The sequence below is a fragment of the Streptomyces sp. NPDC031340 genome (assembly GCF_055569945.1).
Map to the genome: position 1 here is coordinate 1 of NZ_JBVIIE010000047.1, position 56176 is coordinate 56176.

Sequence of the window (56176 nt, forward strand, 5' to 3'; positions counted from 1 at the left end):
GGAACTCCTTGGGATACGGCTTGGGCACTGCGACATCCTTCCAGGCCGCCTCTCAGCAAGCCAGGTCAGGTGTCACCCAACCCTGCAGCAGTCCCGTCCTCGGTCAGGTGACTGGCGCTTACAAGAAGTTCCCGACCAACGGCGAGTTGACGATCACCGTGCCGAGTGCGCAGTCAGGTCACGCTCAACTGACGCTCCGTTCCACTGCGGCAGTTGACAACGTCTATGCCTTGTTCGCCAGCCCGAACAAGAAGATCCTCGCGACCGCGAAGGCCAGCTTCGGATGAGCGCGGCACCGTTTGAGCAGTCCCCGACCAAGCTCTGCTCCGCTTGTGGAACTCTCACGCAGACGGCCAAGACCTTCTGCCCGGAGTGCGGCACCACCTATGGCGAGCCAGGCGGAGGTAGGTCGGCGAGCTTCGTCTGGGGTGCGTTTGCTTGCGCAGCGGTATCTCTGCTCTTCTTCCCCATCGTTCCAGGGCTGTTCGCGATCGTGTTGTCGGCTCTCGCGATGAAGCGGAAGGAGCCGCACGCCGCCCTGGCCATGGGCCTTTCGGTTGCAGGCATGGTGCTCGGCTTCATCTTTGGCGTCATGGCCTTCAGCGCTTGAGCCGACCGCCCCAGCCACAGTGGGTTTTCCCCGTCCTTCACGACGGCGGACGCGATGCGGGCGAGCGCCGACCGCCGACGCGGGCGTTGCTCGGTTCCGCCGCAGGACCGGGCCCGTGGTCGGCCACCGTCCGATCGGGCCGGCGTCCTCCCCGGCCGGTAGGCGCGCCCCGGCCTCACACCGCCGCGGAGGTGCTCCCGGCCTCGGACGCGGCCGCGCTGGCGAGCAGGCGCAGGGCCGCCTCGGAGGGGGAGCTCGGTTCGGCCGTGTAGGCGATCAGGCGCTGGCCGGACGAGCCGGGGATGACGAGGTTCTCGAAGCTCAGGTCCATCGTGCCGACCAGCGGGTGGCGCAGCCGCTTCGTCCCCGAGGTGCAGGTGCGCACCGGATGGCGGGCCCAGCGGGAGGCGAACTCGTCGCACTGGACGGTGAGTTCGCCGACCAGTTCGGCCAGCCGGCGGTCGTCGGGGTGCCGGCCGGCGATCAGCCGCAACGAGGCGACCGCGAGCTGCGCCTCGTCGTGCCAGTCGGTGTAGAGCGCGCGGTAGCGCTCGTCCAGGAACAGCATCCGCGTCAGGTTGGGCCGGGTGCCCGGCGTCTCGGGGCTGTCCGCGGGCAGATGCGCCGCGAGCAGTGCGTGCCCCAGCCGGTTCCAGGCCAGGATGTCGTTGCGGCGGTCCAGGATCAGCGCCGGCACCTCCGACATGGCCGCCAGCAGCTGTCGTGCCGAACGGCCGGCCCGCTCCGCGCGGGGTGCGGTGGGGCGGGCCGCGCCGGGGGAGGGGCGGGCCAGGTCCTTCAGATGCGCGGTCTCGTCGTCTGTCAGCCGCAGGGTGCGCGCGATCGCGTCCAGCACCGAGTCCGAGGCGCCGAGGGCGCGGCCCTGTTCGAGACGGGTGTAGTGGGTGATGCTCACCCCGGCGAGCATGGCCAGCTCCTCCCGGCGCAGCCCGCTGACCCGCCGTCGGGTCGGATGCGGGGTGATGCCGACGTCCTCCGGGCGCAGTGCGGCACGGCGGGACTTGAGGAAATCCCCCAGTTCGGACGCAGCCTCCATCGATGCCTCCCGTTCGCTCCTCTTGATGATGCCCGCCCGCCGCGCCGGTTCCGAGCCGTGAGGGTGGTCATGCGATGACCACCCTCGCGGCGGCTGTGCGAGACAGGGCGCTGGCTGGGGTTCCGGGCCGGGACGAGTCTCGTTCCCGGCGGTGCGCACCGCCGACGCATCAAGGCTCTTGAGTTGGCTCGAGAACCGAAAGCTCGCACGAAACCGGATGAAAGGGACTCGACGTCATGTCCGTCACCGATTCGGACACGGCCGCTACGGCCGTGGGAGCGGCCCCGGCCGTCCTCACCCCGCGCCTGCGGCTGGTGCTGGTGCTGCTGCTCGCGGCCCAGTTCATGCTGGCCGTGGACTTCTCCATCCTGAACGTGGCGCTGCCGGTGATCGGCGAGGGCCTGGGCTTCTCCCTGGCGCACCTGCAGTGGATCGGCACCGCGTTCGCCCTGTGCGCGGCGGGCTTCACCCTGCTGTTCGGCCGGGTCGCGGACCTGTTCGGCCGCCGTCGGCTCTTCCTCGGCGGTCTGGTGGTGCTGGGCGCGGCCTCGCTGGTGGGCGGTCTGGCGCGGAACCCGGAGGTGCTGATCGCGGCGCGTGTCTTCCAGGGGCTCGCGACCGCCGCGGTCACCCCGGCCGGCCTCTCGCTCATGACGACCTCGTTCCCGGAGGGACCGCTGCGGGAGAAGGCCCTCGGCCTCAACGGGGCTCTGATGTCCGCCGGTTTCACCACCGGCGCGATCCTCGGCGGCCTGCTGACCGACCTGCTCTCCTGGCGCTGGGCGTTCTTCGTCAACGTGCCCGTCGCCCTCGCCGTCCTGATCGTCGCCCCGACGGTCATCGAGGAGTCCCGGCCCGACGAGCGCCCGAAGCTGGACGTGCCCGGCGCCATCAGCGTCACCCTCGGTCTGCTGGCCATCGTCTTCGGCCTCACCCAGGCCGGTGAGCGGGGCTGGGGCTCCCCGAGCGCCCTGCTGCCGCCGGCGGCCGGCGTGCTCCTGCTGCTCGTGTTCTGGGCCGTCGAGCGCAAGGCGAGCGCCCCGCTGGTGCCGCTCGGCGTGCTCGGCAGGCGTTCGGTGGCCTGGGGCAACGTCGCCGGTCTGATCGCCTTCCTCACCGAGACCTCCCTGGTCTTCCTGTTGACCCTCTACCTCCAGGAGGTGCTCGGCTTCTCCCCGCTGGCCGCCGGACTGTCCTTCGGCGTGCTGGGCATCGGAACGGTCGTCGGCGGCTCGATCGCCCCGAAGGTCATCGGGAAGACCGGCAGCAGGCGGACGCTGATCACCGGCGGCATCCTGCAGACCGTGTTCACGGCCGCCCTGCTCGGCCTCGGCGGCGACGGCTCCTGGATGTGGCTGCTGCTGGCCGCCACCTTCGCCGGCGGTGTCGGCAACATGCTCGTCATCGTCGGCTTCATGGTCACCGCCACCTCCGGTCTCGCCGACCACGAACAGGGCCTGGCCACCGGGCTCGCGACCATGACCCAGCAGATCGGCATCACCATGGGCACCCCCGTCATGAGCGCCGTCGCCACCGCCGCGATGACCGGCACCGGAGCCGCGGCCGTCCTCGGCGGACTGAAGACGGCCATCGCGGTCAACGCCGCCGTCGTCCTCCTCGGCACCCTCACCAGCGCCGTGTTCCTGCGCGGTGACCGGCCGACCGTGCGGTGACGGACAGGGCGCGGTGACGGACAGGGTGCTGGCGAAATTGCCATCCCTTGCACTTAGTGCGCGTCTGCAAGTATTGTCTGCGGAGGTAAAACGCATCCGCAACAACCTCGGAAGGTGTACCCCTCATGCCTCTCGCGCTCCTGGCACTCGCGATCGGGGCCTTCGGCATCGGAACCACCGAGTTCGTGATCACCGGCCTGTTGCCCGAGGTCGCGGCCGGCTTCGGGGTCTCCATCCCCACCGCGGGCCTTCTGGTGACCGGTTACGCGCTCGGCGTCATGTTCGGCGCTCCGCTGATGACAGCGCTCGGCACCAAGGTCTCCCGCAAGCGCATGCTGATGCTGCTGATGGGCCTGTTCATCGCCGGGAACCTGCTTTCCGCCGTCGCGCCCACTTTCGCCGTGATGCTGATCGGCCGCGTCGTCGCCTCGCTCGCCCACGGCGCCTTCTTCGGCATCGGCTCGGTCGTCGCCGCCGACCTGGTCGCCCCGGACCGGAAGGCCGGTGCCATAGCGATGATGTTCAGCGGCCTCACGGTCGCCAACGTGGTCGGCGTGCCCCTGGGAACCCTCGTCGGGCAGCACGCCGGCTGGCGGGCCACCTTCGCCGTGGTCGCCGGGCTCGGCGTGGTCGGGCTGCTCGGTGTGGCCGCACTGGTCCCCGAGATGCCCCGGCCGGAGGGCGCGCGCCTGCGCCATGAGCTCGCCGTGTTCAAGAACGCCCAGGTCCTGCTGGCCATGGCGATGACCGTCCTCGGCTTCGGCGGCGTCTTCGCCGCCATCACCTACATCGCGCCGATGATGACCCGTGTCGCCGGTTTCGCCGACGGCTCGGTGACCTGGCTGCTGGTCCTCTTCGGGCTCGGCATGGTCGGCGGCAACCTGGTCGGCGGCCGCTTCGCCGACCGCGCCCTGATGCCCATGCTGTACGTCTCCCTCGGCGGCCTGGCCGTCGTGCTCGCGCTCTTCACGCTCACCGCACACCACAAGGCTCTCGCCGCTGTCACGATCGTCCTGACCGGAGCCCTCGGCTTCGCCACCGTGCCGCCGCTCCAGAAGCGCGTCCTCGACCAGGCGAGCGGCGCCCCGACGCTGGCCTCGGCCGTGAACATCGGCGCGTTCAACTTCGGCAACGCACTCTCCGCCTGGCTCGGCGGCCTCGTCATCGCGGCCGGCCTCGGCTACACCGCCCCCAACTGGGTCGGCGCCCTCATGGCCCTGGCCGCCCTGTTCCTCGCCCTCGTCTCGGCGGTTCTCGAACGCCGTCAGAGCGCCCCCGGCGTTGTCGTCGCGAGCGGCGGCACCCCGGCCGAGCGGCAGACCGCCGTCCGTCACTGACCATCAAGGACGCCGAGTCGCCCGCGCGGCCACGTCGGCCGGGCGGCGCCGGCGTCGAACGGCGCCGTGACGACGAAGGCGCAGACGGGGCGCGTCCGGTCGGCGGGGAGGGCCGGGACGGCAGTGTAGGGGAGGCGGACGCGACGTGACGTATGGCGAAGGTCACAGCTCCGGTTCTCCCAACTGGCTTAAGTGTAAAGCGACTTGAAATGGCACTGCTTGTACCCGCAGTCACCGGGGCGCGGCCGGTCCCCCGGCGCGTCACCGCTCGGTGAGCTGATCGAACTCAGCTTGTTCGATCAGTGTGCGCATGGCTACAGTCGGCCCGCATGACCACCCCAGACCCCTCACTCATCCGCAGCAGCTTCGCGGTCGTCAAGCCCCACGGGCCGCAGCTCACCGAGTACTTCTATGACCACCTCTTCACCCACAACCCGGGCGTGCGCCCGCTGTTCGCCGCTCACCTCGACGAGCAGCGCGACCGCCTGTGGGCGGCGCTGGGCGCCCTGGTCGCCAACCTCGAGAACACCGAGACGCTGGTCGGCATGCTCCAGAACCTGGGGCGCCGTCACGCCGGCTACGGCGCGCTGGCGGAGCACTACCCCGCCGTGGGCAGCAGCCTGATCGCCTCCCTGCGGCACTACGCGGGCGACGCGTGGACGCCGGCCGTCGAGGAATCCTGGACGGCGGTCTACGGGGTGATCAGCGACACGATGGTCGCGGCCGGCGAGGCCGCCGCGCGCTGACCCCGGCAGCGGCAGCCGCACCCTGACGAGCCGTCGGCCGGCTCGCCGATGTTTTCGGAGGTCACACCTGATACCAGCCACCGGAGTTCGGACATGAGCGATTCCCAGGCACTGAGAGACTCCTTCGCCCTGGTGGGCAAGTCGGGAGACGAGGTACCGCGGTACTTCTACTCGTACTTGTTCCTCATCGCGCCGGAGGTCCGGCCGATGTTCCCCGTCGCCATGGGGGCACAGCGCGACCGGCTCGTCGCCGCCCTGGGCCGGATCGTCGCCGAGGCGGACGACCCGGACCGGCTCCTGCCGTACTTGCGTCAACTCGGCCGTGACCACCGCAAGTTCCAGGTGGTGGCACAGCACTACGAGGCGGTGGGTCAGGCGCTGCTGGCCACGCTGGCCTACTTCCTGGGCGAAGCGTGGACCCCGGAGCTGCAGCACGGCTGGACCGAGGCGTACACCCTGGTGGCCCGCACCATGGTGGAAGCCGCGGAGACCGACGCCAGGGTGAACCCGCCGTGGTGGAACGGCGAGGTGGTGCAGATCGAGCCGCGCGGCTTCGACCTCGCGGTCATCACCCTGCGCCTGGACCGTCCGATGGCGTACCGGGCCGGCCAGTCCGTCATGGTGGAGACCCCGACGCTGCCGAGCACCTGGCGGTCGTTCACCCCGGCCAACGCGACACGCGCCGACGGGACCATCGAGTTCCATGTGCGCGCCGTCGACGGAGGCCTGGTCAGCCCGGCGCTGGTCTACGGACTGCGCCGAGGGGACGTGCTGCGCCTCGGCTCCCCGGTCGGCGGCCGGCTCACCCTGCAGGCGTCCGGCGGCCGGGACCTGGTGCTGATCGCCGGGGGCACCGGCCTGGCCCCGATGCGCGCCCTGGTGGAGGAGATCGCCTGGCAGGGGCCCGTGCGGGGGGTGGACCTGTTCGTCGGAGCGCGGGACGAGCGGGGCCTGTACGACCAGCAGGCGCTGCGGCAGCTGGCCGAGGCCAACCCGTGGCTCCGGGTGACGCCGCTGGTCGGGGCGGACGCCGGCACCGTCGACAACCGCAGCCTCGCCGGTCCGGTCCTGCGCGCCGCCCATTGGCACGGGCGCTCCTTCTACGTCTGCGGCTCGCCGTCCATGGTCTCCGCGACGGTACGCGATCTGGCGGGCGCGGGCGTCTCCCACGACTTGCTGCACTTCGAAGAAGACGCTCGGTGATCGGAGATACGTGAACAGGACACGAGGACACCATCCGGGGGACCGCCGGGTGAGCCCCGAGGCGCTGCGGTCGATGACCTTTCCCCGCGCTCCCCTCACCCGCCGCGGCTACAGCGAGGAGGCGGTGCACGACGCCCTGCGCCGTTGCGCGGCCACCCTGATCGAGCTGACGCAGGAGAACGACCGCCTGCGCACGGACATGCAGCGCCACCGGGACTGGATCCGCGCGAACAACATCGGCGACGGCACCGGCCCGACCGGGGTGCCGACCGTGGACGCGGTGCTGCAGCAGGCCCGCGCCCAGCAGGCCGCCGAGAACACCGTCAACGTCGCCCGCGAGCAGGCGCGGAACATGGTGCGGGCCGCGCGGGCGCAGGCGGAGGCGATCCTGCAGCAGACCTGGGAGAAGACCACCCAGGCGGCGGCCGCGGGCGGCCCGGAGGAGACCGAGCGGCTCATCTCCTACCTGCGCCAGATCGCGGAGTCCCTGTCGGTCACCGCGGACGAGTACGCCGCCAAGCGCGCCCAGATCGTCCCGGCGGCCGCCGCCGCGGCTCCCCGCCCGATCGCCGACCACCGTGCCGCCGTGCCGCCGGACCACTCGGCCGGCGCGGAGCGGGAACAGCCTCTCGGCATCGCGAACGCCGTCGGACCGCCCGGCCGGGACCACTGAACGTCCGGCACGGCCCGGCGCCGGACCCGGGCCGGCGCCCGCGTCGACGGCCTCCGCGGCACGCTCCCCGGCGTGGCCTGCCGAGGGGCGTGGCAGGCCACGGGGCTGACGCCCGGCTGCTCGTCCCAGCTCGGCCGCTCGTCCCAGCTCGGCCGCTCGTCCCTGATCCCGGCTACTTGTCCCAGATCTTGCGGTAGGCCTCGCGATAGCCCTCGGAGTCCCAGGACAGGGCGCCGCCGCTGTTGGCCGCGGTCGTGATGTGGACGGGGGCGACGTATCCGCTGGACGGCTTGCCCGCGAAGGCGCGGTTGAACTCGTCGACGATCTGCCAGCCCTGCTCGGACAGCGGCTCGGGCACGGTGGCCGCCTGGAACGCCTTGCCGTTGATGCGCTTGAACGCCGCCGGATCGCCGTCCCCGGCCCCCATGTTGAACGGGGTCCCCGCACCCTGCCGGCCGGCCGCGCGCAGCGCGGACTCCGCGTAACCGAAGTACAGGTCGTTGATGGCGGCGGAGTAGGTCCAGCTGTCGCCGAAGCGGGCGGCGAGGGAGGAGACCCGCTTGACGGTGCGGCTGTTGGCCTGGGCGATCGGGATGTTCTCGTAGCTCAGCAGCCGCACGTCGGAGCAGGTGGCGAGTTCCTTCTTGATCAGATCGGACTTGTGCTTGGCGAACGGGATCGTGGCGTCGGTGAACAGCACCACACCCGCGCGGCCGTTGGACTGCGCGATGATCCAGTCGGCGCTGAGCCGCGCCACGTCCTCGACCCTCGTGGTGATGTTGCTGAACAGCTTCGGGTTCTCGCTGGGGCCGGGTGCGGCGACGGCGTGCCAGCCGATCAGCGGGATGCCGGCCGCGTTCGCCCGCGCGACCTGCTCGGAGGTGGAGCTGGGATCGAAGCCGCCGATGACTATGCCGTCGGGCTTGTCGGCGAGGGCCTGGTCGAAGGCGGCCTTGAAACCGGCGGTCGTGCCCTGGCCGTTGATGGTGCTCAGATGCCAGCCCATGACGTCGGCCGCTTCCTGGACACCCTGGGCGACGCCCTCGACGCCCGGGTTGGTCAGCGTCTGGGCGATGTAGACGATGCGCCGGTCCGGGACGGCCCGGGGCCCGCTGGTCGGTCCGGACCAGGGGGCGTTGACGTCCTCGGCCGCCTTCACGTCGCGCTTGGCGCGGGCGAGGGCGCTGGGGCAGCCGGGCTTTGACGAATCGCCGGCGGACACGGCCGCGGAATCGGTGGTCTTCGAACCGCTGGAGCAGCCCGCGGCGAGGCTGACGGTGGCCAGGAGGACGGTCGCGGCCATGGCCGCCTTGCGGGTGCGGTGCACGAGGTCTCCAACACAGGCTGAAAAGCAGGGCTGAGCGGGGAACAGCAACTCGGGAACGGGCGACGGATCCGGCGCGCGGTCGCCGTCGCCGAGGACCCGCTTCGCCTCGGCGAGGCTGCGGGGACTACGGCGGGCGTCGGTTCCCGAGCGGTGGCCCGGGGCGGCAGGGGTGGCAGCAAGCGTGCTGCCGAGGATCATGCTCAACCGGTCGGTTCGCGTCAATTCCCCCGCCGGGACACTACAACGGCCGCTTTCACCTGGGGCGACGAGGGCCGTCCCGGACCAAGCGTCACGTTCCGTGCATCGTTCGCAAGAATTCCGTAATCATCTCTTGATGATCCAGAAGCTGCGATCCGACTGTCTGTACAGGTACGCTCACGCAGCCGGATTTCGGACACCTGGCGTGATCCCATCACTCTGCTCGGCGGTGAACGCCGCTGAGTCATGTCCGCTTTCCGGCCATCGGCGGTCCGGCTGCGACGACGGCGCTGCCGCCGCTCGGCAACACATCGAAGGAGGCTCGGGTGTCCGCGAACAGAGGTAACCCGCCGCTCGCCCCCGAGTCACCGGGGGAAGCCGACCGGAGTCCCCGGCCGGGCCGGAAGGCGGCGAACGTCCTCGACCGGTGGCCCTTCCGCCGCAAGCTGAACGTCCTGGTGATCGCGCCCATCGCGGCCGTCGGCGTGCTCCTCGGCGTGGGCGCCTACGGCCAGGCCCGGCAGGCCCGGGACGCGGGCCGGATAGCCGAGCTGGTGCGTGACAGCGAACAGGTCGCGAAGCTCATCAACGAGGTGCAGGCCGAACACCGGCAGGCGCTCCTGCTCTCCGTGCAGTACGACGAGGCCCGCCCCGGAGCCACGCTGCCGCCGGTCTCCGACTACCGCGAGGCACAGCGGAACACCAACCGGCAGGTCGCCGCCGTTCGTTCGGCGTTCGCCTCGGACCTGCCGTCCGAGGAGGCGCAGGCGCTCGACTACATCCGCGGCCTCGGGGTGCTGCGCGAGAAGCTCGAACGGGGCTACGTCTCCGTCGCCGACATCGACCCCGCTTACGCCTCCGCGGTCGACTACCTGATCGACGGCATCGGCCTGGAGCGTTACTCCGGCACGTCGTCGTCCTCCGTCACCGCGCTGCTCGACACGGTGCTGCGAGCCGACGCCGCCCACGCGGCCTACGAGAGCGCGGTGTTCTCCGCGCAGACCCGCGACGCCAACCCCCTCACCGAGTACAGCCGCGCGGTCGACGCCCGCGCCCTCTACGAGCACCAGGCGCAGCGGTTCCAGCGGATCGCCACACCCGCCCAGGTGCTGCGCATGGACGGCATCGACCGCAGCGCCGAACAGAACGGCATCGAGGCCCAGTACGCGCAGTTGCAGATCGATCCCGGCGCCCTGCAGGGCAAGACGCCGGCCCAGCTGCGCAAGGCGATCGCCGACGGGAACCGGCAGTCCGAGACCCGCCTCGGGATCACCCGGTCACTGATCGAGCAGACCGCCGCGCAGGCCGACGCCAGCTCCTCGGAGGCGCTGCGGGGCGCGCTGTACCTCGTCGCCCTGGCCCTGCTCGGCTTCGTCGCCTGGCTGGCCTTCAGCGTCCTGGTCCGCCGCTCGGTGGTGCGGCCCCTGGTGGCGCTGACCGGCGCCGCCCAGCAGGTGATCGACGTGGCGGGCGAGGAACTCGCCCGGGTCGCCGACGACGACTCCGGCGACGCCACCCCGCTGCGGCCGCGGCCGATCCCCGTCCCGGTGCGCGACGAGATCGGCGCCCTGGCCGAGGTGTTCAACCAGGTGCAGGTGACCGCCGCGCAACTGCTGGAGCGCCAGGTGCTGAGCCGCCGCAACGTGGCCGAGATGTTCGGCAACGTCGGCCGCCGGGTGAGCAACCTGACGACACGTCAACTCCTGCTGATCGACGAGATGGAGCGCGAGGAGACCGACCTCGAACTCCTCGAACGTCTCTACCGCGTCGACCACATCGCCGTACGCCTGCAGCGCAACGCCGACAGCCTGATGCTGCTCGCCGGTATCCGGGAGCGGGGCGTCGAGCCGCGTCCGATCCCCCTGCCCGACGTCATCCGGGCGTCGCTCGCCCAGATCGAGGGCTACCCGCGGGTGCACCTGCGGTCCGAGACGGAAGCCGCCGTCGTGCCCGACATCATCGGCGACCTGACGCTGATGTTCGCCGAACTGCTGGAGAACGCGGTCTCGTTCTCCCCCTCCGACACACCCGTCGAGGTGGTCGTCCGGCCCGGCGCCGACGTCGGCGAGGAGGGCGGGGCGCTGATCGAGATCATCGACCACGGCATCGGCATGAACGCGGAGCGCCTCGCCGAGGAGAACGCCCGGCTGATCCGCCGGGAGCGGCTGGACCTCGTACCGACCAGGGTGCTCGGCCTCTTCGTGGTCGGCAGCCTCGCCCGGCGCTGGGGTGTGCGGGTGGCCCTGAGCCGTACGCCGGGCGGCGGTGTCACCGGCACCGTCTGGATGCCCGGCGCGCTCCTGTCGGCCACGTCCCCCGTGGACACCCCGCAGCCCGCCGCCACGGGTGCGGCCGCGAACGTGACGCCGCTTCCCGTGCGGACCGGGAAGGAGACCGCCGTGCCGGCACCGTCGCCCGTGGGGGCGGCCTCCGCGTCCGCCGCGCCCGCGAAGGGGCCGGTCCCGTCGCCGCGCGGCGAACTCCCGCGGCGCGGCGCGGCCCCCGCCGGCCCGGACCGGGCCACCGCGGAACGGACCGCCACGCGCGACGGCGCGGAGCGGACCACCGGCCCGGACGAACCGCCGTCCGCCGGGACCTCCCGCCCGCTGCGCCGACGGGTGCGGGGGGCCACACTCGCCCGGACCGACGTAACGAACGACCGGAAACCGGCCGTGCGGCAGCCCGCGGACGCCGAAGCCGTCCGCTCGGAACTCGACGAGTTCGAGGCCGCCGTCCGCCGGGCGGAGCGGGACAGCAGCCACGCTCCGACCGGGCCCTCGCGATCTCAGCACCAGGAACCACAGAAGGAGTCGGGCCGTGGCCACGTCGACAGCTGACAGCACTTCCCAGCAGCCGGAACCGTCCGACCTGCGGGCCGCCGCGGCCGATTTCACCTGGCTGCTGGAACGGTTCGCCGCGGACACCGCGGGCGTCGCCGACGCCATCGCGGTGTCGTCCGACGGCCTGCTGATCGCCGTCTCCCGGCTGCGCGACCAGGCCGACTCCGAACGGCTGGCCGCGATCGTGGCCGGTCTGACGAGCCTCGCCGCGGGCGCCTCCGGCAACTACGGTCTCGGCGCCCTCGACAAGGTCATCATCGACCTGGAGCACGGCCACGTCCTGGTGTCGGCCATCGGCGCCGGAGCCGTTCTCGGCGTGGTCACCTCCGGGGACGCGAAGCTGGGCAACATCGCCTACGAGATGACGCTCTTCGCCAACAGGGCCGGGGCCGCGCTCACCCCCCAGCTGGTGCTGGAACTGAAGAACAGTGTCGGCGCGGCGTCGGCCCGCTGATGGCCGTCGGCGCCGGGACACGGGTGAGGCACATCGTGAAGGGACCGTGATGGCCGTCGTCGGACCACCGCACGAGGCAGCGGACGATGCCGAGGGCTCGCCGGAGCCGCAACGCCGCGCACCCGCGATACGGCCGTTCCTGCTGACCACCGGCCGGGTGTCGGTGGACGGCAGCACGCGGCCGATGCCGGTGGAGACGCAGGTCGTGTCGACGTCGGCCGGGCTGCTGGCCCTTCACTCGCTCACTTTCGAACGCCACGGCATCGTCGCGGCCTGCCGGCAGCCGCAGTCGGTGGCGGAACTGGCCGCGAAGCTGGGACTGCACCTCAATGTGGTGCGTGTGCTGGCCGAGGACCTGCGTGTCGCCGGGCATCTGGCGGTCCACCGGCCGAACGCCGGGATCGCCCAGGATCTCTCCGTACTGCGAAGGGTTATCGATGGTCTCCGTGCCGTCCCCGACTCACGGGACACACTCCGTGACACCAGCTGAACAGACTCCGACCCCGGTCAAGGTGGTCATCGCCGGCGGCTTCGGAGTCGGCAAGACCACCACCGTGAGCTCGATATCAGAGATCCGGCCGCTGACCACGGAGGCCGCGATCACCGAGGTCGCGGCGGGAGTGGACGACCTCACCCACACGCCGGGCAAGATCACCACCACCGTCGCCATGGACTTCGGCTGCGTCACCATCGACCCGACGCTGAAGCTGTACCTGTTCGGCACCCCGGGCCAGGACCGGTTCGGCTTCATGTGGGACGACCTGGTGGAGGGCGCCCTCGGCAGCCTGGTGATTGTCGACACCCGCCGGCTGGACGACTGCTACGCGGCGGTGGACTACTTCGAGCACCGGGACATCCCCTTCGCGGTGGGCGTCAACGCCTTCGACGGGCAGGTCGAGCACGACCTCGCGGAGGTGCGGTGGGCGCTGGACATCGCCGAGCACGTACCCCTGGTCGTCTTCGACGCCCGGAAGACGGGCTCGGTCCGCGACGCGCTGCTGGCCGTACTGGACGTCGCCGTACGCCGCGCGGAAGCCGCGGCGACGCCCTGACGGGCCACGCGGCCGAAGGCCCGTGGTCCGTGGCCCGTGCGTCGCCCCACGGACCACGGGCCACGGATCCGGTCAGCCCTGGAACTGCTTGGTCAGGCCGAGCTGGCTCATGATGGCGCCGGTGTCCAGATAGGCGCGGCCTTCCTTGATCTTGCCGTCCTTGACCTCGTAGATGTCGCACCCGTGCACCGTGACGTGACGGCCCGTGGCGGGCAGGGTGCCGGCGTGCGTGACCAGGTCTCCGGTCTGGGTCCCGCTGCTCGTGTACTCGACCACCACCGTGTCTTCCTTGGCCGTGAGGTGGTCGACGGTGAACTGGCCGTCCGGCATCGCGTCGAACATGGCCTTCGCGAGCCGGACGAAGCCCTCCGGGCCCTGCAGTGTCCTTCCGCTGCCCTCCTCGACGAGGGTGCAGTCCGGAGCCACGGACCCGGCGATGCGGTCGTAGTCCCGGTCGTTCCACGCCCGGAAGATGTCGCGGACGAAGGTTTCGTTGTCAGCCATGCGAACCTCCATGGGGAACGTCCCTTTCCCTCCATGCTGACCCGCCGCGTCCGACCGTGCATTCCCTGCGGACCGCGGCACGGCCGGGCGCCGGCTCATCTCCCTTGCGCGGCAACGTTCTTGGACCACGGCCGGATGAGCAGATACGCGGCCACGGCCAGGGCGAGCGGCAGGAAGCTCACCACCAGCATGGTGAGCCGCAGGCCGTTGGTGAAGTCGAGCCCGAGAGCCAGTCCGGACTGCCGGAGCAGGTTCGGGTCGTATCCGGCGGTGCCGGGACTGTGCGCCATCGCGCTGCGCACCGCGTCCACGGCCTCCTCGGCCTCCTCCACCGACATGCCGCGCGCCGCGGCGTCGTTGAGCCACTGCCGCTGGAAGAAGAGGTCGAGCAGCAGGAGGTAGACGGCGGGTCCGAGCGCGTAGCCGGTCATGCCGAACGCCGGCTGGACGGAGGCGACGGTGCCGGACTTGCCGGGCGGTGCGTGGGACAGGATGGTCTCGGCCACCGCGGCGGAAGCCACCAGCGATCCGAGGTTGGTGAGCCAGGTGGCCAGCACCAGCACCCACAGCGGCATCGTGGGCGCGGCGGTCGCCGCCATCAGCAGCGCGCTCGCGGCCAGCACCAGCAGGCCGGTGACGAGGACCGGCCGGGGGGTGTACTTCCCGACCATGCGCCCCGCCAGGACGACGGCGCCGGCAATCGCCGCCGTGCCGGGCAGGTACAGCAGGCCGATCGTGCGCGGGGGCAGCGACAGGATCACACTGCCGAACTGCCCCAGCGCGAAACTGAACCCGGCGGCGAGGAAGTTCAGCGCCAGGGAGGCCAGCGCGGCCACGGTGAACGGGCCGCTGCGGAACAACGACAGGTCCAGGACCGGTTCCGGAGTCCGGCGCTCCCGGAGCACGAACAGCACGAGAGCGACCGCGCTGACCGACAGCGGCAGCCAGGCCCGGAGCTGGGAGAACCCGTTCTCCGCCTCGGCGATGCCGTAGACGAGGGTGAGCAGGGCGATGCCGGCCAGACCGACGCCGACGATGTCGAGCCGGTGCCGTCGCAGAACGGGCGGCTCGGCGACGTACCGGGCCGTCAGCCCGAGGGAGATCAGTGACAGCAGCGGGCTGAGCAGGAACAGCCACCGCCAGCCGACGGCCTCCACCACCCAGCCCCCGGCCGCGGGGGTCACTCCGCACAGCGCCATCTCGATGGCCATGAAGACGCCGATGGCCGCCGGCCGCCTCTCCGCCGGCACCGACGCCTTGAGCAGGGCCAGCGACACGCCCAGCATCGCGGCCAGCGCCAGCCCGTCGAGGAGCCGCATCACCAGCAGGAACACGTAGCCGGGGGAGACCGCGGAGAGCAGGTTGACGACCATGACGCCGACCAGCCCCAGCATCAGCAGCCGCTTGAGCCCGAAGGCGTCCCCGAGACTGCCCACGGCGAGCACGGCGGCGGCCACGACCAGTGTCGCCGCGCCCCCCAGGAATCCGACGGCGTCGGGCGGCACCTGGAGCGCCCGGCTGATCTGCGGCATGTTCAGGCTGAGGACCAGCGGGTCGACGGTCGTGACGGTGAAAGCGAGGGCGAGCCCCAGGATGACCGGGAGGAGGGTGACGATGGAGCGCGGCTCCGCAGTCGACACAGCAGCACCTCCCGCCCGTCGGCCGGCGCCGCCGCCCGCCCGATCACGATCGCCCGCCCGGTACCACCCGCCCGCCCGGTACCGACCCGTCCGTCCGGTACCGATCCGCCCGCCCGGTACCGATTCGCCCGGCGACCGACCGACCGTAACCCGGTCACCGCTTCCGGCCCGTCCTCCCCGGCCGACGCACGCGGCCCGGCACCTGTTCGGACCACGCGGCCCGCGGGGTGTCGCCCTCGGTGGCGGGCCGTCCGGCCGGAGGGGACGCTGTACGCAGGGGGCAGCGCGTGATTGAGAGGCATCCCATGGCTCAGACCGCCGGCACGCACCACAAGGCGCACACGCCGTTCTTCTCCCGCCCCGTCGTCCGCCGCATCACACCGTTCGTGCTGACCACCGCGATCGCGATGATCTTCATCTTCGAGAACCGGGCCAGCACCGAGATCCGCCTTCTCGTCCCGGTGGTGACCATGCCACTGTGGGGCGCCCTCCTGATCGCCTGGGGCCTCGGCGTGCTCGCCTGCACCTTCACCGTGCGCCGCCGCTCCCACCGGCACACCCGGGGACCGACGTGAACCAGCCGTCAGGGCAGGCGGCGGGCGGCCGCCGTGTGCAGGGCGAGGCGCAGTGCGGGCGGAGGGGGCGGGCCGTCGCCCTCGGCGCCGGCGGTGACCGCGGCGGCCACCGTACGCAGCTTGGTGTTGGACAGTTGCGAGGCCTCCCGCAGGATGTCCCACGCCTCCTCCGGGGTGCAGGAGTGGGTGGCCATCAGAACGCCCCGCGCCTGGTCGATGACCGGGCGGGAGGTGAGGGCGTTGCGCAGTTGCCCGGCCTCCTCCCGCAGTTGGTCCAGTCGGTCCAGCTGTTCCGCCCTTTCCAGGGCGACCGCGGACGCCGCCGGAGGGGGTGGCGCCTGGTCGGCGCGGTGGGCCGCCGAGCGCAGCGGGGCCTCGGCGTCCAGCCCGGCCAGTTCCAGGATGCGGCGCGGCTGGCCGTTCCAGCTCCCGGTCCGCACCGGGACGCCGTGCCGGTCGCCGTACGCCCCGAGAACGTCCAGGAACTCCAGTGCCGCCGTGTCCATGAAGACGACGCCGATCATGTCCAGGTCGATCCGGTCGATGCCGGCCGGCAGGCCGGCCAGCGTCGCGGCCAGCGTGTCCGCGCATCCGTGGACGAGTTCCCCGCGGGGGGCGAGCCGTGCCCGGCCCGCCTCCACGTGGCTGTCGATGACCAGGGTGTTCAACCGTCCCGTCAGAGGGGTCCGTGCCGCTGAGGTCATGCCCTGCCTGCCTCGCTGCTTCCGACAGTCGTCACGTTCCTTCGCGTCGCGCCGCCGGTCTCCCGGCGGGGCGGGTGGGGGGCCTGCCCCGCCGGGGCCCGGTGGTCCTGCCACTGCGCCTGCCCGACGCCCGGTGGGCTACACCTGGCCGGGGAGTGACATGCGCCTTCTTTACCGGGAGGACCGTGCCGGGACCGGGCGTGCGGAGGAGGCCGGCGGCCGTCCTGGCCGCCGGTGGATCACACGGCCCCGTCGGCGTGCAGCGAGCGGCGGGCCTCCGCGTCGTACCCCAGCCAGGCCAGCACCTGGCCGGTGTGCTCGCCGAGAGCGGGGATCGGGTCCATCCGCGGGGTGCGGCCCGGGCTGACGACGGGCGGCAGCACCGCCCGCAGCGGCCCGACCGGCGAGCCGACCTCGGTCCAGCGGTCGCGGGCGTGCAGCTGGGGGTGGTCGAGGACGCCGTCCAGGTCCCTCAGCCGGGCGTGCGCGATACGGGCCTCGCGCAGCAACCGCTCCACCTCGTCGCCGGAGAGCGAACCGAACCGCTCGTCGATCTCCCGGTGCAGGGCGGGGCGGTTGGCGACCCGCAGGGCGCCGGTGCGGAACCGTTCGTCGCGGGACAGCCCGGGCGCGTCCAGCACCTCGCGGCAGAACGCGACCCACTCCCGGTCGCTCTGGATGGACAGCACGATGTCGCTGCCGTCCGCGGCGGTGAAGGTGCCGTACGGGGCGATGGCGGCATGGCTGGTGCCGGCGCGGCGCGGCGGCGTGCCCCCGTAGCCGGCGTAGTACAGCGGGTAGCCCATCCACTCGACGAGCGCGTCGAACAGGCTGACTTCCAGCGCCGTACCGCGCCCGGTGCGCTCCCGCTCGTACAGGGCGGCCAGGATGCCGGAGAACGCGTACATCCCGGCGCCGATGTCGGCGGCCGGGATGCCGCTCTTGGCCGGCGCGTCCTCGGTGCCGGTGACCGACACCAGACCCGCCTCGGACTGGATGAGCAGGTCGTAGGCCTTGGCGTCGCGGTACGGGCCACTGGACCCGTAGCCGGAGATCGAGCAGGTGATCAGCCGGGGGTGGCGCCGGGTCAGTTCCTCCGCGCCCAGGCCGAGCCGTTCGGCGGCGCCGGGGGCGAGGTTCTGGATGAACACGTCGGCGCGTTCCAGCAGCTTGCCCATGATCTCGGCCGCCGCCGGGTGCTTGAGGTCGAGGGTGACGCTCTCCTTGGAGCGGTTCAGCCACACGAAGTGGCTGGACATGCCGTGCACCGTCTCGTCGTAGTCGCGGGCGAAGTCCCCGGTGCCGGGGCGCTCGATCTTGATCACCCGGGCGCCCAGGTCGGCCAGGTGCCGGGCGGCCAGCGGCGCGGCGACCGCCTGTTCGCAGGAGACGACGGTGATGCCTTCGAGGGGCAGCGAGGCGAGGGCGTTCACAGTCCTATCACCACCGTCTCGGTCCGGGGGCGGCCGAGCAGGCCCTCGAAGCCCGTGTGCACGACGACCTGGCCGGCCCGGGCCTGGCCGGCCAGGCGGTGGGCCCGGCCGACGCCGCCGGTCCGCACGGCGGCACGCCGCATCCGGTCACGCTCGACGGTCGCGGCGCGTGTCACTTCGGGCTCCTGCGGGTCGTCCGGTCCATCCATCCGGTGCTGCCGGGGATCATCTCACCCCCGGCAGGCGGCGAACCGGCGGGTGTACCCCCGGCCCGGACGGGTCGGGCCGGACACGTCGTGCATGACGAGTCCGGCCACCGTGGGGCCGGCCACCGTGGGGCCGGCCACCACGAGGGAGGCTGCGCCGTGCCCGGCGCGCGGCGCAAGAGGCCGTTCGGGTGAACGGCGCCTTCGTGCCGGGTGTGCGCGTGTCCGGAGTGGGAGTGTCCGTACCCATTACGGGAACCGGGAAATGCGAGAGACGGAAGCGCGGAAACGCGACCCGGGTGACAGCGGGCCCTCTCGGACGGCGGCGCGGACGGTGGGAGGCGGTGTGGACAGTCGGCGCGGGACACGGTTCGGGCCGGACCGGCCGGTGGCCGGTCTGTCGGTGACGCTGTTACCGGGGCGGACAGGTGTGCGTCTGACGGGCGAGGTGGGCCTGGCCACCCGGAGCCTGTGGGCGGCCGCGCTGGAACGCGCCGTGGCCGAGGGCGAGGGGGTGTACCGCCTCGATCTGGCCGGGGTGACCTTCGTCGACGTGGCGGGCGCCGACGCGCTCGCGGCCGCCGCCGCGCGGCTGGGCGACGGCCGGCGTCTCGTGCTGCACCATCCGCCGGCCGCGTTGCGCCGCACGCTGGGCCTGTTCTGGCCCGATCACGCAGGGATCGAGGTACTGACGCCATGAGCACCGCAGCCGCACCGCCCGACTCCTTCGCGCATCACGCCCTCTTCTACGGCGACGAGCGGGAGTACCTCGCGTGCATCGTGCCTTTCGTCCACGCCGCGCTGGAGGCCGGTGAACCGGTCGCGGTGGCCGTGCCCGGCGAGAACCTCCGGCTGATCCGGGACGCCCTCGGCGACGGCCCCGACGCCGAGGGCGCCGTACGGTTCCTGGACATGCGGCAGGCCGGACGCAACCCCGGCCGGATCATCCCCGGCGTGCTGCGGCCCTTCGCCGACGCCCAGCCGCCCCACACGCCGGTGCGGATCGTCGGCGAGCCGGTGTGGGCGGGCCGCACGGCCGACGAGTACCCGGCCTGCGCCCAGCATGAGGCGCTGATCAACGCGGCGTTCCGGGGCCGCGCGGCGACCGTCCTGTGCCCGTACGACACCCGGGACCTGGCCCCGGAGGTGGTCGCCGACGCGCACGCCACCCACCCCACCGTGCTGCACGCCGGCACCGGACGGCAGCGGGTCAGCTCCGCCTACGCCCCCGGCGCCGTCGTCGCCCGCTACAACGAGCCGCTGCCGCCCGCGCCGGGCCCGCCGTTGTTCCGTTTCGATGCGCCGTCGCTCTCCGAGGCGCGCCACCGGGCCACCGACGAGGGCGCCCGGCTCGGCCTCGGCCGCGCTGGCCAGGCGGACCTGGCGCTGGTCATCGCCGAACTGGCCACCAACAGCGTGGTGCACGGCGGCGGCTCGGGCACGCTGCGGGTGTGGGCCGCGGACGGGTACGTGCTGTGCGAGGTGCGGGACGAGGGGCACCTCACCGATCCGCTCGCCGGACGCCGACCCGCACCGCACGACCAGCGCGGCGGCCGCGGCCTGCTCATGGTCAACCTCGTCGCCGACCTGGTCCGGGTGCACACCGGCCCGCACGGTACGGCCGTGCGCTGCTGGTTCGCCCGCTGACCCGCGCGACCCGGCCGGGGGACGGCTCGGCCGTGGGACTGCCCGGCCGAGGAACGGCCGAGGAACGGCCGAGGAACGGCCGAGGAACGGCCGAGGGGACGCCCGGGGGCCCGGCCTCGCGTCCGGTGGCCCGGCGGCCCGGCCCCGCGTCCGGGAAGTCTCAGTCGGCCAGCGGGTCGAGCACCAGCGGTTCGATCTTGCCCTCCAGCATGTAGCCCAGCCCCTGCACGGCGCACACGTCCGGCCGCTCGGCGATGTGCACCGGGATCCCGGTGAACTGCCGCAGCATGTGGTCCAGCCCCGGCAGCAACGCGCTCCCGCCGACCATCATGATCCCGCGGTCGGCCAGGTCGGCGACCAGGTCGGGCGGGCAGTCGCGCAGCACCTTGCCGATGCCGTCGAGCACCGCCGTCAGCGGGGTCTGGATGGCGTCGCGTACGGCGGCGGTGTCGACCCGCACCGAGCGGGCCAGGCCGGTGGCGACGTCCCGCCCGTGGATCTCGGTGGAGGTCGGGCCGTGCGGGGTGAGCCCGTTGCCGGACAGGGCGAGCTGCAGCGGCCGTACGGACTGGCTGGGCAGCATGAGCTCGTGCTGGTGGCGCAGGTGCTGCACGATCGCGTGGTCGACCGCCTCGCCGCCGACCGGGATCCGCTCGGCCGTCACGATGGAGCCGAGGGACAGCACGGCCACCTGGGTGGCCGCCGCCCCGCACACCATGACCATGGTGGCCTCGGGCTGCTCCACCGGCAGCCCGCAGCCCACGGCGGCCGCGATGAGGGTGTCGACGAGTTCCACGCGCCGGGCGCCGAGCCCGACGAGCGTCTCGATCGCCGCGCGCTGGGCGAGCGGGTCGGCGTCGTACGGGGTGCAGGCCGCCGCCCGCAGCCGGGGCTTGCGGCGCAGCGCGCGGCGGATCTTGTCGCCCAGCAGGTGCCGCAGCATGCGCTGCGCCATCTCGATGTCGACGACGGTGCCGCCGGACACGGGGCGCACGACCCGGATGTAGTTCGGGGTGCGGCCGGTCATCTGCTCGGCGAACTCGCCGACCGCGATCAGCGCGCCGGTGCGGGTGTTCACGGCGGCGACGGACGGCTGGTCGACGACGAGGCCGGCGCCCTTGACGTAGACGCGGGTCCGGGCCGCCCCCAGATCGACGGCGAAGTGGCAGCGGCGCAACCGCTCCAGACTGGCGGTCATGGCAGGGTCCTCCCGAGAGCGCAGACCGTGTCCCGCCGGGTGGCGGGGCTCCTCCCTGGCATCGTGCGGCGGGCGGGGGAGCGGGCGCCTTTTGTAGGGGGCCGGGCGGGTCGCCGCTGAATGGGGGGTTGTCGCGGCGTGGGTGCTTGCGGGCGGGTGCTTGCGGGGTGGGTGTCCTTGGCGGGAGCATGTCAGACGTTTTCCGTCGTCGCCGGTCAACTCCTCGGCGGCGCAAGCCAGATGACGCGCGACGGAAGAGGCGTGGATGAGCAGAGGACCAGTCGGCCGCGCGGCGGCTCTGCTGTCCGCCGGGCTCGTGCTGGCCCTGCTGCCGACGGCGCCGGCGGCCGGGCGGACCGGCACACCGCCCCCCGAGCAACCCGCCCGTCACGCAGACGCCTACCCGGTCACCCGTCCGGGCACCCACCCGGTCACCGACCCGGGCTCCCGTCCGGGCACCCACCCGGTCACCGACTCGGGCTCCCGTCCGGGCACCCGTGCCGGGTCCCGGACCGTGACCCTGGTGACCGGCGACAAGGTGACCGTCACCGACCTCGGGAACGGCCGTCGGACGGTCACCGTCGCGCGGCCCCGGGGTGCCGTCGGCGCCGTGCGGACGCGGGTCTCCGGCGGGCGGATCACCGTCGTACCGGACGAGGCGCTGCCGTATCTGCGGGCCGGCAGCCTCGACCGGCGGCTGTTCGACGTCGACGGGCTGATACGGCAGGGGCTCGCCGACGGCGGCACCGGCGAGCTGCCGCTGATCGTGACCTGGGACAAGGGCACGCGGGCCGTGGTCCCGCGCGGCGCCGAGCGGACGCGGACCCTCCGCAGCGTGCGCGGCATGGCCGTCGCGGCCGAGAAGGGGCGGACGTTCTGGCGGTCCGTCACCCGGCAGGACGACGCCAAGGGTGTCAAGCAGCTCGAACAACTCCCAGACCTCCACGGCATCAAGGGCATCTGGCTCGACGGGCGGGTGCGGGCCGACATGGCCGAGAGCAACGCGCAGATCGGGACGCGGGCCGCCTGGGACGCCGGACTGACCGGCGAGGGCGTCACCGTCGCCGTGCTGGACAGCGGGGTCGACGCCGGGCATCCCGACCTGGCCGGGCGGATCTCCGTCAGCAGGAGCTTCGTCGGCGGGGACGACGTCGCGGACCGCTACGGGCACGGCACGCACGTCGCGTCGACCGCCGGCGGCAGCGGGGCGGCCTCCGACGGCAGGGAGAAGGGCGTCGCACCCGGGGCCCGTCTCGCCGTCGGCAAGGTGCTCGGCGACCAGGGGTCGGGGAGCGAGTCGCAGATCATCGCCGGCATGGAGTGGGCCGCCCGTGACGTGCACGCCCGGATCGTGTCGATGAGCCTGGGCACCACCGAGCCGAGCGACGGCACCGATCCCATGTCCCAGGCCCTGGACACCCTCGCCCGGGAGACCGGGGCCCTCTTCGTCGTCGCCGCCGGCAACACCGGCGCGCCCTCCTCCATCGGCTCGCCCGGCGCCGCCGACGCCGCCCTGACCGTCGGCGCGGTCGACGCGGCCGACCGGCCGGCCTGGTTCACCAGCGCCGGGCCGCGCCACGGCGACAACGCCCTCAAGCCCGACCTGTCCGCCCCCGGCGTCGGCATCCTCGCCGCCCGCTCCTCCCTGACCGGCGGCAGCGGCTGGTACACCGCCATGAGCGGTACGTCGATGGCGGTGCCGCACGTCGCCGGCGCGGCCGCCCTGCTCGCCGAGGACCACCCCGACTGGACCGGCGTCCAGCTCAAGGACGCGCTGATGTCGACCTCCCGGACGCTCGACGCCGACGCCTACCGGTCGGGCGCGGGCAGGGTGAGCGTGCCGGACGCGGTCACCGCGGACATCACCGCCACCGCGAGCGCCGACCTCGGTTTCCGGCGCTGGCCCTACGACGCCGACGAGCCGGTCACCCGGACCCTCACCTACACCAACACCTCCGGCCACGACGTCCGGTTGACCCTCGCCGCACAGGGCGCCCCGGACGGCGTCGCCCGGCTCGCCGACACCGCCCTGACCGTGCCCGCGCACGGCACCGCCGCCACGACCGTGACCGGGGACGTCTCCAGGGCGCCGGTCGGCGAGACCAGCGGGCAGATCGTCGCCTCCGCCGCCGGGACCCCCGTCGCGCACACCGTGTTCGGGATGGTCAAGGAGGACGAGCGGTACACGCTCACCGTCCACGTCAGGGACCGCGACGGCGCCGCCACCCCCGCCGACGTGACCGTGCAGCCGCTCGCGCAGGGCGCCGAAGCCCGCCAGGAGCACGCCGACGGCACCGGCACCCTCCGCCTGCGCCTGAAGCCGGGCACGTACAGCCTGACGTCGTTTCTCGACGTGCGCGGCGCCCACGGCGCCGACTCGCTCGGGCTCGGCTTCCTCGCCGCGCCGGAGGTCGCCGTCGACCGGGACCGCGAGGTCACCCTCGACGGGCGCCGGCTGCGCGAGATCAGGGCCGAGGTGCCCCGGCGCACCGAGACCCGGCAACTCGTCATGGAGTACGACCGCGCCGCCGACGGCGTCGACCTGTCCGGGTCCGTCATGGTCCCCGTCACCTACGACAGCGTCTTCGCCGCGCCCACCGGGGAGGTCACCCGGGGCACCTTCGAATACCGGACGGTGTGGCGGCTCGGCAAGCCGCAGCTGGAGGTGACGGGCGTCGACGACGCCGTCGTCCAGCCCGGCGGCACCCTCATCGAGGGGCGCAGCACGCTCCCCCTGACCGACGTCGGCGACGGCCCCTTCACCGGCGTGCGCGGCAACGCGGCGCTGGCGCACCTGGCCGACGGCGCCGACCCGGCCGCCCTCGCGCAGGCCGCGCAGGACGCGGGCGTCAGAGCGCTGTTCGTGACGGACGACGCCCCCGGCCGGCTGCAGACCTGGTGGGGCGCCGACGACAACACCGACCGGCCGCTGCAGATCGCCACCGTCGGTCTCGCCGACGCGGCCCGGCTGCGCGCGGCGGGCCGCGTCGAGATGACGGGCACCCGAGACACCCCGTACGTGTACGACCTCTCGCAGGGGCACGCACAGCGGATCCCGGACGGCGACCTCACCTACCGGCCGGGCGCGCGCGACCTCGCCGTGCTGCGCACGAGGTTCCACGCGGCCACGCCCATGAGCGGCGGCGAGTTCCGGTACTCGGTCACCGGCACGTTCCCGGTCGGGCTCGGCTTCCAGGAGCGGATCGACCTGCCCGCCGAGCGGACCGACTACGTGTCGACCGGGCCCGGCCAGCTGTGGCAGGAGTCCGCCACGGCCGGCGACGGGGCGCTGGAGGAACGCGGCGGGCTCGTCGCCCACCGCGGCGGGTCGCACCGCACGCTCGACTGGTTCGGGCCCGTGTGGCACCCCTGGCTGGGCAGTGCGACCGGCCCGGGGCCGCAGCGCACCGGCGGACGGCTGACCTTCGACCTCCCCGGCTGGGGCGACTCCGGGCCCGACCACACCGGCTTCGGCGACGTGTGGAGCGACGAATCCGGCATGTCGCAGTGGACGGAGGCCGGCCCGGACGGCGTACCGGCCGACCGGCACCGGGGCTCGGGCGCGTATGTGACCGACGCGCCCGCCGACGAGCACACCTACCGGGTCGTCACCGGCACCGCCCTCGACGCCGGCCGCTGGGGACGGGCCACCGAGGGCCGCTCCGAGTGGACCTTCAGGTCCGCGGCCCCGCCCGGCGACGGCCCGGTCACCCTCCCCCTGATCAACCTCGCCTTCGACGTCCGCACCGACCTCGCGGGCGACGTGCCGGGCGGCGGACGGGTGCCGGTCGGGATCTCCGCCCGGTACGTGGCGGGCGCGCGGGACACCGGGACCATCGGCGGCGGGCGGCTCGAGGTGTCGTACGACGACGGGCGGACCTGGCGGACGGTCGCCCTGAAGCGGTCCGGGACCTCCTGGCGGGGCGCGCTGAGCGTGCCGCGCGGCGCCGCCCATGTGTCGCTGCGGGCCTCGGCGAGCGACGACCGGGGCGGCTCGGTGACCCAGCAGGTCATCAGGGCGACCGGGGTGAGGTAGGCCGTACGGCGCGGGCGGCGCCGCCTCCCCGGCACGGGGGGCCGGCGCCCCGGGCGGGTGGCTCCGCCCGCGCGGGACCCGGGCGGTCACCTGAGCGGCGGTCGCAGGTGCGGCGGTCGACAGCGGCGCCCGTCGCAGGAGCGGCGGTCACTCGGTCCCGGGGGCGTCGGTTCCCTCCCGCGGGCGGGAGACGCCCCGGATGACTCCCAGCTCCACCAGGTCCTGGGGCCGGATGCGGAGCTGGTCCGCCGTCTGCTCCGCCCGGTCGGGCGGCCGTTTCAGGATCGCGGCGGCCGACTCCGGCGCGATGACGGAGAAGTAACTCTCCGGCGTGGCATACGTGTTGCCCGGCGCGGCCAGCGCCAGCGCCCCGCCGGAGCCGCCCTCGCCGATCACCAGCGTGGTCACCGGCGTGCGGGCGGCCGCCACCGCGCCGAACAGGTCCGCGATCGCCGCGCCCGCGCCCTCCCGCTCCGCCCGGGCGTCGTTCGCCGCGCCCGGCGTGTCCACCAGGGTCAGCACCGGTATCCCGAGCCGGTCCGCGAGACGGATCAGCCGGGCGGCGGTGCGGTAGCCGGCGGGCCGGGTCGCGGTGCCGGTCTGGGCGGCGTAGGCGACCGTACGGCCCTCGTGCTCGCCGAAACCGCACAGCATGCCCGCGTCGGTGCCGCCGCAGCGGTCGCCGCTGATCGCCGCCCGCCGCGTGAAGTACGCGTCCAGGTACGCCTCGGCGCGCGGGCGTCGCGGGGAGCGGGCGCGCCGCACGGCCTCCCAGCCGGTGGCGGGCAGGTCACCCGCGCCGAGGGCGGGCGGCACGGGGGCCCGCGGCGCCGGTGACGTCAGCAGCCGCAGCCACAGTCCCAGCGTCTCCCGCAGTTCCCCGGGCCGCACCAGCGCGTCGGCCGCGCCCGCCGCGAGCTGCGCCTCGGCCGTGTACGCCGCCGGGTCGGCGTCCGCGGGCCGCACCCGGGAGCCCGCGAAGCCGACCTGGGCGCCGGGCAGCGCGAGGACGACGTCGGCGCCCGCGCCGAGCGTGGCCCAGCCGCCGCCCGTCGTCGGGTCGCGCACCACCGCGATCTGCGCCAGCCCGGCCTGCCCGGTCAGCGCCGACTGCCGGGCCACCCGCTGCAGTTGGGTGAGCGCGAGCATGCCCTCCTGCATCCGGCTGCCCCCGGTGGCGACCAACGGCACGACCGGCAGCCGGTGTTCGCGTGCGTAGGCGTACGCGGCCGTCAGCCGGTCGCCGGTGCGCTCGCCGAGCGAGCCGCCGAGGTAGCCGAACTCGAACGCGATCAGCACGGCCCGCGTGCCGACGACGCTCGCCGTGCCGCACACCACGGACTCCTGCTCGCCGGTGCGCTCGGCGGCGCGGGCGCGGGAGGCGTCGTAGCCCTGCCAGGCGAGCGGGCCGTCGGGCCCCGACCGCCGTGCCGGGTACGGGAGTTCGGTGAAGCCGGTGTCGTCGGTGACGAGGGCGAGGATCTCGCGCGCGGAGTGCCGCTCAGTCACGGGACAGCGACCGCTTCATGATCTTCCCCATGTCGTTGCGGGGCAGGGCGGCGAGATGGTGCACCACCCGGGGCCGCTTGTGCGGGGCGAGACGCCGGGCCACGTGATCGGCCAGCTCCTCCGCCCCCGGCGGCGACTGCGGGTCCGCCGGGACGACCCACGCCACGATCCGCTCGCCCAGATCGGGGTCCGGCTCACCGGTCACCGCGGCCTCCCGCACCCCCGGGTGCTCCAGCAGCGCGTTCTCGATCTCACCCGCCCCGATCTTGTAACCCCCGCTCTTGATCAGGTCGGTGGCCTTGCGGCCGACGATGCGCACGTACCCGTCGGGATCCCGCACCGCCATGTCGCCGGTGCGGAACCAGCCGTCCGCGGTGAACGCGGCCTCGGTGGCGTCCGGCCGGTTGAGGTACCCGGTGAACAGGTTCGGCCCGCGCACCTGGATCTCGCCCACGGTCTCCCCGTCCGGCGACGCGATGACCGACCCGTCCTCCTCCACCAGCCTCAGCTCCACGCCCGGCAGCGGCACGCCCACCGTGCCGGCCCGCGGCTCGCCGTCGGCGCGGACGCTGGTGTTCATCAGCGTCTCCGTCATGCCGTACCGCTCGATGACCCGCCGTCCGGTCGCGGCGGCGATCCGCTCGTGGTCGTGCACCGGCAGCGCGGCGGAGCCGGAGACCAGCAGCCGCGCCCCGCCGAGCGCCTTGACCAGCTCCGGGTCACCGGGCAGGGCCTGCGCGATGCGGTGGTACATCGTCGGCACCCCGAACAGCATGGTCGCGCCGTCGTTCAGCTCCCGCGCCACGCCCTCCGGGCTGAACCGGCCCAGGTGCCGCACGCTGCCGCCGCGCCTGAGCGGGCCCAGGGCGCCCAGCACCAGCCCGTGCACGTGGAACAGCGGCAGCCCGTGCACCAGCACGTCGTCGCCGGTCCACTGCCAGGCGTCGGCCAGCGCGTCCAGGGTGGTGGCGAGCGCGCGGCGGGGGATGACGGCGCCCTTGGGCGGGCCGGTGGTGCCGGAGGTGTAGACGATCAGCGCCGGGTCCTCCGCGTCGACATCCCCGGTGGCCTCGGCGGGCCCGGCGCCCCGCGCGTCCACGTCGACGTCGACGCGGGTCAAGCCCCGCAGCGGCGGCGGGAGTTCGTCGCCCGGCGCGGCCAGCACCAGCTCCGGCGCGCTGTCGGACAGGATGTGTCCGAGTTCCTTCTCCCCCGACTTCGGGTTCAGCGGCACGGCGGCCGCCCCGGCCTCCAGCACCGCCACGACGGCCACGGCGGTCTCCAGCACCGGCGTCGCCCAGACGGCGACCCGCCCGCCGCGCGGGAGCCGCGCCGCCAGGGCGCCGGCCGCGTCGGCCAGCCCGGCGTACGTCAGGAACCGCTCACCGAAGCCCAGGGCGGGGCGCTCGGCCGGTCCGCCGGTCAGGGCGGGGAAGAGAGAGGACACGCGGCGCACTCCTTGTCGTCGGGGCGTAGGGCTCGTGAGGGCCGTCGGGGATCGGAACACCACCACGTTCCTACCAGGCGCACTACCCCGGCGCAGCGCCCCTCAGGCTGCCGTCTCCACCACATCCGCCACCACACAGCTCACGTTGTCCGGACCGCCCGCGCCGTTCGCCGCGTCGACCAGAGCCCGTACGGCGGTGTCGGGCGCCGGGGACGAGGCGAGGAGGCCGCGTATGCGGGCGTCGGGGACGACGGCCGTGAGACCGTCGGAGCAGAGCAGATACCGGTCGCCGGGCGCCGCGTCCCGCAGTTTCAGGTCCGGGGTGCCGGTCGTCAGGGCCTTCAGGAGCAGCGCCCGCTGGGGGTGGGCCGCGGCCTCCTCCGGAGTCAGCCGCCCCTCGTCGATCATCGACTGCACCACCGTGTGGTCGTGGGTGACGCGGAAGAGCGCGCCGTCGCGCAGCAGGTAGGCGCGGGAGTCGCCGATGTGCACCAGGGCGAGGCGGGAGCCGGTCAGGAGCAGGGCGGTGAGGGTGGTGCCGGTGTCGCCGGTGCCGTCCGCCGCGTCCCGCACCGCCTCGGTCGCCTCCCGGACGGCGTCCTCCAGCACACCGAGGACGTTGCCCGCCGGCAGCTCCCGCGTGTCCAGGAAGCGCAGCGCCTCGACCGCCGCGCCGCTGGCGGGCGCGCCCGCCGGGCCGTACCCGTCGGCGACCGCGAGCAGCCGCGCGCCGGCGTACGCGGTGTCCTGGTTGGCGGGGCGGACCCGGCCGAGGTCCGAGTGGGCGGAATAGCGGAGTTCCAGCATGGTGGTGTCCTTTCCGGACTGCGGTGACTGTCGTGGCTGTGATGACTGTGATGACTGTGATGACGGTGGCTCGGAAGACCCGGCACGCCCTGCCAGGTGGTCGACCAGGAACGCGGCCAGGTCCCGCCGCACCGCCGTCTCCCTCTCGACCCCCGCCCAGTAGGCGCGGATCTCGCGGCCCGCGGCCGCCGGATCGCGGGAGCACAGGTCGCACACCTCGCGGATCCGGGCCAGCGGCATCCCGATCCGCCGCAGCCACGCCACCAGCCGCGCCCGCTCCAACTGCCCGGCCGCGTAGTAGCGGTAGCCGGTGTACGGGTCGACGCGCGCCGGACGCAGCAGGTCCAGTTCGTCGTAGAGCCGCAGTGCCTTGGGGGACAGCCGGCACGCCTTGGCGAACGCGCCGATCGTCAGCATCTCGCTGTGCATCCCTGTGAGTCCCTCCCGTCTCCCGTCACCGATGCTGGGGCTTCCCCGAGGGGGAGGGTCAAACGGGTTGGCCCGGTTGCCGGTGTGCTGGTTAGCCTCGGGCGGACCGCGTCGCAGCCAGAACGGAGACCCGCCGTGCCCCGAGTCGCCCTCGTCACCTACGACCCCGGGCCGGAGACCAGCCGGGACCGGGACCTGCCCGTGCTGGTGGGCGCGCTGCGCGAGGCCGGCGCCGGCGCGGACGCCGTGTTCTGGGACGACGCGTCCGTCGACTGGGCCGCGTACGACCTCGCCGTCATCCGCTCCACCTGGGACTACAGCTGGCGGGCCGCCGAGTTCACGGCGTGGGCGGACCGGTGCGCCGAGGCCACGCGGCTCGCCAACCCGGCCGACGTCGTGCGCTGGAACACCGACAAGCGGTACCTGGGCGACCTCGCGGCGGCCGGTGTGCCCGTCGTGCCCACCCGCTACCTCGCCCCGGGCGACGCCCCCGGCCTGCCGGAGGGCCACGAGTACGTCGTCAAGCCCACCTCCGGCGCGGGCGCCCGCTACGCCGCCCGCTACACGCCCGACGACCACGACACGGCCGTACGGCACCTCGCGCACCTGCACGGCGAGGGCTTCACGGCGATGGTGCAGCCGTACATGCGCGGCATAGACGCCGGCGGCGAGCGGGCCCTGCAGTTCTTCGGCGGCCGGCTCCTGCACGCCAGCCGCAAGCGCGCCGTGCTGGCCCCCGGCACCGCCTACGACGCCGACAAGGTGCCCCACCCCGGCCTGGAGCCGTGGACACCGACGCCGGCCGAGGTCGCCGTCGCCGAGCGCGCCCTGGCCGCCGTACCGGACGCGGCCGAGGTGCTGTACGCGCGGGTGGACCTCGTCGACGGGGACGACGGGGAGCCCAGGGTGATGGAGCTGGAACTGGTCGAGCCGAACCTGTTCCTGTTCCTGCACCCCGGTTCGACGGCGGCCGTCCGGGACGCGATCCTGGCGGCCGCGCGGTAGCCGGGGGCGCCCGGTTCAGCCGGTGACGGCCGTCCGCTGGAGCAGCCCCCAGGTGAACTCGGCGACGACCTCCCGCCGCACCCCGCGCGCGTCCGGGGCCGTGAAGGCCAGGCCCCAGCGGGTGGGGGCGGTGCCCTGGAGGGGGCGGGCGGGGGCGAAGGCGCGGGCCGCCTCGTCGACCGTGCAGGACCAGGGGGTGAGGTCGTCGAGGGTCCGCAGGTCGGGGCCCGCGGCTCCCGGGGCGCGGATCAGCCACTCGTTCCACACCGTGCCGTCCGGGGCGAGCAGGACCTCGAAGCGCAGGTCGGGCCAGAGCGGGACCGGCCACAGCCGGGCCTCGCAGTCCAGTTCGCCGACCTTGCGGGTGAGGGTCGCCTCGGGCTCGCCGAGGACGGCGCGGTACCGGGCGGCGGCGCCGCGCGCGCGTGGCGAGTGCAGCATGGCCTGCCAGCGCCTGTTGGCCTCCCGCATGTCGGCGACCGACGCGCCCAGCGCACGGCGGGCGTCCTCCACCGGGCCTGGGTTGTGGTCGGCCATGCGGCGCAGCAGGACCAGCTGGAAGTCCAGCGGGGTGAGCGGGGTGACGGGGCTAGCGGGGCGTTTCGCGGACGGCATGCGCACCATGGTGGCCCACGGCGGGTCCGCCGGGACGGCGGCCGTCCGGCAGGAACAGGACCGAGTTGACGTACCGCTGGTGCCTGCGGAACGGCAGTACGCGGCCCAGCAGGCCCTGCGCGACGACGTGCGCGGCCCCCGCCTGGTGCGCCTCCAGCGGGAACGACGCCAGTGGCACCCAGGTGTCGCCGGGCAGCACCCAGCCCTGGTAGCCCAGCAGCGACAGGTGGTTCACCACCGGGGCGACCGGCTGGATGCGGGACTCCAGCTCGACGAACAGGGCGGGCCGGTCGCGGATGAGGACGCCCCTCGCCCCGCGCAGCACGGCGAGTTCGCTGCCGTCCACGTCGATCTTGACGAACCCGACGCCCGCCAGCCCGAGGCCGTCGAGGGTGACGCAGCGGACGTCCTCGGCCTGGCACGACGTCCCGCGCCATCAGGTGCGCCGGTTCGCCGCGACCGCCATGGCCGAGGCGCCCGCGCTCGCCGAGGAGATCATGCACGAGATCCGGCGCGAGTATCCGCACCTGCCCGTCGTCCCGGACGAGTCGGGCGAGCCGATGGCGCTGGTCGGCATCCGCCGCGCCATCGAGGTCTTCGTCCAGCACCTGGAGACCTCGGAGGGCCGCCCGACCGTACCGCCCGGCGTCTTCCAGGAGTTCGGCCGGGGTTGAGGGCCTGCACGGCCGCTCGCTGGACGCGCTCCAGGCGATCTACCGCCTGGGCGTGCGCCTGGCCTGGCGCCGCTTCGCCGACATCGGCCAGCGCGTCGACATCCCGCCGCCCGCGATGTACGAACTCGTCGACGCCGGCTACGAGTACCTCGACGGCCTGGTCGACCAGTCCGTCCGCGGCTACGCCGAGGCGGCGGCCCGGCAGGCCGGGGAACGGCTCCGCCTCCAACGCCGCCTGATGGAACTGCTGCTGGCCGAACGCCACCGCGGCGACCCCGCCGACGCGCTCGCCGAACGCGCCGCCCGGGTCGGCTGGCCGCTGCCGCACAAGGTCGCCGTGGGCGTGCTGCGGCGCCCGGCGCCGGAGGCGGTGGCGCCCGCCGTCGGCCAGGAGGTCCTGCTCGACATGGAGTACGAGCAGCCCCGCATGGTCGTCCCAGAACCGGACGCCGCCGGCCGCTCCGAACTGCTGCACCGGGCGCTGACCGGCTGGTCCGGCGCGATCGGTCCGCCCGTACCGCCGGCCGAGGCGGCGAAGTCGCTGCGGTGGGCCGAGGCGGCCGTCCACCTGATGGAACGCGGTCTGCTGCCGGCCGGCGACGTCCTGCACTGCACCGAGCACACCGAGGCGCTGCTGCTGCTGCAGCCGGAGGAACTGATCGACGACCTGGCCCTGCGCTGCCTGGCCCCGCTCGCCCACTGCGGCCCGACCCACGGCCGGCGCCTCGCGGAGACCCTGCTGGCCTGGCTGGAGACCCGCGCCCCGGAGGTCGCCGCCCGCCTCGGCGTCCACCCCCAGACCGTCCGCTACCGCCTGCGCCAGATCCGCGAACTGTGGGGCGACGAGATCGACGACCCGGACCGCCGCTTCGAACTGGAACTGGTACTACGAGCCCGAAGACTCCGCGGCCGACTGGGCACCCCGGCCCGGCGGTGACGGGCGCGCCGGCGGCGCGGGCGGCACCCGTCAGGTCGCGGCACCGGTCAGCAGGTGCTCTCGACCCTGGCCGTGAGGTGACCTCCCGGCTCGCGCGGTGTGATGATCGAACCCGTGATCAACGAGGGGGCCGGGCCAGCCGGACGCAGGACATGGACCGGGACAGCGGCGACAGCGCTCCCGCTCAGCAAGGCCTGCTCCTTCTACCGGCACAGGACATTCACCGATACCCGCGAACGCGCATCAACCGCCGGGTGAGTGCGACACCGACCGGGGCCGCCACTCACCCGGGGCCGCACTCACCCCGTGCGCTCCTTCGCGGAGGCCCGCCGGGGCGTCGTTCCGTCGACGTGGACCACCACCGATGTGTAGAACCGCTGCACGGCGTCGTCGACGCTGCGGATGAAGCCCGTCTCGGCGTTGCCCCGGCCGCTCCCCATGCTCTTGAACAAGGAGAGACGGAATCCGGTGATCCGCGTGGCGCCGTTCTTCGGGAGCAGGTCGGCCGGCTCGGGACGGAGACGCTCCAGGGTGCCCCGGGGGCCGCCCGTCTCGCCTTCGACCAGCGTCTCGACGTGAAGGTCCGCCGGTGCCTCCTCCAGGCGGCGGACCAGCCGCTTGGCCCAGCTCAGCGGGTATCCCTGATCCGGAGCCGGAATCTCCACCGACGTGCGCAGTCTGCCGGTGCGCAGGTCGGCGGTGACCGCGAGCAGTCCCGGGGCGCCCTCGACGCGCAGCTCCGCCTGGAGTCTGCCGTCGACGCAGAGCTGCTCGGCCAGCTGTGCCCGGCGCGCCCCCGGATCCGTGCCTCGCCTGGAGCGTTGGGCGGGCAGGACCTTCTGCCCGAGCTCGCCGCCCAGCCTGAGGCACACCTGGCGGATGAGCCGTTCCCAGCTCTCCACGACCTCCAGCGCACGTGGGTCGCCCTGGCACAGGGTCTCGTCGTCGATCCCGTTGCGCACGGGCACCCACGCCGCGCCCATGTTCTGGAAGCCGTGGCAGCCTGAGTTGTCGTGCTGCAGGTAGTGCAGGAGCTCCTGCAGCAGCCATGCGTGGGCCGCGTTCCCCACACCCTCGTGCCGGATCAGCATCTGCGCCTGGTGAGCGACTTCGGCCCACGACAGGTGCCACAGGGCGGCCTTGTGCTTACGCCGCCCGTCGATCTTGACGTCGACGAGCGGGCTGCCCTCCAGGGCGACATCGTTCGACAAGGTGATCACGGCCTCGTAGCCACGGCGGGCGGCGATGTCCATGTACGCCTGCACCTGCTCGGACTTGAGGGGGTTGCCGTTGGTCTTGGTCTCGACCAGTGCCGTCCACAGCTTCCCGGCGCGCTCGACGCGGATCACGCCGTCGGGACGCCGGGGCGTGTCGCCGTGCGGCAGGGAGACCTCGGTGAACGTCTCCATGCGACCCGCCGGCGCTCCGAACGCGGCGATGAGCCTCCTGCCGAACTCGGGCACCTGCGCCATCACCGACAGCAGGACCGAGGTGGCACGCATCTCGCGGTCCCGGTCGCTCTTGAGCACCGAGACGGGGAAGAGCCTGGCCTCCTTCCAGGACTCGTTCTCCGCCAGCGACTTCTTGGCCACCTTGGGCAGGGTGACCTTCTTCTTCGCGGTACGGGGCCGGGAAGCCGGCTTCCTCGGTGTCTCGGCCTCGACGGGCGGGCGGGGCGAGGGCACGCTGTCGAGTGCCGGCTGCGGGTGCGGCTCGGCGGGCACGGTCTGCTCGCTGCCGCCCTCGTCCGCGGGCTCCACCGCGCCCACCGCGTCCACCGTCTCCGCCTCGCCGGCGTCGTCGTCGATGTCGACGCCGAAGTCCGTCGCCAGACCGGCCAGCCCGGAGTCGTAGCCCTGCCCGACGGCGCGGAACTTCCACTCTCCGCCGCGCCGGTACAGCTCGCCGAAGATGATCGCGCTGACCGGGCCCGGATCGTCGATGCCGAACCGGAGGAGCTGCTCGCCCGCCGCGTCGGCCAGCGTCACCCGCAGGTCCTCCAGCTCGGCGAAGCGGGCCTGCCCGTACCGGCTCGCCGCCACCACCATCCGGTCGACGTCCGGCGGCACCGCGGTCAGGTCGAAGCTGATCCGGTCCTCGTCGCCGTCCTCCGTGGGCGACTTGCCGAGCAGTTGCGCACACCCGTCGGCCGCGACCGGGTTGTTGTAGAAGCAGAAGTCGGCGTCGCTGCGGACCTTGCCGTTCGCGTCCAGCAGCAGCACGGACACGTCGGCGTCGCCCTCACCGCTCGGGCTGGCCCAGCCCAGCCCGACGATCACCGAATGGGCGTTGTCGCTCAGGGCCGCCAGAGACACGTTCGAGCCCTTGATCATTTCCTGCATGAACCCCCCCCAACTGACCGTGCGCGCAATGTCACGCGGCGCACAGGGCAGACAGTATGGCCCACCGGGCGGAAGGAGGTGGTCCGTGCAGCACCATTGCCTGGTCAAAGGGACTTTGACTAGCCTGTGTTCGTCATGCCGATCGTCTGTTGAAATTTCGAACACAGACGCCCAATATCCAAGGGAGGGGGCCGGTCGTGGGACGCCTTGTACCTGCCGTGACCCGGGCTCTCGACATACTCGAGCTCTTCCTCGACGGGGACGGGACGCTCTCCGCCCCCGACATCGTGCGCAGGCTGCAGCTGCCGCGCACCACCGTGCACGAGCTGGTGACCACGCTGGCCGCCCGGTCGTACATCGTGCAGGTGCCCGGTCAGCCCGGACGGTACCGGCTCGGGGTGCGGCCGTACCAGCTCGGCAGCCGGTACGCCGAACAGCTGGACCTCGCCGCCGAGGGCCAGCAGGTGGCCCGGTCCGTCGCCGAGACCTGCGACGAGACCGTGCACGTGGCCATCCTGGAGGGTACCGACGTCATCTACATCGCCAAGGTGGACTCCACCCACGCGGTGCGCATGGTGTCGGCGGCCGGCCGCCGGCTGCCCGCCCACTGCACGTCCGTCGGGAAGATGCTGCTGGCCTCCCTTCCGGAGCAGGAACTCGCCGCCCGCATCCCGGACGGCGCCGAACTCGCCGCGATGACGCCGAACAGCATCACCGACCCGGCCGCCCTGCGCGAGACCCTGGCGGGGATCCGGGAGCGGGGCATCGCCGTCGAGAACCGCGAGTCCAACCCGGACGTGAGCTGCGTCGCCGCCCCGGTGCGCGACCGCGCCGGACGGGTGGTGGCCGCCCTGTCCATCTCCGTGCCCATGATCCGCTGGAGCGACGAGCGCCGCGCCGAGCTGGAGCAACTCGCCGCCAAGGGCGCGGCCGAACTGTCGGAACGCCTCGGACACCGGAGCATCGCATGACGTACACGACGTCCACGTACGAGGTCGCCGTGCTCGCCGAGGCCGCCCTCGGCGAGGGCCCCACCTGGGACGCCGACGGCGAGCGGCTGATCTGGGTCGACATCCTCGGCTCCCGGGTGCACACCTACGACCCCGCGACCGGCCGCCGCGGCGTGCGGGTCGTCGAGCAGCACGTCGGCGCCGCCAAGCCGCGCGCCGGCGGCGGGCTCGTGCTGAACCTGCGGGACGGGGTGGGGCTGGTCGATCCGGACGGCGCCTTCCGCTGGCTGCACCGCGAGGCCGTCCCCGGCCGCCGCGGCAACGACGCCGCCGTCGCCCCCGACGGCTCCCTGTGGGCCGGCACCATGCGCTACGACGAGGCCCCTGGCGGCGGCACGCTGTCCCGCGTCACCGGGGACGGCACCGTGCGGCCGGTGCTCGACGACGTGGCCGTCAGCAACGGCATCGGCTGGAGCCCCGACGGGCGCCTGATGTACTACATCGACTCGCCGACCCGCCGCATCGACGTCTTCGACCACGACACCGACGGCAACGTCACCGGCCGCCGGACGCTGGCCCGGATCGAGGACGCCGCCGGGTTCCCGGACGGGCTCACCGTCGACGCCGACGGATGCGTCTGGGTCGCCCTGTGGGACGGCGCGGCGGTGCGCCGGTACACGCCCTCCGGCGAGCTGGACCGCGTCGTCGAGCTGCCGGTCCCGCGCCCCACCGCGTGCGCCTTCGGCGGCGCCGGCCTGACCGACCTGTACATCACCACCGCCCGCACGGGCCTGACCGCGCCCCTGGCCCTGTCCGGCTCCCTGCTGGTGCTCCCGGGCGCGGGCAAGGGCCTCCCACAACCGGCCTTCGCGGGGTGAGCCGAACGCGGGAGGAATGAGGGGTGTGAAACTGGCGACCTCGCGTATTCAACTATCGCCATTTCCCCACGGACCCCAGCCTGCTGGTGACTGTTGTCCCGGGGGCGTATAGCCCACCAATCGGGAAGCGGTCAACCCCGGAGGAGTTCGATCACAGGAACAAACCGTCGCCAGTCTGCGCCAAAGGCCACGATCGCTGAGAGAAGTCCTGCGCCAGCGATCGCAGGCCAGGCCACAGCGTCCGGAACCTCCCCCACCGCGACTCCGACCACCGCGCCCAGGAGCATCAGCACCGCGGCCACGAGCCGTAGCAGCTCGTAGTTCCGGACCGCCTTGTACCGGTTGGTGATGCTCTCGGGCAGCAGCAGGCCGATTCGGCCCGCCGCACTGCTGGAGGCGATACCCACCAGCAGACCCGTCAGCTCCTCCAGGGCCACGTCTTGATGTGCCGCATCGAGCCGCGCCTCGGCCGCCCGCAGCGCGGCGACGACCTTTCCGGCGTGCTCGCGCAGCGCGGCCTTCCGGGATCGGCGCCCAAAGGCCACGGTTCTCTGTGCGCGATGCTCTCGGAAGACGGCCCGCTCCACCGAGCGGATGGCGGCAGAGGCAGAGCGCAGTGCCCTCGGCCGGTCGCTGCCTCCTGTCGTCGCGGCGGCGCAGGCTCTGATCGCGATGGTGCAAGTCGCTGCCAGTTGGTACTGGCGCATTCGGCGGGGAGCCCCGATGGTGAAGATGATCGCGTAGAGGGGGATCCAGAAGAACAGCACCCCCAGCGCCGGAGGAACCGGCTCGTTGGTGTGTCTGGCCACGGTCACGATGACGAGGCTGTAGACGAGGGCTGCGCGGCAGACGTTGTGGAGGAGTGCCCGGCCAACCCACAGGTGGTAGCTGCGGAGGGCGGCGCGCAGGTGAAAGGGCAGGACGATCCAGGAGTAGCCCAGCGTGCGCAGGTTCTCTTGTATGGCGTTGACCTGGGCATCGGCCGATTCGGCGCGAAGGCGACGCCACGCCCGCAAGGGCTGGGGTATGGACATGGGACGGTGAAGTTCCTTTCGTTTCGGCTCCGGTGAGAGACCGGAAAGGCCGTGTGTTGCATGGTGTACGTCTTGGTGAGTTCGGGTCGGGTGTCGCCTGGAGTGGTCGCCTGGGGCGTAGTGCCTCCAGGTTCCTCCGGCCTCGGCGGCGAGTTGGGCGGTGGCGTCGTCGTGGTAGCCGAGCATGCGGGCGACCACGGGGGCGGGGCCTGGAGTACGAGGTGGCGGACCGCCGAAGTGCGTTTCTTCGTGGCCACGACGGGCTGCACCTGGCGGCAGTTGCCGCCGGTCTTCGGCCCTTCGGGGCCGACCGCGCACCGGCGCTTCACCGAATGGACCGCCGCTCGGGTCTGGGCGAAGCTCCATCGCGTCATCCTTGACGAACTTGGCTCGCGCGGAGACCTGGACTGGTCGCGCTGCGCGATCGACTCGGTGAACATGCGGGCCCTGAAAGGGGGGACCTGACAGGTCCGAATCCTGTCGACCGGGGCGAGAAGGGCTCGAAGATCCACCTGATCACCGAGCGGACCGGTTTACCCCTCTCTGCCAGCATCTCCGGTGCGAACCTGCACGACAGCCAGGCGCTCTAACCGCTCGTGCGCGGCATCCCGCCGATCCGCTCCCGCCGCGGCCCGCGCAGACGACGGCCTGCCAAGCTGCACGCGGACAAGGGCTACGACTACGACCACCTGCGCCGATGGCTACGCAAGCGAGGCATCCGCCACCGCATCGCCCGCAAGGGCATCGAGTCCTCCACCCGGCTGGGCCGGCACCGCTGGACGATCGAGCGCACGATGCCCTGGCTGGCCGACTGCCGTCGCCTGCACCGGCGCTACGAGCGCAAGGCCGAACACTTCCTCGCCTTCACCGCCATCGCCTGCAGCCTCATCTGCTACCGCAGAATCTCCAAATGAGACGACGTCTGAGGGAAGGCGTCCGCATGGGTGGCGAATGCCCGTACCTTCCGCTCAGGGCCGTTGATGGTCGACAGCGCGAGGTTCCGCACCAACTGTTGGTTGCGCCAGCCGTCCAGCATCGCTTCAAAGACCTGTTCCTCCGGCCGCAGCAGCGGCACCCCGTCTGCCAGGTGCAGCCGTGCGGCCCCCGGCGCCGCCTAGTTGGTGCCTGCCAATTTGTCACGCTCCGTAGATCGCATCTGGCACGAGAATCTCGCATCAGATGCGAAGTTCGGAGCGGAACGGCAGGTCAGCCACCCGATCGAGTGAAGTGCAACGATGCGAGCCCGGCCTGTCCATACGGCGGCCCCGCTATCCGCTGATCAGCGGCTTCCCGATGCTCGCTCGGTCAACGCCGCGCAAAATGCGTCCAGTTCGCATCAGATGCGGGTCCTTCTCGGCCAGGATGCGGTACACGGTGGCGACCGACGGGCGCTTGCCCTGGTTCTTGCCCGAGGTAACAACTAGCTTGCGGGCGATCTCTGGGACGGGCACGCCGTTGGCCCGCAGGCTGCGCGCGTAGGCGGCCATATAGTCGTCGACCACCTTCGGACGTCCGCCATGCCGGCCGCGCTCGCGGGCGGACGCCTGACCCGCGCACAGGGCGGCGCCGTGCCCGGACGGGTCGTACACCCCTTGCAACGGTCCGGTGAGGAGTTCGAAGCCGGATGTCGTGGTGGCGAAGGTCCTCGGCCATGGCCAGGAGCTTGGCGGCGCCGCGTCCCAGTGGCCGTAGGCAGTCGTTGCTGGAGCGTGTTGCAGAGAGTCGTGAGCGGAGCCGTGAGGGCAGTTGTCATGGTTGCTCAGAAATCACTCAATTGCGTGGACGATCTGATTTTTCGTCAGTGCGTTGATCGTGTGCTACGCCGCTGACCACGATGTATTGCTGACGTGAGTAACTTCTTTCATGCAGAACTTGGGGGAAATGAGTGAAGGCCGGAGTGGCTTCGTTTGCGCTGTTGGGATCCGTTGTTCTTGGGGTGACTGCCGCTTACGCCGATGCTCCCGACGTCGCCGACCAGGCCTCAGCGTCTGCGGGAACCAGTGCTGCTGACACTGACGCAGCGGCCAGTTCGGAGGGAGGTCAACTTCTCCTTGCGGCCGACGAGCAGTACGTCAACACTTTCGGAGCAGCCAAGGCCGCTCAGCAAGGACTCACGTACGAAGCCGTCACGGAGGCAGACTCACCGGCAGATTCTGCCGTAGCGGACGACACGGAGAAGGCCATCGCCGCGGCCGACTCTACTGCCGTGGCGGATGACGCGGGGGCCGCAGCAGATGAGGCTGCAAGCAGTCACTGGAGCGTGGTGAAGTTCGTCGGCCATGACGCGGACGGCCGCTACATCCCTACCCGGCAGGGCAACAGAGCGTTCGGCTGGGTCCACTTTTCCGGACCGCACAACATCCACAGCAGCAAAGTCATCAAGGTAGCGGTGAGTGAGCACCCCGAAAGTGGGAGCACGAAGACTCGGAAGCTGTACGGCGCGGTGTTGTATGACCGCGTCGGCATCATTCTCGCTCGCGTGAAGGTCGTTGCGCAGTATCACTGGGAGACCGCCGACCACAAGTACAAGCTCGCTGACCACGACGACAAGATCGGTGTGATCACAGCTTACTGCCAGGGTGTCAACAAGTGCCCTGATGCGTTGAACCGAGTGTGAAGGACCAATCGATGATGTGGGACGAGACGGGTCTGGCCGGTCTGCAGGCGCAGCTGGCACAGGAAATGCTGAGCAGCGTCACGGCGTTCACGATCGGGCAGGGAGTTCGGCTCGTGCGTGGTGTCGTGAATGCCCCGGATCGACGCGGTGTCGGCCGCGTCGTTCTGTGGGACGGAGAGCGGCTGGACACGTCTGTTGCCTTCGACATGCCACTCACGGACACACACGGCGCGAACATTCCCTCAGGGGACCTTGTGGCTGCTCTGCGCAGCGCATTGGCCGCCTGCTCTGAACGTGAGGTCGAGTGGGCACCGCGTGATGCCTTCGGAATCCCCGTAATCGACGCCTCCGCCGCTGTTCACGGCTTCGTCGACCAGCCGCGGTTCCATCTCTCGGATGCGCTGCAGGCCGCGGCAGCAGCCTTCTCCGTCTCCGAGGAGCCGGACGAGCCGGCGGAGCTGCGCCTGCGTGGCTTCCTGCTTCTCGATCAGGCAACGTGTCGTCTCTACTTGGACACGCCCACATCACAGGACGTTCCGCCGTTCGGTGTCGACCTTCCCCTTCGAGACGAAGATGACTCTGTTGTTGGCGTGACAGGAGCGCATGCGGTGCTTCCGGTTCTCCTGGAAACGGGGGAGCTGGAGCGAATGAGGAGGGACGTCCACGACCCCTACTGTCGTGCGGTTTACGACTTGGTGGATTGGCTCACGGGTCGTTGACCGGGGGCTTTGGGCAGACCAGCCCGATCGGGCGCCGGTGTACGACACGGATCTGACAGACGAGCAGTGGGTGGAACTCAGGCCGCTGCTGCCGGTGCCGGCGTGGATGGAGAGCCGGGGTGGGGGCACCCTGAGGGCTGCTGCCACCGCCAGATGCTCGATGCTGTCTTCTACGTCCTGGACAACGGGATCAAGTGGCGGGCGATGCCGGTGGACTCCCCGCGTGGGACCGCCTCTACGCCTTCTTCCGCCGCTGGTGCCAGACCAGGCTGATCGCCGAACTCCACGACCGGCTGCGCGGGAAGGTCCGCGAGCGGGCGGGGCGTGAAGCGGAGCCGAGTGCGGCTCCCGGGCCGCCCGGCGGCGGGCGTCCCGGCAGCCCCCCCCCACAGCTGGCCCACGCGGCCCGCGTACGAGCCGCCCCGCGCCCACGCACGCCCGCCTTCTTCCAGGCACGCCCCCGCGCGCCCGCGACCCCCGCGCGGCCCGAGCCCCCGCCGCGACCGCCCGCAAGTCACCCCGTCGTGTGGTCCAGGGAGCGGAGGATCTTGTGTTCGGGTTCCGACAGCGGTGGCCGGGGGGCCGGGGGCAGCAGGGGGCCGTTGAGGGTGGCGAGCAGGGTGCCGGGGCGCAGCAGGCGGGCCGGGCCCGCGGTGAGGCTGGTGACGTCCCACAGGGCGGCCGCCGCCGGGTAGGAGCCGGTGGCCGCCTTCGTCAGGCGGCGCGAGTACGCGGTGACCAGGCGCTCGGCCGGTCCCGGCCGCCCGCCCCGCGAGCCCGGGTACCAGATGTCCTGGCCGACCGCGACGGCCCACGCCGCCTCCACCGGCCCGGCCACCCCGCGCTGCACCCGGCGGGCGAGCCCCGGCGACGTCGGCCCCGCACGCCGCAGCTCCTCCCGCAGCACCCGCGCGCCCAGCGCGGCCACCGACATGCCCTGGCCGTAGGCCGGGTTGAAGGTGGCCAGCGCGTCGCCGAGCACGACCAGGCCGTCGGGCCACTCCCGGGCCTTCTCCAGGTAGCGCCGCACATTGCTGGTGCTGCGGCTGAGGTGGATGTCGGTGAGGGGTTCCGCGCCGGATATCAGCCGGCCCACGATCGGGTCGGGCAGCTCCAGCGTGTAGCGCAGGAAGCCGTCCGGGTCCGCCGGGGGCTCGCCGCCGCGGGTGCCGCCCAGGCTGACCATCCAGCGGTCGCCCTCGATGGGCATGACCATCCCGCTGCGCCCCGGCCGCCCGACGTACGGATCGGGCTGCACCATCGTCAGCGGGAACCGCTCGGCTCCCGCGGGCGTGCGGTAGATCCGGGTGGCGTTCACCAGACCGGCGTCCACGGTCCGCTCCCGGATGCCCGAAACGCCGAGAGCGTCCAGCCACCTGACGACGCGTGAGCCCCGCCCGCTGGCGTCCACCACCAGGTCGGCGGCCAGCTCGGCCGCCCCCTCGTCCGTCTCGACGCGGACGCCGTGGACGCGCCGCGCGCCGCCCAGCAGCCCCGCCGCCCGGGCCTTGCGGACGTCGGCGCCGGTGCGGTCCCGCACCACCTCGCGCACCACCCAGTCCAGCAGCGCCCGGCTGCAGCTGATCATGCGGGGCCCCGGATGGCGCCAGCGCCGGAACCAGCCCTCGGGCGTGCGCACCACCATGTCCTGGCCGAGCGAGATCTCCCGGGCGCCGCGGTCGAGCAGGTGCCGCCGCAGGTCCGCGCCCGGCAGCAGCTCCTCCATCGCCGCCAGACCCCCCGCCATGAGGAGGTGGGCGTGGCGCCCTTGCGGAAGGCCCTTGCGGTGCTCCGGCCCCTCGGGCAGGTCGTCGCGGTCGAGGACGATCACCTCGTCCACGGCGGGGGACACCGCCGCCGCGGCCAGCATGCCGGCCAGGCCGGCACCGATGACGACAGCTCTACGCGACATGGGGCTCCTCGCACTCGGCGACGGGGACACACGGTCCACGGGGTGTTCGGCCACCGGGCTCTCAGCCGGGGGCGGCCTTCACGGTACCTTCGCCCACCGTGCTGACGGCGGGAGTTGTGGTCGGCGCCGCCGCCAGCGCCTGCGCCAGCTCCACCAGCCCGCGCGGGCCGGGGACCTCCGTCGCGTGCAGCCGGTACGCGCTCGGCGGGCCGGCCGGCTCCTCGCGCGCGGCGGCCCGGCGCGCCGCGTCGGCCACCATGGCCGCCTCCGCCGCCACCCGCGCCTCGTGCGGGGGCCGGCCCGCGCGCACCGCCGCCGCGCGGGCCCGCTCGCGCACCCGGTCGTCGAAGTAGGGGGCCAGCGCCAGCAGGGCGTCGTGGATGGACACCTCCCGCCACTGCAGCCGGGCCAGCGGCGGCTGCCACCAGGTGGCGGGCGGTTCGGGCGCGGTGGACACGGACCGCACCAGGGACCACAGCGGGCCCAGCCGCCGGTGGTCGCCCAGGCTGTGCCAGTGGGCGGCGAGGCCGGGCAGCACCCGGGGCAGCACGAAACCGGCCGCGGTGACCAGCCCGCCGAGCGAGGCGAGCGGCGGGGCGAGGTCCGTGGACAGGAAGTCCAGGTCGTGGCCCGTCCACCGCGCGGCCAGGGCGGCGTACTTGGCGAGCTGGAAGCCCACCCCGTCCAGCAGCGCGCCGACCAGGATCAGCCGCAGCCCGGTCCTGAGCAGCCCGGTCACCTCACGGCCCCACCGCACGCACACCACGCACAGCGCGACGACGGCCGCGGTGTGCCCGAGCAGGTACAGCAGGATCATCTCCCGCATGTACGGCGTGTTCGCGTAGTAGGTGTCCAGGTCCCGCAGCCGTTCGGCGCGCGCGTCGGCCCGGGCGAACAGCACCACGATGGCGGCGATCAGCAGCCCGTAGGCGGCGACGCAGCCCAGCGCCGTGCGCCGGACCCGGACCCGCGGGCCGCCCCGCCAGTTGACCAGCAGCACGAACAGCGAACAGCTGTAGGCGGAGAGCATGCCGTACGTCAGCGGGGCGCCGAAGTTGGCGACGCCGGTGAGGTCGTTGACGACGGCCAGGGTCAGCGGCGCCGAGCAGACGAAGACCAGGGCGCCGAGCACCACGGACGCGCAGGTGGACACGGTCAGCCCGTCGAACGCGGCGCTGCGCGGCCGGCGGCACAGCACCCCGGAGGAGACGGCGAGGGCGCAGGCGGCCAGGTACACCACGAGGCTCATGCGGTGCCCGTCGGGGTGGCGCCCCGGCACACCCGGGCCGCGGAGACGCGGGGCGAGGCGGCCAGCGCGTCGGCGATGCGGACCAGGGCGGCCGGCTCGGGCGCCGCGCCCGGCAGCCACCCGGCGGCGTCCGGCAGCACCCGGTCGGACTCGTCCCGGACGGCGGCGGCGATGACCGCCGCCCACGCGGTGGCCTCCGCCCGGGCCGGGTCGCCGGTCGCCCGCAGCGCGGTGTCGTGCGTACGGTCGTACAGGGACCGGTCGAAGTAGGGGTCCAGGTGGCTCAGGCCGTTGTGGATGCTGGTCTGCCGCCACACCAGCAGGGTGATGGGGGAGGCCCGGCGCGGGCGCGGCAGCCGCAGCGCCCGGCGGGTGAGGACGCCGTCCAGCTCCCGTTCGAGCGGTTCCAGTCGCACGTACGCCTGCCAGGACCGCTGCCACTCCGTCAGCCGGGGCCCGGCCAGCGGGATCAGCACGCCGACGACCGTCAGCAGGGCGCCGAGCCCGGCGGCGGCCGGGGAGACCCGGGTGCCGATCACCGACCAGTCCCGCCCGCTCCAGCGGGCCGCCACGGCCACCAGCTTGGACACGCTGTACCCGGCGTTGCACAGCGTCCCCACGCCCAGCGTCAGCAGGCTGGCGCGCAGCCAGCCGTCCACCTCGTGGGCCCAGCGCAGCGACGACACCAGGGTGACGCCGGCGGCGGCGAGATGCCCGGCCAGGTACAGGACGATCATCTCGGCGATGTAGGGCGTCGTCGCGTAATAGGTGTCCAGGTCGGTGCGGCGCTCCACGGGCGCGTCGCCGAGGGCGAACGTCACGGCGATGCCGAGCAGCACGAAGGCGTAGCAGACGACCCAGCGGCGCGCGGTGCGGTGCACGTGCGGCCCGCCGCGCCAGTAGACGATCAGGACCTGCGCGGCGGCGCTGTAGGCGGTGATGGAGGCGTACGTCAGCGGCGCGGCGAGGTTGGGCACGCCGCTGACGCCGTTGACGTACGCGACCGTGGGCGGCGCGCCGAGGAAGAAGCAGAGGCCGGCCAGGCCCAGCACCCCGCAGATGGCCCGCAGGTACGGGTCGTGCCGGTGGCGCAGCAGGTCCGGGGCCTTGACCACCAGGCCGAGCCAGAGCGCGCCGCAACTGACGTAGTTGATCGTGCCGTTCACCGGCGCCTCCCCCGGTGGTTCAGGGCGGCCCCGATACGGCCGGCGAGGTCCGGCGGGTCGTCGCCGCCGGCGGCGAACACGGAGTCCGCCGACGCCTCCAGCCAGGTGCGCAGCCGGCCGCCCATCAGCATGCCGAACCGGTCGGCCTCCTGCTCCTCGGCGAGGCTGAAGTCGGTGCGGGCCGCGCTCGCCGCGCCGCGGTTCATGTGCCACACCTCGTGGCAGAAGATCACCAGCTGGTGCCAGGGCGCGGCCCGCCGGTCGACGACGACGTCGTCGTGCGTGTCCCGCTCCAGCCACAGCCCGCTGGCGGTGTGCGGCGGGAAGACGGCCCGGTGGACGACGACCTCACGGCCGCGCCAGGCGCTGACGGAGGCGACGAGTGCGGCGAGCAGGACCTCGGGGTCGGCGGGGACCGGAACGCGTATGGGGTCGACGAGGGCGTCGGCGAGGCGACGCATCTCCCTGTTGGTCCGCACCACGACAGACTCTCAGATGTCCCCGTGATCCGTGCAGTCCTTCGCGCGTTCTGCCTTCTCAGGGAGGGGTCGGGCCGCCGGCCACGCGCACGCCGCCGTCCCGGGTGCGGGCGCGCACCGCCAGCAGGTCGTCGCCGCGGCGCAGGGCCCGGGAGACGGCGCCGATCTCGCGCAACAGGTCCGTGGTGTCGGGGTCGCAGCCGGGTTCGCAGCCGCCCTCGCCGTCGTCCGGCCGGCGGCGGGCCTCGACGGCGTCCTGGATGGCCAGCGCGGACGCGAGCGCCTTCGCCCGGCCCGGCTGGTGGCCGAGGGCGAGCGCGGCCTCGTACGACCGCCGTCGCCGGTCGTCGTCGATGTGGCGGGCCAGCGGCAGCAGCACGTCGCGGATGAACGTCTCCCGGCGGATCAGCCGCAGCTCCGGAGTGGAGCGCAGCACGAACGGGACGCCGCTGCCGTTGGCGGTCCGCATCAGCAGGTACAGGGGCCGCAGTTCGTGGTGGGCGAGCCGTACCCGCCAGCGGTCGTGCAGGTACTGGCCGGCGTGCGGGAGGATGAACCCGACCGCGATGAGGATGGCGGACAGGCAGGCGATGGGCGGCGCGACGCCGGTGCTGAGCCAGTCGAGCTCGCGCCCGGCCCAACGGGCCCCCACGGCGGTCAGTTTGGCCGCGTCGAACAGCAACTGGATGGCGTAGCCCACGCCGAGGAACTTCAGTCCCCAGCGCAGCCAGGCGTCGAGCCCGTCGGTGCGCACCCAGTTCCAGATCAGGCCCGAGGTGATCACGGTGGCCACGGTGTGCGCGAGGAGATAGAGCAGGATCATCTCGCGCATGTACGGCGTGTCGGCGTAGTACGTGTCCAGGTCGCGCAGCCGCTCCACGGGCGCGTCGGCGAGCGCGAACAGCACCCACAGCGCGGCGATCACGCCAGAGTAGACGGCGAGGACCCAGCGGGTGGCGCGCGTCGTCTGCGCGGAGCGGTCGGACAGTCCGTTGCGCCAGGCGATGATGAGCAGCAGGCACGATCCGCCGAACGCGGTCAGCAGCGAGTACACCCAGGGCGCCGAGATGTTCGGCACCCCGGTGACCCGGTTGACCAGGGCGATGGTCGAGGGCGCCACGAACACGAACACCGCGCAGGCCAGCACCAGCAGGCCGCCGACGGCGCGCAGCATCGGGTCGGCCCACAGCCGGATGATGGTGGGCAGCTTGATCGCCAGGGCGGCGGTCAGCACCCCGGCCGGGATCCACCAGAAGGATGGGTAGAACTCGCTGACGAACCCCGTGGGCGTCAGCGCCAGTTGGGCCTGGGCGGGGGCGAGCGCGGCGGTGGCGAGGGCCGCCGGGACGAGGGGGGCGGTCACCGTGCCGGTCCTGCCGGCCCGCGGGGGTCGCGGTAGCCGAGGGACCGCTGGAGGGGGCCGGGGGGAGGGCCGGCGGGGCGCGGGGACAGCAGCGGCCGCAGCGCGGCGGCGAGCCGGTGGCCGAAGTCGTCGGCGGCGGCCTCGTCGGCCGCGCGGGAGCCGTCGCGGGCGGCGACCGACAGCGCGACGTCCTGCCAGTCATTCCGCTCGGCCAGCGCGCCGGCCGCGGCCGCCGCACCGGCCGGGTGATGGTGGTCGTGCCCGGCGTGCATGTGCCACAACTCGTGCCCCAGGATGACGAGTTGCTGCACCGCCTCGGCCCGCTCCTCGACGATGACCAGGTCGAAGTCAGGCAGCTCCACCCACAGCCCGGTGACCTCGATCTCGTCGGGGAACCGCTCGAAGCGCAGTTCGACGGGGCGCCCGCCGCGGCGCGCGCTCATCTCCGCGCACAGCGCCCGGCACAGCTCGCGTGCGTCGGCGGGCGGGCGGGGTCCGGCCCGGAGTGCGGACGCGAGGCCCTCGGTCAGCTCGCGCATCCTGGCGGACTCCCGCGAGCGGTGCCGCCAGGCGGAGACCCGGGCCGCCTTCCTCCGTGCGCCCGCGATGTCCATGACTCCCCCTCTCGCCGCCGCACAGCAGGCCGTTCGAGATTACGCGGCCGGTCGGGCCCCCGTCATGCGAACGGGTGCCGTCGGCCGCCCGGCGAACGCCGCCGTGGCTGGAAAGTCCCGTCCGGACCATTGACTGGCGAGCGCTTACTCCATACCGTCCCGTTCGAAGTTACGAGCATGTGCCGACATTTCGAACGGTGGTAGTGGGAGGCATGGGACGATCCGCCCCGAACCGCAGGCACCTCGCGGGCGGACGCCGAGGGCTGCTCGCCGCGTGCGGCTTCGGCGTCGCCGCACCGGCCGGCGGGGCCGGCGCCCTCGCCGCGGGCGCGGCAGGACGCCGGTCCCGCGCCGCGGAAGCGCGCTCCGCCGGCGCCGGTCCCCACTACGGCGCGATTCCGCTCCCGCCCGTCGCGGACGGGCGGGCCGCCCGCGCGGAGCCGTACTCCTCCGTCCTGCCGCACCGTCACCAACAGGTCCTCGGGCCAACCCCGTTCACCCCCTTGCGACCCCGCCCAGCTCCCGTTCAACCCCGCACCCAACCCGCCCAACCCGCTCAACCTCCCTCCCGAAAGGCACCCATGACCGAGAGCACCGCCCGCTTCACCCTCGACCCCGCCTTCACTGTCGGCGAGGTCGACCCCCGGCTCTTCGGATCCTTCGTCGAACACCTCGGCCGCTGCGTCTACACCGGAATCTTCGAACCGGGCCACCCCACCGCCGACGAGGCGGGCCTGCGCGGGGACGTGCTCGACCTGGTCCGCGAACTCGGCGTCACCGCCGTGCGCTACCCCGGCGGCAACTTCGTCTCCGGCTACAAGTGGGAGGACTCCGTCGGCCCGGCCGACAGCCGCCCCCGCCGCCTCGACCTCGCCTGGCACTCGACGGAGACCAACCGCTTCGGCCTGTCCGAGTACATCGGCTTCCTGCGCAAGGTCGGCCCGCAGGCCGAGCCGATGATGGCCGTCAACCTGGGCACCCGCGGCGTCGCCGAGGCGCTCGAACTCCAGGAGTACGCCAACCACCCCGGCGGCACCGCCCTGTCCGACCTGCGGGTCGCGCACGGCGACAAGGACCCCTTCGGCATCCGCCTGTGGTGCCTGGGCAACGAGATGGACGGCCCCTGGCAGACCGGCCACAAGACCGCCGAGGAGTACGGCCGGGCCGCCGCCGAGACCGCCCGCGCCATGCGCCAGCAGGACCCCGGCGTCGAACTGGTCGCCTGCGGCTCCTCCAGCCAGTCCATGCCCACCTTCGCCGCCTGGGAGGCGACGGTGCTGCAGGAGACGTACGACCTCGTCGACTACATCTCCCTGCACGCCTACTACGAGCCCGTCGACGGGGACGTGGACTCCTTCCTCGCCTCCGCCGTCGACATGGAGTCCTTCATCGAGAACGTCGTCGCGACCTGCGACCACATCGGCGCCCGCCTGAAGTCGAAGAAGCGGATCAACCTCTCCTTCGACGAGTGGAACGTCTGGTACCTCTCCCGCTGGCAGGAGCAGGAGGGCACGTTCGAGCAGGACGACTGGCCCGAGGCGCCGCGCCTGCTGGAGGACAACTACAGCGTCACCGACGCCGTCGTCTTCGGCTCGCTGCTGATCGCGCTGCTCCGGCACGCCGACCGGGTCACGGTCGCCTGCCTCGCCCAGCTCGTCAACGTCATCGCCCCGATCATGACCGAGCCCGGCGGCCCCGCCTGGCGCCAGACCACCTTCTTCCCCTTCGCCCAGGCCTCCCGGTACGGCCGCGGGCAGGTCCTCGACGTCCGCGTGGACTCGCCGACGTACGAGACGCAGAAGTACGGCGAGACCGCCCTGCTGCACGCCACCGCCGTGCGCGCCGAGGACGGCACGGTCACCGTCTTCGCCGTCAACCGCGACCGCACCGGACCGCTGCCGCTCGAAGTCGCCCTCGCCGGACTCGACCTGACGTCCGTCGTCGAGCACAGCGCCCTCGCGGACGCCGACCCGGACGCGCGCAACACCCTCGACGACCCCGAACGCGTCACCCCGCACGCCGTCGAGGGCACCGCCCTGCGGGACGGCAAGCTCACCGCCGTACTGGAGCCGCTGTCCTGGAACGTGATCCGCCTGGCCTGACCCAGCACAATGGGCGCATGAGGATCTCGGCACGGGCGGACTACGCGGTACGGGCGGTACTGGAGCTCGCCGTGCGGCAGTGCGAGGACGCCCCGGTGAAGGCCGAGGCCGTCGCCGCCGCCCAGGAGATCCCGCACAAGTTCCTGGAGGGCATCCTCGGGGACCTCCGCCGCGCCGGCGTCGTCGACAGCCGGCGCGGCGGAGGCGGGGGTTACCGGCTGGCCCGGGCGGCCTCGGCGATCACGGTCGCGGACGTGATCCGCGCGGTCGACGGCCCCATCGTGTCCGTGCGCGGGGTCCGCCCGACCGGCCTGTCCTACGCCGGTTCCGCCGAGCCGCTGCTGCCGCTGTGGATCGCGCTGCGCGCCAACGTCCGCCGCATCCTGGAGGGCGTCACCATCGCCGACCTCGCGGCGAACGCGCTGCCGGAACCGGTGAAGCGACTGGCGGCGGAACCGGCGGCCTGGGAGAACCCGTAGGAGCCTATGGGAACCCGTAGGAGCCTATGGGAACCCGTAGGGACCACGGCGTCCACAGCGACTCTCAGCGTTCCCTCAGGTTGGTGCCCTAGCGTCCCGCTCTGTTCATCCCTACCCACCCGGTAGGAAACCCAGGGAAGGCGGGACCGCCCATGCAGACGCTGCTACTGCTCGCCCTCGCGGGCCTGGGCGCCCAGCTCGTGGACGGCAGCCTCGGCATGGCGCACGGGGTCATCTCGACGGTGCTGCTGCTGGCCCTGGGCACCAGCCCGGCCGCCGCGTCGGCCGTCGTCCACTTCGCGCAGATCGGCACCGGCCTGGTCTCCGGCGCCTCGCACGCCCGCTTCGGCAACGTCGACTGGAAGGTCGTCGCCCGGATCGGCGTCCCGGGGGCGGTGGGGGCGTTCGTGGGAGCGACGGTGCTGTCGGGCATGTCGACGGCGCTGGCGGCGCCGGTGATGGCGGTGATCCTGCTCGTCCTGGGCTGCTGCGTCACCTGGCACTTCACCGTGCGCGGGTTCTCCCGTCACCGGCTCGGCCGCCCCCTCGGCAAGCGGTTCCTGGTGCCGGTCGGCCTGGTCGCCGGGTTCCTCGGCGCCACCGGAGGGGGCGGCTGGGGGCTCATCGGCACGCCCGCGCTGCTGGCCAGCGGCCGGCTGGAGCCGCGCAAGGTGGTCGGCTCCGTCGACGCGAGCAAGGCGCTGGTCGCCGTGGCCGCGAGCCTGGGGTTCCTGTTCTCCCTCGGCTCCCACGGCGTCGACTGGTCCTGGGTGCTCGCCTTCCTGATCGGCGGCATGGTCATCGCCCCGGTCGCCGCCTGGCTCGCCCGCTTCGTCGCCCCGCGCGTCCTGGGCTCGACGGTGGGCGGCCTGATCGTCCTGCTCAACGCCCGCACGCTGCTCGCCGGCGGCTGGCTCGACCTGCCCGGCACGGCCGTCACGTCCGTCTACGCCGTCCTGTGCGCGCTGTGGGCCGCCGCCCTGGCGTACTCGGTCCGCGCCCACCTCGAGGAGCGGCGGACGCGGACCGAGCCCGCCGCGGAACGGCAGCCCGTCACCGCGTGACGAACCGGGGTCAGCCCTGCTCGACGCCGAGGGTCAGCGTTCCGGTGTAACCAGCGGAGGTCGAACTGCCGAGCGCGGTCATCGTCAGGAGGCCGGAGGAGGCGCCTCCGTCGTCGTAGATGCCGTCCTGGGCGAGGGTGGTGCGGGTGACGGTGTTGGTCGAGTACGGCGAGATCGCGGCGACCTTGGTCGTGATCGACTCGTCGATGAACAACTGCCCGGTGTGGATCTCCTGGCCGCCGGTGAACGAGCCGTCGGAGGTGAGCGTGACGCCCGTGTGCACCTTGACGTGGATGTGCACGCAGCGCCCGCGGTACCAGCCGGGGTAGATCGTGGTGATGTTCGCGACGCCGCCGGAGTCGGTCAGCACGCCGCCGCGCAGGAAGGTGCCGTCGTCGGGCTCGTTGTGCCCGTTGTTGCCGACGTAGCCGGAGTACTCGCCGAGCGCGTCGCAGTGCCAGATCTCGACGAGCGCGCCGGAGAGCGGGACGCAGGTGTCGTCGTCGACGACGGTGAGCTTCAGCTTGAGCGGGATGCCCGCCTTGCCTTCGGTGACGTCCGAGCGGACGAACTGTCCGTCGAGGTAGTAGGGGCCTTCGGTCATCTCCTTCGTGAGGGTGCAGACGGCCGCGGCGGCGACGGGCACGGCGTCGTCGCCCTCCGCGACGGCGGAAGCTCCGGGCACGGCGGCGGCAACGGCCAGCGTGGCCGCGGTGGCCCCCGTGGCGATCAGTACGGTGCGGCGCCCGATCACGGGCTCAGAGGTGTCTGTCATGGACACGGCACCCTAGGGAGGGATGCTGTCGGTGAGCTGTCAGTCAGGTAAAGTGACGCCCCGTCAAGTAACTTGTGCGTCAGGGTATTTCGACGTGCGCGACGAACGCGGCCCAGGCGGCGGGGGAGAGCGCGAGGCGCGCTCCCTGGCGGTCCTTGGAGTCCCGGACGTGGATGGTGGCGGGGGTGAGGGCGACCTCTATGCAGTCGCCGTCACCGCTGCTGCTGTAGCTCGACTTGAGCCAGGTCAGTTCACCGATGGTCATAAGGCTCCTCGCATCCGATTCAACAGGCTCACGGAGTCTTCGAGGGTGAGAGCCTGTGAACGCATCCTGGCATACCGCCTCTGGAGCACGCTGATCTCCTTCGGGTCGGCAATCAACATGCCGCCGCGTTGGCCTTCGTTGTAGGCGAACCACCTGTTCTCGGGAGTCTCCAGCAGTTGCATCGGGCCAGCCACCCCGGCGTGTGAGCCCTGTGTCAGCGGCATGATCTGCACTTCGACGTTCCGTCGCTCGATGATCCCGAGCATGTGGTCGATGAGGCTCCGTGTCACCTCCAACCCGCCTGTGCGCCTCAGCAGCACATGCTCTTCGAGGATGAAGCTGAACGCCGTGTTGGGGCGCTCCTTGAGCAATCGTTGTCGGTCTGCGCGGGCAGCCCACCGCTCTTCGATCTGGGCGTCGTCCAGAGGGGGAAGCTGGTGCGAGAACAGGACCCGGGCGTACGCCTCCGTCTGCACCAGTCCCGGAATCATCCGGCACTCGTACGTGTAGAGCGTGATCGCCTCCCGTTCCAGTCGGGCCCACTGCCGGAACCATGCCGCCAACCCCGGCTGGCGGGCCAGGTGGCAGGCGGCCCGCCGTAACGCGCCGGTGTTCCCCAGTACCTCCTCCGCCCGCTCGACGAACGCCGGGTCCGGCATGCGTCTGCCCAGCTCCACCGAAGCCACCGTGTGCTTCGAGTACCGCACCTGCTCCGCGAACTCCTCGCGGCTCAGGCCCACATGTTCCCGCAGGGCCTGGACAACCGCTCCGAACGTCCGCATGCTGTCCGACGACTCCGGCTCATCGACCACGCTCGGTCACCTCCCGCACCCATGGTCACGAAAGGTGACCGGTACTGTCCAGTCTGTGACCGTGTACTCTGCCCCGGCGTACACGGCGTTGAGCTGGAGAACTGCCCGCCCATGCCGCCAGATTGGGCGCATGACAGCACCACCCACGCCCCAACCGCCGGTCACCGTACGTACGTTCGCGCAGCGACTCAGCGCCACTCCGCGCGGCGCCCGGCTCGCCCGGCGCCTCGCCCTGCATCAACTGGACGCCTGGGGCGTCCCGCACGGCTCGAACGCGTCCGACGCCGTCGCGGTGATCGTCGCCGAACTGGCGGCCAACGCGGTCACGCACGGCCGGGTGCCCGGACGGGACTTCGAGCTGCGGCTGGACCTCACCGCGGACCGCCTCCGCGTCGAAGTCACCGACACGCTCACCGAACGACGTCCCCCGGCCCCCGGCGCCGTACGTATGCCCGACCCCCTCGACGACGACGGCCGCGGCCTCGCACTCGTCGCCGCGCTCGCCGACCACTGGGAGGTGCGGGATCGCCCACCCGGCAAGACCGTCCGCGCCGAGGTCGACCTGCCGGGCGGCGGGCCCTGAGCCGGGCTGACCGCTCTTGGTCTCAGTCGCCGTAGAGGGTGGCCAGGTCCACCAGGAGGACGTCGTCGCGGCGGTCGGCCAGGTCGGTCAGGTCGGGGTGGAAGCCGTGCAGGGAGTACAGGGCCAGCGTGGAGGCCCCGGTGTCGTAGCCCTGGTCCGCGAGCAGGGCGCGGATGCGTTCCAGGCGCTCCAGGTCACCGGTTCCATGGCGGGCGGCGGTCGCCTTGGCCTCGCCCAGCAGCGCGATCCTCGCCCGGGGAGACTGCGGGCGCTCGCCCGCGGCCAGGGCGATGACATCGACCTCGTGTTTCGTGCGGGCAGCCTGGTCGGCGACCTCGGTGGTGCCGACCGGGCCGGGCAGCTCACCCGGCAACAGGGTGTGGCCGTAACGACGGGTGAAGTCGCGGGCCAGGTCCTCGAAGTGCGGTCCGAGGATCTTGGAGTTGAAGGTCGGAACGGACTGCTGCCACACCTGCTCGGCGAAACCCTGCTCCACGGCGGCGGCCTGCGGCAGGGTGATGAGCTGGTTGAAGCGGATGACCGGGTCGGCGATCGTGATGACGGGGTGCCGGGAGCGGAGGATGTCCTGTTCCCGCCGGATGTACCCGGTGGATTCCAGTACTCCGAGGGGGTGGGCGACGGCGTTGCGCGGGCGCTCCAGGGCGGCGCCGATCTTGCTGGGGGTGGTGGCGCCCCGCGCGATCGCCGTGAGGATGTCGTAGTACAGGGTGTGCTGAGTGATCCTCGGGTCCTCACGCAGCAGGTATTCCGTCTCGGTGCGCGAATACACCGCCCGCCCCGGGTCGAGCAGGGTCCGGGTGAGCCAGGTGTCGAAGCCGTCGTCCGGATGCGGTCGGGCGGCCACCGGCCGGTAGCCGGGGGCGCCGCCGAGGACCGCGTGCACCCTCAGCGCGGTCAGCGGGTCGGCGATCCGCCAGAAGGCCCTGCTGTTCCGGTAGCCGAAGGCGCCCAGCCGCAGATCGACCACGGCACGCCCCCGCAGTGGCTTCGTCCCCGAGAGCAGTTCGTGCATGACGCTCATCGCCGAGCCGCACAGGATCAGTCGCGGACCCGGCCCGGCGCCGGGCCGGGCACCCCGCTGGCGTTCGTCGTAGAGCTGTTGCAGCAGTCCCGGGATCTCCGGTGAGTGCTGGAGCAGGTACGGCAGCTCGTCGATGACCAGGAGCGGATGCGACGAGCGGGCGGTCACGTCGAGAGCGCTGGACAGGACGTCACGCCAGTCGGTCAGTCGCAGGCTTCCCGGCCGCAGACCGGCGTGTGCCGCGACCGCGTCGCTGAACCGCTGGATCGCGGGCAGCCGCCCCTCCTCCCGGACCGCGGTGACGTACAGGCCGCCGACCTGCTCGGACAGGGCCTGCAGCAGGTACGACTTGCCGTGCCGTCGCCGCCCCGACACGATTCCCAGCCGCATGGCCGGATCAGGGTCGGTGAGGAACTCCGCGAGCAGATCCCACTCCCGGTCCCGGTCGACCACGTCGTCCGGCTTGGCCGGCAGGCTCTTCCTCACTGGCCCTCCTCCACGTCGACCGAGTGATTCTGTCTAAGTCTACTTCGACGAAATACGTCGTAGTGGAGTTGAACCGTGGAGGAACGGGGACGGCCTGGGGCTAGCCGGTGATGTCGAGGGCCGTGCCGTACAAGCGGCCCACCTTCAAGCGGATGACCACCCGGCGCTCGGCGACCATCTGCTCCAGGAACGCGGCTTCGTCCTCCGGCTTCGCGGCTCGCGGGATCATCTCGAGCAGTTCCCGCCCGACGGCGTCTCCGGGAGCTGTCGTGCTCTCGGAGACCTCGGCCTCGCCCTCGGCGACCGCGAACGACCAGACGTCGCCGCCCTGGACATGCAGCGCCGCGCGCGGGTTGCGCCGCAGGTGCCCGACCTTGACCCGGTCGGCGGTCGTCGAGAACCGCACCGTGCGGGTCTCGGGGTCCCACCTGTACAGCATGGTGGTCAGGTGCGGGTGGCCGCTGCGCTTGACGGTGGCGAGCGTGCCGAACTGCTGCCCCGCGAGCAGGCTGGAGAGGGCTTCGTCGGACAGGAGGCGAGGTGCTGGTCCTTGGCTCATGACGGGATCAACGACGTCGGCGGCACGGCGTTTCGTGTCGTGGCCCGAGCCTCATTCGTCGGAGACGCCGCCGACCGGCTGGGGCACAGCCGTGACCGGGGCACAGCCGCGGCCGATCACAGCCGTGACCGGGCCACCCGGCGGCCGGAT

The 56176-nt window shown here is 72.8% G+C and carries 51 protein-coding genes and 3 pseudogenes; 27 read left to right on the forward strand and 27 right to left on the reverse strand.

The window, feature by feature from the left end; translation table 11 throughout:
- Window positions 1–287, forward strand: a 287-nt coding sequence (locus ACZ5GT_RS29920; RefSeq protein WP_469032261.1) for a hypothetical protein, incomplete at its 5' end; no start/stop codon positions are given.
- Entirely contained in the window at window positions 284–610 is a 327-nt protein-coding gene (locus ACZ5GT_RS29925; protein WP_469032264.1) for a hypothetical protein, read from the forward strand. The genes ACZ5GT_RS29920 and ACZ5GT_RS29925, both read left to right, overlap by 4 nt.
- A gap of 175 nt (window positions 611–785) precedes the next feature.
- Here the strand turns inward: ACZ5GT_RS29925 and ACZ5GT_RS29930 are convergent, their stop codons facing one another.
- Window positions 786–1667: a helix-turn-helix transcriptional regulator gene (locus ACZ5GT_RS29930; protein WP_469032267.1), complete on the reverse strand. Its 882-nt coding sequence runs from the start codon at window positions 1665–1667 to the stop codon at window positions 786–788.
- A 236-nt stretch (window positions 1668–1903) separates the two neighbouring features.
- On the opposite strand from ACZ5GT_RS29930, the gene ACZ5GT_RS29935 reads away from it, so the two are divergent.
- The 5 genes from ACZ5GT_RS29935 to ACZ5GT_RS29955 all read left to right on the forward strand — a co-directional run bounded on the left by ACZ5GT_RS29935 (window position 1904) and on the right by ACZ5GT_RS29955 (window position 7299).
- Entirely contained in the window at window positions 1904–3340 is a 1437-nt protein-coding gene (locus ACZ5GT_RS29935) for an MFS transporter (protein ID WP_469032269.1), read from the forward strand.
- Window positions 3341–3465: 125 nt separating this feature from the next.
- Window positions 3466–4677 (forward strand): MFS transporter, encoded by a 1212-nt coding sequence (locus ACZ5GT_RS29940; RefSeq protein WP_469032271.1) that lies wholly within the window; start codon window positions 3466–3468, stop codon window positions 4675–4677.
- A 329-nt stretch (window positions 4678–5006) separates the two neighbouring features.
- Window positions 5007–5423, forward strand: a complete 417-nt coding sequence (locus ACZ5GT_RS29945; protein WP_469032273.1) for a globin domain-containing protein — start codon at window positions 5007–5009, stop codon at window positions 5421–5423.
- Window positions 5424–5516: 93 nt separating this feature from the next.
- Entirely contained in the window at window positions 5517–6626 is a 1110-nt protein-coding gene (locus ACZ5GT_RS29950; protein ID WP_469032275.1) for a globin domain-containing protein, read from the forward strand.
- Window positions 6627–6675: 49 nt separating this feature from the next.
- Entirely contained in the window at window positions 6676–7299 is a 624-nt protein-coding gene (locus ACZ5GT_RS29955; protein ID WP_469032278.1) for a DivIVA domain-containing protein, read from the forward strand.
- Between the two features lie 172 nt (window positions 7300–7471).
- Here ACZ5GT_RS29955 and ACZ5GT_RS29960 read toward each other — a convergent pair whose 3' ends face one another.
- Entirely contained in the window at window positions 7472–8626 is a 1155-nt protein-coding gene (locus ACZ5GT_RS29960) for a substrate-binding domain-containing protein (RefSeq protein WP_469032282.1), read from the reverse strand.
- A gap of 524 nt (window positions 8627–9150) precedes the next feature.
- Between ACZ5GT_RS29960 and ACZ5GT_RS29965 the strand changes: the two genes are divergently transcribed.
- Genes ACZ5GT_RS29965 through ACZ5GT_RS29980 form a run of 4 tightly spaced genes read left to right on the forward strand, consistent with a single transcriptional unit; the run spans window position 9151 to window position 13170 of the window.
- The gene (locus ACZ5GT_RS29965) at window positions 9151–11661 is read left to right on the forward strand and encodes a sensor histidine kinase (protein ID WP_469032285.1); all 2511 of its coding nucleotides are present in this window, start codon (window positions 9151–9153) and stop codon (window positions 11659–11661) included.
- The gene (locus tag ACZ5GT_RS29970) at window positions 11642–12118 is read left to right on the forward strand and encodes a roadblock/LC7 domain-containing protein (protein WP_469032287.1); all 477 of its coding nucleotides are present in this window, start codon (window positions 11642–11644) and stop codon (window positions 12116–12118) included. Before ACZ5GT_RS29965 ends, ACZ5GT_RS29970 begins: the two co-directional genes overlap by 20 nt.
- A gap of 49 nt (window positions 12119–12167) precedes the next feature.
- On the forward strand, window positions 12168–12608 hold the full coding sequence (locus tag ACZ5GT_RS29975) for a DUF742 domain-containing protein (protein WP_469032289.1): 441 nt from the start codon (window positions 12168–12170) through the stop codon (window positions 12606–12608).
- The gene (locus ACZ5GT_RS29980) at window positions 12556–13170 is read left to right on the forward strand and encodes a GTP-binding protein (RefSeq protein WP_469032292.1); all 615 of its coding nucleotides are present in this window, start codon (window positions 12556–12558) and stop codon (window positions 13168–13170) included. The genes ACZ5GT_RS29975 and ACZ5GT_RS29980 overlap by 53 nt, the downstream gene beginning before the upstream one ends.
- A gap of 72 nt (window positions 13171–13242) precedes the next feature.
- Here ACZ5GT_RS29980 and ACZ5GT_RS29985 read toward each other — a convergent pair whose 3' ends face one another.
- Window positions 13243–13674 (reverse strand): ester cyclase, encoded by a 432-nt coding sequence (locus ACZ5GT_RS29985; protein ID WP_469032295.1) that lies wholly within the window; start codon window positions 13672–13674, stop codon window positions 13243–13245.
- A 95-nt stretch (window positions 13675–13769) separates the two neighbouring features.
- Window positions 13770–15314 carry an MFS transporter gene (locus tag ACZ5GT_RS29990; protein WP_469032297.1) on the reverse strand — a complete coding sequence of 515 codons (1545 nt, stop codon included), beginning with the start codon at window positions 15312–15314 and terminating at the stop codon, window positions 13770–13772.
- 305 nt (window positions 15315–15619) lie between these two features.
- Between ACZ5GT_RS29990 and ACZ5GT_RS29995 the strand changes: the two genes are divergently transcribed.
- A complete protein-coding gene (locus tag ACZ5GT_RS29995; protein ID WP_469032299.1) occupies window positions 15620–15889 on the forward strand; it encodes a hypothetical protein in 270 nt (89 codons plus the stop codon).
- A gap of 8 nt (window positions 15890–15897) precedes the next feature.
- Here ACZ5GT_RS29995 and ACZ5GT_RS30000 read toward each other — a convergent pair whose 3' ends face one another.
- The 3 genes from ACZ5GT_RS30000 to ACZ5GT_RS30010 all read right to left on the reverse strand — a co-directional run bounded on the left by ACZ5GT_RS30000 (window position 15898) and on the right by ACZ5GT_RS30010 (window position 18202).
- Window positions 15898–16593, reverse strand: coding sequence for an STAS domain-containing protein (locus ACZ5GT_RS30000; RefSeq protein WP_469032303.1), 696 nt, complete (start codon window positions 16591–16593; stop codon window positions 15898–15900).
- A 239-nt stretch (window positions 16594–16832) separates the two neighbouring features.
- The gene (locus ACZ5GT_RS30005) at window positions 16833–18026 is read right to left on the reverse strand and encodes a CaiB/BaiF CoA transferase family protein (RefSeq protein WP_469032306.1); all 1194 of its coding nucleotides are present in this window, start codon (window positions 18024–18026) and stop codon (window positions 16833–16835) included.
- Complete coding sequence (locus ACZ5GT_RS30010) at window positions 18023–18202, reverse strand: hypothetical protein (protein ID WP_469032310.1); 180 nt, start codon at window positions 18200–18202, stop codon at window positions 18023–18025. Before ACZ5GT_RS30010 ends, ACZ5GT_RS30005 begins: the two co-directional genes overlap by 4 nt.
- Window positions 18203–18662: 460 nt before the next feature.
- Between ACZ5GT_RS30010 and ACZ5GT_RS30015 the strand changes: the two genes are divergently transcribed.
- Window positions 18663–18932, forward strand: a complete 270-nt coding sequence (locus tag ACZ5GT_RS30015; protein WP_469032314.1) for an STAS domain-containing protein — start codon at window positions 18663–18665, stop codon at window positions 18930–18932.
- Window positions 18929–19879 (forward strand): anti-sigma factor RsbA family regulatory protein, encoded by a 951-nt coding sequence (locus tag ACZ5GT_RS30020; protein ID WP_469032316.1) that lies wholly within the window; start codon window positions 18929–18931, stop codon window positions 19877–19879. Before ACZ5GT_RS30015 ends, ACZ5GT_RS30020 begins: the two co-directional genes overlap by 4 nt.
- A 160-nt stretch (window positions 19880–20039) precedes the next feature.
- Here the strand turns inward: ACZ5GT_RS30020 and ACZ5GT_RS30025 are convergent, their stop codons facing one another.
- Window positions 20040–21077, reverse strand: coding sequence for a rod shape-determining protein (locus tag ACZ5GT_RS30025; RefSeq protein WP_469032320.1), 1038 nt, complete (start codon window positions 21075–21077; stop codon window positions 20040–20042).
- A gap of 265 nt (window positions 21078–21342) precedes the next feature.
- Here ACZ5GT_RS30025 and ACZ5GT_RS30030 point away from each other — a divergent pair, with 265 nt between their 5' ends.
- Entirely contained in the window at window positions 21343–25113 is a 3771-nt protein-coding gene (locus ACZ5GT_RS30030; RefSeq protein ID WP_469032323.1) for a S8 family serine peptidase, read from the forward strand.
- 147 nt (window positions 25114–25260) lie between these two features.
- Here ACZ5GT_RS30030 and ACZ5GT_RS30035 read toward each other — a convergent pair whose 3' ends face one another.
- From ACZ5GT_RS30035 to ACZ5GT_RS30045, 3 genes are all read right to left on the reverse strand, one after another.
- The gene (locus tag ACZ5GT_RS30035; protein WP_469032325.1) at window positions 25261–26622 is read right to left on the reverse strand and encodes a carboxyl transferase domain-containing protein; all 1362 of its coding nucleotides are present in this window, start codon (window positions 26620–26622) and stop codon (window positions 25261–25263) included.
- Window positions 26615–28069, reverse strand: coding sequence for an acyl-CoA synthetase (locus ACZ5GT_RS30040; RefSeq protein ID WP_469032327.1), 1455 nt, complete (start codon window positions 28067–28069; stop codon window positions 26615–26617). The genes ACZ5GT_RS30035 and ACZ5GT_RS30040 overlap by 8 nt, the downstream gene beginning before the upstream one ends.
- 102 nt (window positions 28070–28171) lie before the next feature.
- Window positions 28172–29305, reverse strand: a complete 1134-nt coding sequence (locus ACZ5GT_RS30045) for a MerR family transcriptional regulator (protein ID WP_469032329.1) — start codon at window positions 29303–29305, stop codon at window positions 28172–28174.
- A gap of 135 nt (window positions 29306–29440) precedes the next feature.
- Here ACZ5GT_RS30045 and ACZ5GT_RS30050 point away from each other — a divergent pair, with 135 nt between their 5' ends.
- Complete coding sequence (locus tag ACZ5GT_RS30050; RefSeq protein WP_469032331.1) at window positions 29441–30310, forward strand: ATP-grasp domain-containing protein; 870 nt, start codon at window positions 29441–29443, stop codon at window positions 30308–30310.
- Between the two features lie 15 nt (window positions 30311–30325).
- Here the strand turns inward: ACZ5GT_RS30050 and ACZ5GT_RS30055 are convergent, their stop codons facing one another.
- Together ACZ5GT_RS30055 and ACZ5GT_RS30060 are read right to left on the reverse strand one after the other, a co-directional pair.
- Window positions 30326–30934 carry a hypothetical protein gene (locus tag ACZ5GT_RS30055; RefSeq protein WP_469032335.1) on the reverse strand — a complete coding sequence of 203 codons (609 nt, stop codon included), beginning with the start codon at window positions 30932–30934 and terminating at the stop codon, window positions 30326–30328.
- Window positions 30900–31340, reverse strand: a pseudogene (locus ACZ5GT_RS30060) (FkbM family methyltransferase); the annotation flags it as partial. The pseudogene ACZ5GT_RS30060 and the gene ACZ5GT_RS30055, both read right to left, overlap by 35 nt.
- On the opposite strand from ACZ5GT_RS30060, the pseudogene ACZ5GT_RS30065 reads away from it, so the two are divergent.
- Window positions 31279–32536 (forward strand): annotated as a pseudogene (locus tag ACZ5GT_RS30065) (PucR family transcriptional regulator). The pseudogenes ACZ5GT_RS30060 and ACZ5GT_RS30065 sit on opposite strands and share 62 nt — an antisense overlap.
- A 299-nt stretch (window positions 32537–32835) precedes the next feature.
- On the opposite strand, the gene ACZ5GT_RS30070 reads toward ACZ5GT_RS30065, so the two are convergent.
- Window positions 32836–34878 (reverse strand): TerD family protein, encoded by a 2043-nt coding sequence (locus ACZ5GT_RS30070; RefSeq protein WP_469032338.1) that lies wholly within the window; start codon window positions 34876–34878, stop codon window positions 32836–32838.
- A 197-nt stretch (window positions 34879–35075) separates the two neighbouring features.
- On the opposite strand from ACZ5GT_RS30070, the gene ACZ5GT_RS30075 reads away from it, so the two are divergent.
- Together ACZ5GT_RS30075 and ACZ5GT_RS30080 are read left to right on the forward strand one after the other, a co-directional pair.
- Window positions 35076–35849 (forward strand): IclR family transcriptional regulator, encoded by a 774-nt coding sequence (locus ACZ5GT_RS30075; protein ID WP_469032340.1) that lies wholly within the window; start codon window positions 35076–35078, stop codon window positions 35847–35849.
- On the forward strand, window positions 35846–36706 hold the full coding sequence (locus tag ACZ5GT_RS30080) for an SMP-30/gluconolactonase/LRE family protein (RefSeq protein WP_469032343.1): 861 nt from the start codon (window positions 35846–35848) through the stop codon (window positions 36704–36706). The genes ACZ5GT_RS30075 and ACZ5GT_RS30080 overlap by 4 nt, the downstream gene beginning before the upstream one ends.
- A gap of 131 nt (window positions 36707–36837) precedes the next feature.
- Here ACZ5GT_RS30080 and ACZ5GT_RS30085 read toward each other — a convergent pair whose 3' ends face one another.
- Complete coding sequence (locus ACZ5GT_RS30085; protein WP_469032346.1) at window positions 36838–37740, reverse strand: hypothetical protein; 903 nt, start codon at window positions 37738–37740, stop codon at window positions 36838–36840.
- A 246-nt stretch (window positions 37741–37986) separates the two neighbouring features.
- Here ACZ5GT_RS30085 and ACZ5GT_RS30090 point away from each other — a divergent pair.
- Window positions 37987–38654, forward strand: a pseudogene (locus ACZ5GT_RS30090) (IS5 family transposase); the annotation flags it as partial.
- A 354-nt stretch (window positions 38655–39008) separates the two neighbouring features.
- Here the strand turns inward: ACZ5GT_RS30090 and ACZ5GT_RS30095 are convergent.
- Window positions 39009–39329: a hypothetical protein gene (locus ACZ5GT_RS30095; protein ID WP_469032349.1), complete on the reverse strand. Its 321-nt coding sequence runs from the start codon at window positions 39327–39329 to the stop codon at window positions 39009–39011.
- A 296-nt stretch (window positions 39330–39625) separates the two neighbouring features.
- On the opposite strand from ACZ5GT_RS30095, the gene ACZ5GT_RS30100 reads away from it, so the two are divergent.
- The 3 genes from ACZ5GT_RS30100 to ACZ5GT_RS30110 all read left to right on the forward strand — a co-directional run bounded on the left by ACZ5GT_RS30100 (window position 39626) and on the right by ACZ5GT_RS30110 (window position 41349).
- Entirely contained in the window at window positions 39626–40357 is a 732-nt protein-coding gene (locus ACZ5GT_RS30100; RefSeq protein ID WP_469032352.1) for a hypothetical protein, read from the forward strand.
- An 11-nt stretch (window positions 40358–40368) separates the two neighbouring features.
- Entirely contained in the window at window positions 40369–41076 is a 708-nt protein-coding gene (locus ACZ5GT_RS30105; protein ID WP_469032354.1) for a hypothetical protein, read from the forward strand.
- 153 nt (window positions 41077–41229) lie between these two features.
- On the forward strand, window positions 41230–41349 hold the full coding sequence (locus tag ACZ5GT_RS30110; protein WP_469032356.1) for a hypothetical protein: 120 nt from the start codon (window positions 41230–41232) through the stop codon (window positions 41347–41349).
- A 241-nt stretch (window positions 41350–41590) separates the two neighbouring features.
- Here ACZ5GT_RS30110 and ACZ5GT_RS30115 read toward each other — a convergent pair whose 3' ends face one another.
- The 6 genes from ACZ5GT_RS30115 to ACZ5GT_RS30140 form a co-directional block, all read right to left on the reverse strand.
- Window positions 41591–42988 (reverse strand): NAD(P)/FAD-dependent oxidoreductase, encoded by a 1398-nt coding sequence (locus tag ACZ5GT_RS30115; protein WP_469032358.1) that lies wholly within the window; start codon window positions 42986–42988, stop codon window positions 41591–41593.
- Between the two features lie 61 nt (window positions 42989–43049).
- Window positions 43050–44237 (reverse strand): MAB_1171c family putative transporter, encoded by a 1188-nt coding sequence (locus tag ACZ5GT_RS30120; protein ID WP_469032360.1) that lies wholly within the window; start codon window positions 44235–44237, stop codon window positions 43050–43052.
- Complete coding sequence (locus ACZ5GT_RS30125) at window positions 44234–45403, reverse strand: MAB_1171c family putative transporter (protein ID WP_469032362.1); 1170 nt, start codon at window positions 45401–45403, stop codon at window positions 44234–44236. Before ACZ5GT_RS30125 ends, ACZ5GT_RS30120 begins: the two co-directional genes overlap by 4 nt.
- Window positions 45400–45882: a toxin gene (locus ACZ5GT_RS30130; protein ID WP_469032364.1), complete on the reverse strand. Its 483-nt coding sequence runs from the start codon at window positions 45880–45882 to the stop codon at window positions 45400–45402. The genes ACZ5GT_RS30125 and ACZ5GT_RS30130 overlap by 4 nt, the downstream gene beginning before the upstream one ends.
- A gap of 58 nt (window positions 45883–45940) precedes the next feature.
- Window positions 45941–47176: an MAB_1171c family putative transporter gene (locus ACZ5GT_RS30135; protein WP_469032432.1), complete on the reverse strand. Its 1236-nt coding sequence runs from the start codon at window positions 47174–47176 to the stop codon at window positions 45941–45943.
- Between the two features lie 65 nt (window positions 47177–47241).
- The gene (locus ACZ5GT_RS30140; protein ID WP_469032366.1) at window positions 47242–47859 is read right to left on the reverse strand and encodes a toxin-antitoxin system, toxin component family protein; all 618 of its coding nucleotides are present in this window, start codon (window positions 47857–47859) and stop codon (window positions 47242–47244) included.
- Between the two features lie 581 nt (window positions 47860–48440).
- Between ACZ5GT_RS30140 and arfA the strand changes: the two genes are divergently transcribed.
- From arfA to ACZ5GT_RS30155, 3 genes are all read left to right on the forward strand, one after another.
- On the forward strand, window positions 48441–49961 hold the full coding sequence (gene arfA, locus ACZ5GT_RS30145) for an arabinosylfuranosidase ArfA (protein ID WP_469032369.1): 1521 nt from the start codon (window positions 48441–48443) through the stop codon (window positions 49959–49961).
- A 17-nt stretch (window positions 49962–49978) separates the two neighbouring features.
- Window positions 49979–50440 (forward strand): RrF2 family transcriptional regulator, encoded by a 462-nt coding sequence (locus ACZ5GT_RS30150; RefSeq protein WP_469032373.1) that lies wholly within the window; start codon window positions 49979–49981, stop codon window positions 50438–50440.
- Between the two features lie 152 nt (window positions 50441–50592).
- On the forward strand, window positions 50593–51504 hold the full coding sequence (locus ACZ5GT_RS30155) for a sulfite exporter TauE/SafE family protein (protein ID WP_469032377.1): 912 nt from the start codon (window positions 50593–50595) through the stop codon (window positions 51502–51504).
- 10 nt (window positions 51505–51514) lie between these two features.
- On the opposite strand, the gene ACZ5GT_RS30160 is transcribed toward ACZ5GT_RS30155, so the two are convergent.
- The 3 genes from ACZ5GT_RS30160 to ACZ5GT_RS30170 form a co-directional block, all read right to left on the reverse strand.
- Window positions 51515–52279: an intradiol ring-cleavage dioxygenase gene (locus ACZ5GT_RS30160; protein ID WP_469032379.1), complete on the reverse strand. Its 765-nt coding sequence runs from the start codon at window positions 52277–52279 to the stop codon at window positions 51515–51517.
- 79 nt (window positions 52280–52358) lie between these two features.
- On the reverse strand, window positions 52359–52544 hold the full coding sequence (locus ACZ5GT_RS30165) for a DUF397 domain-containing protein (RefSeq protein WP_469032381.1): 186 nt from the start codon (window positions 52542–52544) through the stop codon (window positions 52359–52361).
- Window positions 52541–53326 carry a helix-turn-helix domain-containing protein gene (locus ACZ5GT_RS30170; RefSeq protein WP_469032434.1) on the reverse strand — a complete coding sequence of 262 codons (786 nt, stop codon included), beginning with the start codon at window positions 53324–53326 and terminating at the stop codon, window positions 52541–52543. The genes ACZ5GT_RS30165 and ACZ5GT_RS30170 overlap by 4 nt, the downstream gene beginning before the upstream one ends.
- A 160-nt stretch (window positions 53327–53486) precedes the next feature.
- On the opposite strand from ACZ5GT_RS30170, the gene ACZ5GT_RS30175 reads away from it, so the two are divergent.
- A complete protein-coding gene (locus ACZ5GT_RS30175; protein WP_469032384.1) occupies window positions 53487–53939 on the forward strand; it encodes an ATP-binding protein in 453 nt (150 codons plus the stop codon).
- Window positions 53940–53961: 22 nt separating this feature from the next.
- On the opposite strand, the gene ACZ5GT_RS30180 is transcribed toward ACZ5GT_RS30175, so the two are convergent.
- Window positions 53962–55467: an AAA family ATPase gene (locus ACZ5GT_RS30180; protein ID WP_469032387.1), complete on the reverse strand. Its 1506-nt coding sequence runs from the start codon at window positions 55465–55467 to the stop codon at window positions 53962–53964.
- A 100-nt stretch (window positions 55468–55567) separates the two neighbouring features.
- On the reverse strand, window positions 55568–56026 hold the full coding sequence (locus tag ACZ5GT_RS30185; protein WP_469032391.1) for a PPOX class F420-dependent oxidoreductase: 459 nt from the start codon (window positions 56024–56026) through the stop codon (window positions 55568–55570).
- Window positions 56027–56176 lie beyond the last annotated feature (150 nt).

Bases quoted from the DNA above. Each gene is read 5' to 3' on its own strand.
- ACZ5GT_RS29925 (WP_469032264.1), top strand. From the start codon at position 284: ATGAGCGCGGCACCGTTTGAGCAGTCCCCGACCAAGCTCTGCTCCGCT.
- ACZ5GT_RS29930 (WP_469032267.1), bottom strand. From the start codon at position 1,667: ATGGAGGCTGCGTCCGAACTGGGGGATTTCCTCAAGTCCCGCCGTGCC.
- ACZ5GT_RS29935 (WP_469032269.1), top strand. From the start codon at position 1,904: ATGTCCGTCACCGATTCGGACACGGCCGCTACGGCCGTGGGAGCGGCC.
- ACZ5GT_RS29940 (WP_469032271.1), top strand. From the start codon at position 3,466: ATGCCTCTCGCGCTCCTGGCACTCGCGATCGGGGCCTTCGGCATCGGA.
- ACZ5GT_RS29945 (WP_469032273.1), top strand. From the start codon at position 5,007: ATGACCACCCCAGACCCCTCACTCATCCGCAGCAGCTTCGCGGTCGTC.
- ACZ5GT_RS29950 (WP_469032275.1), top strand. From the start codon at position 5,517: ATGAGCGATTCCCAGGCACTGAGAGACTCCTTCGCCCTGGTGGGCAAG.
- ACZ5GT_RS29975 (WP_469032289.1), top strand. From the start codon at position 12,168: ATGGCCGTCGTCGGACCACCGCACGAGGCAGCGGACGATGCCGAGGGC.
- ACZ5GT_RS29980 (WP_469032292.1), top strand. From the start codon at position 12,556: ATGGTCTCCGTGCCGTCCCCGACTCACGGGACACACTCCGTGACACCA.
- ACZ5GT_RS29985 (WP_469032295.1), bottom strand. From the start codon at position 13,674: ATGGCTGACAACGAAACCTTCGTCCGCGACATCTTCCGGGCGTGGAAC.
- ACZ5GT_RS29995 (WP_469032299.1), top strand. From the start codon at position 15,620: ATGGCTCAGACCGCCGGCACGCACCACAAGGCGCACACGCCGTTCTTC.
- ACZ5GT_RS30000 (WP_469032303.1), bottom strand. From the start codon at position 16,593: ATGACCTCAGCGGCACGGACCCCTCTGACGGGACGGTTGAACACCCTG.
- ACZ5GT_RS30020 (WP_469032316.1), top strand. From the start codon at position 18,929: ATGAGCACCGCAGCCGCACCGCCCGACTCCTTCGCGCATCACGCCCTC.
- ACZ5GT_RS30025 (WP_469032320.1), bottom strand. From the start codon at position 21,077: ATGACCGCCAGTCTGGAGCGGTTGCGCCGCTGCCACTTCGCCGTCGAT.
- ACZ5GT_RS30030 (WP_469032323.1), top strand. From the start codon at position 21,343: ATGAGCAGAGGACCAGTCGGCCGCGCGGCGGCTCTGCTGTCCGCCGGG.
- ACZ5GT_RS30045 (WP_469032329.1), bottom strand. From the start codon at position 29,305: ATGCACAGCGAGATGCTGACGATCGGCGCGTTCGCCAAGGCGTGCCGG.
- ACZ5GT_RS30055 (WP_469032335.1), bottom strand. From the start codon at position 30,934: ATGGTGCGCATGCCGTCCGCGAAACGCCCCGCTAGCCCCGTCACCCCG.
- ACZ5GT_RS30070 (WP_469032338.1), bottom strand. From the start codon at position 34,878: ATGCAGGAAATGATCAAGGGCTCGAACGTGTCTCTGGCGGCCCTGAGC.
- ACZ5GT_RS30080 (WP_469032343.1), top strand. From the start codon at position 35,846: ATGACGTACACGACGTCCACGTACGAGGTCGCCGTGCTCGCCGAGGCC.
- ACZ5GT_RS30085 (WP_469032346.1), bottom strand. From the start codon at position 37,740: ATGTCCATACCCCAGCCCTTGCGGGCGTGGCGTCGCCTTCGCGCCGAA.
- ACZ5GT_RS30105 (WP_469032354.1), top strand. From the start codon at position 40,369: ATGATGTGGGACGAGACGGGTCTGGCCGGTCTGCAGGCGCAGCTGGCA.
- ACZ5GT_RS30110 (WP_469032356.1), top strand. From the start codon at position 41,230: ATGCTCGATGCTGTCTTCTACGTCCTGGACAACGGGATCAAGTGGCGG.
- ACZ5GT_RS30115 (WP_469032358.1), bottom strand. From the start codon at position 42,988: ATGTCGCGTAGAGCTGTCGTCATCGGTGCCGGCCTGGCCGGCATGCTG.
- ACZ5GT_RS30120 (WP_469032360.1), bottom strand. From the start codon at position 44,237: ATGAGCCTCGTGGTGTACCTGGCCGCCTGCGCCCTCGCCGTCTCCTCC.
- ACZ5GT_RS30140 (WP_469032366.1), bottom strand. From the start codon at position 47,859: ATGGACATCGCGGGCGCACGGAGGAAGGCGGCCCGGGTCTCCGCCTGG.
- arfA (WP_469032369.1), top strand. From the start codon at position 48,441: ATGACCGAGAGCACCGCCCGCTTCACCCTCGACCCCGCCTTCACTGTC.
- ACZ5GT_RS30150 (WP_469032373.1), top strand. From the start codon at position 49,979: ATGAGGATCTCGGCACGGGCGGACTACGCGGTACGGGCGGTACTGGAG.
- ACZ5GT_RS30155 (WP_469032377.1), top strand. From the start codon at position 50,593: ATGCAGACGCTGCTACTGCTCGCCCTCGCGGGCCTGGGCGCCCAGCTC.
- ACZ5GT_RS30160 (WP_469032379.1), bottom strand. From the start codon at position 52,279: ATGACAGACACCTCTGAGCCCGTGATCGGGCGCCGCACCGTACTGATC.
- ACZ5GT_RS30165 (WP_469032381.1), bottom strand. From the start codon at position 52,544: ATGACCATCGGTGAACTGACCTGGCTCAAGTCGAGCTACAGCAGCAGC.
- ACZ5GT_RS30170 (WP_469032434.1), bottom strand. From the start codon at position 53,326: ATGCGGACGTTCGGAGCGGTTGTCCAGGCCCTGCGGGAACATGTGGGC.
- ACZ5GT_RS30175 (WP_469032384.1), top strand. From the start codon at position 53,487: ATGACAGCACCACCCACGCCCCAACCGCCGGTCACCGTACGTACGTTC.
- ACZ5GT_RS30185 (WP_469032391.1), bottom strand. From the start codon at position 56,026: ATGAGCCAAGGACCAGCACCTCGCCTCCTGTCCGACGAAGCCCTCTCC.